54 protein-coding genes, 1 tRNA gene, 2 pseudogenes and 1 riboswitch (1 of these 58 cut by a window edge) are annotated in these 57,671 nt (G+C 37.3%); of the genes and pseudogenes, 43 read left to right on the top strand and 14 right to left on the bottom strand.

All coding sequences use genetic code 11. The features are described from left to right. Positions 1-537: the 5' portion of an adenosine deaminase gene (locus FA584_RS01560; RefSeq protein ID WP_167750062.1), read on the bottom strand. It extends 456 nt beyond the left edge of the window; only the first 537 of its 993 coding nucleotides appear in the window; the start codon lies at positions 535-537; its stop codon lies beyond the left edge, outside the window. A 133-nt stretch (positions 538-670) separates the two neighbouring features. On the opposite strand from FA584_RS01560, the gene FA584_RS01565 reads away from it, so the two are divergent. The 3 genes from FA584_RS01565 to ribB all read left to right on the top strand — a co-directional run bounded on the left by FA584_RS01565 (position 671) and on the right by ribB (position 3,272). After that, positions 671-1,423, top strand: a complete 753-nt coding sequence (locus FA584_RS01565; RefSeq protein WP_096045681.1) for an SDR family NAD(P)-dependent oxidoreductase — start codon at positions 671-673, stop codon at positions 1,421-1,423. Between the two features lie 35 nt (positions 1,424-1,458). After that, positions 1,459-2,355 (top strand): AraC family transcriptional regulator, encoded by an 897-nt coding sequence (locus FA584_RS01570; protein ID WP_096045682.1) that lies wholly within the window; start codon positions 1,459-1,461, stop codon positions 2,353-2,355. Positions 2,356-2,393: 38 nt separating this feature from the next. After that, a riboswitch (FMN riboswitch) is annotated at positions 2,394-2,544 on the top strand. Between the two features lie 92 nt (positions 2,545-2,636). Continuing rightward, a complete protein-coding gene (gene ribB / locus FA584_RS01575) occupies positions 2,637-3,272 on the top strand; it encodes a 3,4-dihydroxy-2-butanone-4-phosphate synthase (protein ID WP_096045683.1) in 636 nt (211 codons plus the stop codon). Between the two features lie 10 nt (positions 3,273-3,282). Here ribB and FA584_RS01580 read toward each other — a convergent pair whose 3' ends face one another. After that, entirely contained in the window at positions 3,283-4,182 is a 900-nt protein-coding gene (locus FA584_RS01580) for a LysR substrate-binding domain-containing protein (RefSeq protein ID WP_167750063.1), read from the bottom strand. A gap of 102 nt (positions 4,183-4,284) precedes the next feature. On the opposite strand from FA584_RS01580, the gene FA584_RS01585 reads away from it, so the two are divergent. Then, a complete protein-coding gene (locus FA584_RS01585; protein WP_167750064.1) occupies positions 4,285-5,313 on the top strand; it encodes a YeiH family protein in 1,029 nt (342 codons plus the stop codon). Here FA584_RS01585 and FA584_RS01590 read toward each other — a convergent pair. From FA584_RS01590 to mqnF, 4 genes are read right to left on the bottom strand one after another with little or no spacing between them, the layout of a single operon-like run. Beyond that, entirely contained in the window at positions 5,308-5,784 is a 477-nt protein-coding gene (locus tag FA584_RS01590) for a glutathione peroxidase (RefSeq protein ID WP_096045686.1), read from the bottom strand. The two genes, FA584_RS01585 and FA584_RS01590, sit on opposite strands and share 6 nt — an antisense overlap. 57 nt (positions 5,785-5,841) lie before the next feature. Further along, entirely contained in the window at positions 5,842-6,693 is an 852-nt protein-coding gene (locus FA584_RS01595; RefSeq protein WP_226372223.1) for a YitT family protein, read from the bottom strand. Then, entirely contained in the window at positions 6,693-7,553 is an 861-nt protein-coding gene (gene sppA / locus FA584_RS01600; protein WP_096045687.1) for a signal peptide peptidase SppA, read from the bottom strand. Before sppA ends, FA584_RS01595 begins: the two co-directional genes overlap by 1 nt. After that, positions 7,547-8,773, bottom strand: coding sequence for an aminofutalosine deaminase family hydrolase (gene mqnF / locus FA584_RS01605; RefSeq protein ID WP_167750065.1), 1,227 nt, complete (start codon positions 8,771-8,773; stop codon positions 7,547-7,549). The genes sppA and mqnF overlap by 7 nt, the downstream gene beginning before the upstream one ends. A 248-nt stretch (positions 8,774-9,021) precedes the next feature. Between mqnF and aroQ the strand changes: the two genes are divergently transcribed. The 15 genes from aroQ to FA584_RS01680 are packed head-to-tail and all read left to right on the top strand — an operon-like array spanning position 9,022 to position 21,696. After that, positions 9,022-9,507, top strand: a complete 486-nt coding sequence (gene aroQ / locus FA584_RS01610) for a type II 3-dehydroquinate dehydratase (RefSeq protein WP_167750066.1) — start codon at positions 9,022-9,024, stop codon at positions 9,505-9,507. Position 9,508: 1 nt separating this feature from the next. Next, positions 9,509-10,537 carry a M24 family metallopeptidase gene (locus tag FA584_RS01615; RefSeq protein ID WP_167750067.1) on the top strand — a complete coding sequence of 343 codons (1,029 nt, stop codon included), beginning with the start codon at positions 9,509-9,511 and terminating at the stop codon, positions 10,535-10,537. Then, entirely contained in the window at positions 10,534-11,001 is a 468-nt protein-coding gene (folK, locus tag FA584_RS01620) for a 2-amino-4-hydroxy-6-hydroxymethyldihydropteridine diphosphokinase (RefSeq protein ID WP_167750068.1), read from the top strand. Before FA584_RS01615 ends, folK begins: the two co-directional genes overlap by 4 nt. After that, the gene (gene flhF / locus FA584_RS01625; RefSeq protein WP_167750674.1) at positions 10,998-12,284 is read left to right on the top strand and encodes a flagellar biosynthesis GTPase FlhF; all 1,287 of its coding nucleotides are present in this window, start codon (positions 10,998-11,000) and stop codon (positions 12,282-12,284) included. The genes folK and flhF overlap by 4 nt, the downstream gene beginning before the upstream one ends. Further along, positions 12,265-13,137, top strand: coding sequence for a MinD/ParA family protein (locus tag FA584_RS01630; RefSeq protein ID WP_087437610.1), 873 nt, complete (start codon positions 12,265-12,267; stop codon positions 13,135-13,137). The genes flhF and FA584_RS01630 overlap by 20 nt, the downstream gene beginning before the upstream one ends. 22 nt (positions 13,138-13,159) lie before the next feature. Then, the gene (locus FA584_RS01635) at positions 13,160-13,528 is read left to right on the top strand and encodes a hypothetical protein (protein WP_096045693.1); all 369 of its coding nucleotides are present in this window, start codon (positions 13,160-13,162) and stop codon (positions 13,526-13,528) included. Further along, complete coding sequence (locus FA584_RS01640; protein WP_096045694.1) at positions 13,500-14,213, top strand: RNA polymerase sigma factor FliA; 714 nt, start codon at positions 13,500-13,502, stop codon at positions 14,211-14,213. Before FA584_RS01635 ends, FA584_RS01640 begins: the two co-directional genes overlap by 29 nt. After that, entirely contained in the window at positions 14,206-15,267 is a 1,062-nt protein-coding gene (gene fliM / locus FA584_RS01645) for a flagellar motor switch protein FliM (RefSeq protein WP_167750069.1), read from the top strand. The genes FA584_RS01640 and fliM overlap by 8 nt, the downstream gene beginning before the upstream one ends. A 3-nt stretch (positions 15,268-15,270) precedes the next feature. Next, positions 15,271-16,134, top strand: a complete 864-nt coding sequence (fliY, locus tag FA584_RS01650) for a flagellar motor switch protein FliY (protein WP_096045696.1) — start codon at positions 15,271-15,273, stop codon at positions 16,132-16,134. Between the two features lie 8 nt (positions 16,135-16,142). Next, the gene (locus tag FA584_RS01655; RefSeq protein WP_096045697.1) at positions 16,143-16,877 is read left to right on the top strand and encodes an LOG family protein; all 735 of its coding nucleotides are present in this window, start codon (positions 16,143-16,145) and stop codon (positions 16,875-16,877) included. A gap of 2 nt (positions 16,878-16,879) precedes the next feature. Then, complete coding sequence (locus tag FA584_RS01660; RefSeq protein ID WP_167750070.1) at positions 16,880-18,565, top strand: hypothetical protein; 1,686 nt, start codon at positions 16,880-16,882, stop codon at positions 18,563-18,565. 20 nt (positions 18,566-18,585) lie between these two features. Then, positions 18,586-19,515, top strand: coding sequence for a glycosyltransferase family 2 protein (locus FA584_RS01665; protein ID WP_096045699.1), 930 nt, complete (start codon positions 18,586-18,588; stop codon positions 19,513-19,515). Beyond that, complete coding sequence (locus FA584_RS01670; RefSeq protein WP_167750071.1) at positions 19,512-20,204, top strand: WbqC family protein; 693 nt, start codon at positions 19,512-19,514, stop codon at positions 20,202-20,204. The genes FA584_RS01665 and FA584_RS01670 overlap by 4 nt, the downstream gene beginning before the upstream one ends. Beyond that, the gene (rffA, locus tag FA584_RS01675; protein ID WP_167750072.1) at positions 20,201-21,334 is read left to right on the top strand and encodes a dTDP-4-amino-4,6-dideoxygalactose transaminase; all 1,134 of its coding nucleotides are present in this window, start codon (positions 20,201-20,203) and stop codon (positions 21,332-21,334) included. The genes FA584_RS01670 and rffA overlap by 4 nt, the downstream gene beginning before the upstream one ends. Beyond that, positions 21,334-21,696 (top strand): EamA family transporter, encoded by a 363-nt coding sequence (locus tag FA584_RS01680; RefSeq protein ID WP_096045702.1) that lies wholly within the window; start codon positions 21,334-21,336, stop codon positions 21,694-21,696. The genes rffA and FA584_RS01680 overlap by 1 nt, the downstream gene beginning before the upstream one ends. Before the next feature lie 71 nt (positions 21,697-21,767). Here the strand turns inward: FA584_RS01680 and FA584_RS01685 are convergent, their stop codons facing one another. Together FA584_RS01685 and FA584_RS01690 are read right to left on the bottom strand one after the other, a co-directional pair. Then, positions 21,768-22,070 carry an EF-hand domain-containing protein gene (locus tag FA584_RS01685; protein ID WP_096045703.1) on the bottom strand — a complete coding sequence of 101 codons (303 nt, stop codon included), beginning with the start codon at positions 22,068-22,070 and terminating at the stop codon, positions 21,768-21,770. Next, entirely contained in the window at positions 22,067-22,891 is an 825-nt protein-coding gene (locus tag FA584_RS01690; RefSeq protein ID WP_096045704.1) for a DUF4405 domain-containing protein, read from the bottom strand. The genes FA584_RS01685 and FA584_RS01690 overlap by 4 nt, the downstream gene beginning before the upstream one ends. 135 nt (positions 22,892-23,026) lie before the next feature. Between FA584_RS01690 and FA584_RS01695 the strand changes: the two genes are divergently transcribed. From FA584_RS01695 to FA584_RS01705, 3 genes are read left to right on the top strand one after another with little or no spacing between them, the layout of a single operon-like run. Beyond that, complete coding sequence (locus FA584_RS01695) at positions 23,027-23,956, top strand: ribose-phosphate pyrophosphokinase (RefSeq protein ID WP_087437622.1); 930 nt, start codon at positions 23,027-23,029, stop codon at positions 23,954-23,956. After that, a complete protein-coding gene (lepA, locus tag FA584_RS01700; protein ID WP_167750073.1) occupies positions 23,956-25,749 on the top strand; it encodes a translation elongation factor 4 in 1,794 nt (597 codons plus the stop codon). The genes FA584_RS01695 and lepA overlap by 1 nt, the downstream gene beginning before the upstream one ends. A 13-nt stretch (positions 25,750-25,762) precedes the next feature. Next, positions 25,763-26,335, top strand: coding sequence for a ComF family protein (locus FA584_RS01705; protein WP_096045706.1), 573 nt, complete (start codon positions 25,763-25,765; stop codon positions 26,333-26,335). A 34-nt stretch (positions 26,336-26,369) separates the two neighbouring features. Here the strand turns inward: FA584_RS01705 and FA584_RS01710 are convergent, their stop codons facing one another. Together FA584_RS01710 and FA584_RS01715 are read right to left on the bottom strand one after the other, a co-directional pair. After that, a complete protein-coding gene (locus FA584_RS01710; protein WP_226372225.1) occupies positions 26,370-27,683 on the bottom strand; it encodes an MFS transporter in 1,314 nt (437 codons plus the stop codon). Positions 27,684-27,824: 141 nt separating this feature from the next. Then, entirely contained in the window at positions 27,825-28,343 is a 519-nt protein-coding gene (locus FA584_RS01715; protein WP_167750074.1) for a hypothetical protein, read from the bottom strand. Positions 28,344-28,427: 84 nt separating this feature from the next. On the opposite strand from FA584_RS01715, the gene FA584_RS01720 reads away from it, so the two are divergent. The 9 genes from FA584_RS01720 (at position 28,428) to FA584_RS01760 (ending at position 37,452) form a co-directional block, all read left to right on the top strand. Continuing rightward, positions 28,428-29,186 carry a transposase gene (locus tag FA584_RS01720; protein ID WP_096045708.1) on the top strand — a complete coding sequence of 253 codons (759 nt, stop codon included), beginning with the start codon at positions 28,428-28,430 and terminating at the stop codon, positions 29,184-29,186. A gap of 78 nt (positions 29,187-29,264) precedes the next feature. Then, positions 29,265-31,793 (top strand): DNA gyrase subunit A, encoded by a 2,529-nt coding sequence (gene gyrA, locus FA584_RS01725; protein ID WP_096045709.1) that lies wholly within the window; start codon positions 29,265-29,267, stop codon positions 31,791-31,793. 48 nt (positions 31,794-31,841) lie between these two features. Continuing rightward, positions 31,842-32,282, top strand: a complete 441-nt coding sequence (locus tag FA584_RS01730; RefSeq protein ID WP_087437627.1) for an LPP20 family lipoprotein — start codon at positions 31,842-31,844, stop codon at positions 32,280-32,282. Then, complete coding sequence (locus tag FA584_RS01735; protein WP_096045710.1) at positions 32,258-32,647, top strand: hypothetical protein; 390 nt, start codon at positions 32,258-32,260, stop codon at positions 32,645-32,647. The genes FA584_RS01730 and FA584_RS01735 overlap by 25 nt, the downstream gene beginning before the upstream one ends. A 27-nt stretch (positions 32,648-32,674) precedes the next feature. Further along, positions 32,675-33,838, top strand: a complete 1,164-nt coding sequence (locus tag FA584_RS01740) for a sigma-54-dependent transcriptional regulator (RefSeq protein WP_096045711.1) — start codon at positions 32,675-32,677, stop codon at positions 33,836-33,838. A gap of 88 nt (positions 33,839-33,926) precedes the next feature. Further along, entirely contained in the window at positions 33,927-34,955 is a 1,029-nt protein-coding gene (locus tag FA584_RS01745) for an aspartate-semialdehyde dehydrogenase (protein ID WP_096045712.1), read from the top strand. Continuing rightward, the gene (locus FA584_RS01750; protein ID WP_096045713.1) at positions 34,955-35,470 is read left to right on the top strand and encodes a YqhA family protein; all 516 of its coding nucleotides are present in this window, start codon (positions 34,955-34,957) and stop codon (positions 35,468-35,470) included. Before FA584_RS01745 ends, FA584_RS01750 begins: the two co-directional genes overlap by 1 nt. Further along, positions 35,467-36,489: a uroporphyrinogen decarboxylase gene (gene hemE, locus FA584_RS01755; protein WP_096045714.1), complete on the top strand. Its 1,023-nt coding sequence runs from the start codon at positions 35,467-35,469 to the stop codon at positions 36,487-36,489. The genes FA584_RS01750 and hemE overlap by 4 nt, the downstream gene beginning before the upstream one ends. 51 nt (positions 36,490-36,540) lie before the next feature. Next, the gene (locus FA584_RS01760) at positions 36,541-37,452 is read left to right on the top strand and encodes a radical SAM protein (protein WP_167750675.1); all 912 of its coding nucleotides are present in this window, start codon (positions 36,541-36,543) and stop codon (positions 37,450-37,452) included. A gap of 23 nt (positions 37,453-37,475) precedes the next feature. Here FA584_RS01760 and FA584_RS01765 read toward each other — a convergent pair whose 3' ends face one another. Beyond that, positions 37,476-39,551 (bottom strand): TRAP transporter permease, encoded by a 2,076-nt coding sequence (locus FA584_RS01765; protein ID WP_167750075.1) that lies wholly within the window; start codon positions 39,549-39,551, stop codon positions 37,476-37,478. A gap of 66 nt (positions 39,552-39,617) precedes the next feature. Next, on the bottom strand, positions 39,618-40,571 hold the full coding sequence (locus tag FA584_RS01770; RefSeq protein WP_167750076.1) for a TAXI family TRAP transporter solute-binding subunit: 954 nt from the start codon (positions 40,569-40,571) through the stop codon (positions 39,618-39,620). 198 nt (positions 40,572-40,769) lie between these two features. Here FA584_RS01770 and FA584_RS01775 point away from each other — a divergent pair. From FA584_RS01775 to FA584_RS01815, 10 genes and pseudogenes are all read left to right on the top strand, one after another. Then, positions 40,770-40,844, top strand: a tRNA-Asn gene (locus FA584_RS01775). Between the two features lie 172 nt (positions 40,845-41,016). Further along, positions 41,017-42,228, top strand: coding sequence for a tyrosine-type recombinase/integrase (locus FA584_RS01780; RefSeq protein WP_167750077.1), 1,212 nt, complete (start codon positions 41,017-41,019; stop codon positions 42,226-42,228). 204 nt (positions 42,229-42,432) lie between these two features. Then, positions 42,433-42,843: pseudogene (locus FA584_RS14840) on the top strand (type IIL restriction-modification enzyme MmeI); the annotation flags it as partial. Positions 42,844-42,873: 30 nt separating this feature from the next. Then, positions 42,874-45,093 carry a class I SAM-dependent DNA methyltransferase gene (locus tag FA584_RS01785; protein WP_228448579.1) on the top strand — a complete coding sequence of 740 codons (2,220 nt, stop codon included), beginning with the start codon at positions 42,874-42,876 and terminating at the stop codon, positions 45,091-45,093. Beyond that, the gene (locus FA584_RS01790; protein WP_167750079.1) at positions 45,090-47,282 is read left to right on the top strand and encodes an AAA family ATPase; all 2,193 of its coding nucleotides are present in this window, start codon (positions 45,090-45,092) and stop codon (positions 47,280-47,282) included. The genes FA584_RS01785 and FA584_RS01790 overlap by 4 nt, the downstream gene beginning before the upstream one ends. Next, on the top strand, positions 47,275-49,683 hold the full coding sequence (locus FA584_RS01795; RefSeq protein WP_167750080.1) for an nSTAND3 domain-containing NTPase: 2,409 nt from the start codon (positions 47,275-47,277) through the stop codon (positions 49,681-49,683). Before FA584_RS01790 ends, FA584_RS01795 begins: the two co-directional genes overlap by 8 nt. A 7-nt stretch (positions 49,684-49,690) precedes the next feature. Then, the gene (locus FA584_RS01800) at positions 49,691-49,969 is read left to right on the top strand and encodes a virulence RhuM family protein (RefSeq protein ID WP_191342073.1); all 279 of its coding nucleotides are present in this window, start codon (positions 49,691-49,693) and stop codon (positions 49,967-49,969) included. Beyond that, positions 49,966-51,102, top strand: coding sequence for a Fic family protein (locus tag FA584_RS01805; RefSeq protein ID WP_167750081.1), 1,137 nt, complete (start codon positions 49,966-49,968; stop codon positions 51,100-51,102). The genes FA584_RS01800 and FA584_RS01805 overlap by 4 nt, the downstream gene beginning before the upstream one ends. A gap of 111 nt (positions 51,103-51,213) precedes the next feature. Beyond that, positions 51,214-53,136: a DEAD/DEAH box helicase gene (locus FA584_RS01810; RefSeq protein WP_167750082.1), complete on the top strand. Its 1,923-nt coding sequence runs from the start codon at positions 51,214-51,216 to the stop codon at positions 53,134-53,136. After that, positions 53,129-54,280 carry a GIY-YIG nuclease family protein gene (locus FA584_RS01815; protein ID WP_167750083.1) on the top strand — a complete coding sequence of 384 codons (1,152 nt, stop codon included), beginning with the start codon at positions 53,129-53,131 and terminating at the stop codon, positions 54,278-54,280. The genes FA584_RS01810 and FA584_RS01815 overlap by 8 nt, the downstream gene beginning before the upstream one ends. Positions 54,281-54,502: 222 nt before the next feature. Here the strand turns inward: FA584_RS01815 and istB are convergent. Together istB and istA are read right to left on the bottom strand one after the other, a co-directional pair. After that, positions 54,503-55,317 (bottom strand): annotated as a pseudogene (gene istB / locus FA584_RS01820) (IS21-like element helper ATPase IstB). Beyond that, positions 55,292-56,419, bottom strand: coding sequence for an IS21 family transposase (istA, locus tag FA584_RS01825; protein ID WP_167750084.1), 1,128 nt, complete (start codon positions 56,417-56,419; stop codon positions 55,292-55,294). Before istA ends, istB begins: the two are co-directional and overlap by 26 nt. A gap of 135 nt (positions 56,420-56,554) precedes the next feature. Here istA and FA584_RS01830 point away from each other — a divergent pair, with 135 nt between their 5' ends. Both FA584_RS01830 and FA584_RS14665 read left to right on the top strand, forming a co-directional pair. Beyond that, the gene (locus tag FA584_RS01830; RefSeq protein ID WP_167750085.1) at positions 56,555-56,842 is read left to right on the top strand and encodes a hypothetical protein; all 288 of its coding nucleotides are present in this window, start codon (positions 56,555-56,557) and stop codon (positions 56,840-56,842) included. 78 nt (positions 56,843-56,920) lie between these two features. Further along, a complete protein-coding gene (locus FA584_RS14665; protein WP_256431217.1) occupies positions 56,921-57,055 on the top strand; it encodes a hypothetical protein in 135 nt (44 codons plus the stop codon). Positions 57,056-57,671 lie beyond the last annotated feature (616 nt).

The raw sequence follows: 57,671 nt of genomic DNA on the forward strand, positions 1-57,671 counted from the left end.
GCGCTCAAACTTGGATGGCGGATGTCCCACTTCACTGGAATCTAGTCCAACGCCGATAATTTTATCTTTAAAGGGCAGAGATTGCTGCAATGTTGCAAACGCGTCTGCTTCACTAAGGTGGCGCAAAAAACTCATGATCAGAAAAGAGCTAATCCCCAGTTCTTCTTCGGCTTTGGCAAGTGCCTTCGTGATGCCATCCACAACGGTTTTAAACGCAATTCCTCGCATAGTATGGGTTTGAGGATCGAAGAAGATCTCTACATGAACAACATTTTGAGCTTTACATGTAAGAAGGTATGCCCATGTCAGATCGAAAAAATCGGATTCGTTGATCAGCACATTAGCACCCGCATAGTAGATATCTAAAAAAGATTGTAACGAGGTGAAGTTATACGCTTGTTTGACCTCTTCAATGTTTTGATAAGGCAGTGCAATGTGGTTTTTTTGAGCGAGTGCAAACATGAGTTCAGGCTCAAGTGTACCTTCAATGTGAAGATGCAATTCAGCTTTAGGAAGTTTTTGTATAAGCTCTTTCATAAATTCTCTTTTTGAAAATTATAGCAAAATTATCATATTGAAGAGAAATAGGCAAATATCAAAGCATTCTATGCTAACGTTATTGTAGAGCTTTTGATAGAATTAACCCATAAAAATCTTATTAGGAGTTACCATGAAAATAGCACTTATCACAGGCGGCAGTAGAGGTTTAGGCAAAAGTATGGCATTGCATTTGGCGCAAAAAGGGCATGATGTCATCATCACCTATCAACATTCAAAAACAGAGGCGCAAAGTGTGGTGGATGCAATACAACAGTTGGGTCAAAAAGCAGCCTTGTTGCAGCTAGACATTGCTCAAACAAAAACATTTCCCTTGTTTTTTGAAGCGTTTAAAGCGCTCCTTGCTTCACAGTGGAACACCACGCATTTTGATATTCTTATTAACAACGCAGGTATTGGGATTAACACATCTTTTATGGAAACAACAGAGGAGCAGTTTGATACGTTGATGAATATTCATCTCAAAGGAACGTTCTTTTTTATTCAAACCTTGTTACCAATCCTCAACGATGGGGGTACAATCATCAATATATCATCAGGATTAGCTCGCTTTAGTTTACCAGGCTTTGCAGCATATGCTATGATGAAAGGTGGTATTGAGGTTTTGACACGGTATTTAGCCCTTGAATTAGGAAAACGAAGCATCACTGTGAATGTTTTAGCCCCTGGTGCAATCGCAACAGATTTTGGTGGGGGTGTAGTAAGAGACAACGAAAATGCTAATGCATTTATCGCGTCCCAAACAGCGCTGGGGCGTGTTGGACTCGCCGATGACATTGGTGCAGCCGTTTCACTGCTTGTTTCAGATGAAGCTCATTGGATCAATGGCGAACGCATCGAAGTTTCTGGCGGAATGCGTTTGTAGTACAATGACATTCAAAAAGAATTAAAGGGTATGGTGTGGAAGAAAAGCTAAATGCACTTACGATCTTACTTCAAGAAGAAGCTCGAAAAGATGGGCTTAATGAAACAAGTATCGCCAACGTCAAGGTTTTTAAAGCCTCAAGTGTCACCGAAGCGTTGCATACAGTGTATGAGCCTTCTCTTTTCATCATTGCACAAGGCGCAAAGAGAGTGATGTTAGGAGCCAATAAGTATTGTTATGATGCCTCTTCGTATTTAGTCTCTTCGATGAATTTGCCAATATCAGGGCAAATCATCGAGGCATCGTTGGAAAAGCCATTTCTATCGATGCAACTTTGTTTTACACCTGAATATATTTTTGATCTTGCGTCACAAATGGATTCTGTGAAAAAAGGAACAATCCAAACGCCTTTAGCGATAAGCGTACATCGCGTGAGCGAAGAGTTGATTGACGCAATACTCAGATTGGCAAAACTCTTTCAAAAAACAGAAGATAGTTCCATTTTAGCACCACTCATTATCAAAGAGATTCTTTACCGACTATTGCAAGGAGAGTATGGTGGTATTTTGCGACAGTTTGCGTTGCATGGCTCGAATGCGAACCGCATTGCTCAGTCGATCGAGCTGATAACTTCCGATATTTCAGAACCTTTACATATTGGACTTCTGTCGCAAAAAATCGGAATGAGCGTCTCGGCTTTTCACAAACATTTTAAATACGTGACAGCGATGAGTCCTCTTCAATACCAAAAACAGTTACGTTTGCAAAAAGCACGTGAACTGTTAGTTACCAAGATGAATGAAGTAGGAGAAGTAGCATTTAATGTAGGTTACGAAAGTCCTTCGCAGTTTAGCAGAGAGTATACACGATTTTTTGGTCTCTCTCCTCAAAAAGATTTGATGCAATTTAAACGAGAGATAAAAAGTGTGTGACATTTTTTAAGAAGAGTGAAGTTATACTTTTAGCGAAACTTATTTCTCAGGGCAGGGTGTAACTCCCTACTGGCGGTAATCTTGTAACAAAGAGAGTCCGCGAGCGCTTTTACATGTAAACGTAAAAGGTCAGCAGATTTGGTGTGATTCCAAAACCAACGGTTAAAGTCCGGATGAGAGAGAATGTAGTGCATTATTGCCATTGTTGATGACAAAATCGTGTGTCTATATTTAAAGATGCCCTGATTCTGGTAAGTTTACTCACCTTTTAGGAGTAGACCATGAATCAAATCTGTAGGGACTCGTCCCTTCACTCTTCTGTTAAGCAAGCCATTGCTTCGCTTCAAAACCAAAACGGCGTGATCGTTATGGACAACTTTAACCGCGAAAATGAAGCGGATATTATCTTCCATGCGGGCTCTCTCACGACAGAACAAACTGCACTGCTGATTCGTGAATGCAGTGGCATTGTTTGTCTCTGTTTACCACCACAAAAAGTCGATGAACTTGAACTTCCGATGATGGTTTCTCACAACGAGTCAAAATTTCAAACGGGTTTTACCATTACCATAGAAGCCAAAGAGGGTGTGACCACGGGTGTGAGTGCACAAGATCGTCTCACGACTATACAAGCCGCCATTCATCCTAAGGGCAAAGCAAAAATCGTCTCTCCTGGACATGTTTTTCCGCTTCGTGCCAAAGAGGGTGGCGTATTAGAGCGAGATGGTCATACCGAAGCTTCGGTCGATTTGATGCGTCTTTCAGGACTTTCACCCTATGCCGTTTTGTGTGAACTGACCAATGTAGATGGGACAATGACCGTAGGCGATGACATTTATGACTTTGCTGCGAAACACGGGTTTCCCATTGTGAGCATTGATGAAATTATTGAATATCGCAAAAAGCACACACTTTAAGATGTACCCGTTATAGGCTTGTGAGCTTATGACGGGCACTCATTTGTGCGTGAACAAACTGTTTAAATTCGTTAAAAAGTCTACTTTGGTATTTATTTTTATGGTAAATGAGGTAAAACGATCGACCAATTTTTAAGTTGACCAAGTTCACTTCAAAAAGTTCACCACGATTCAGTTCGTTGGTAACGGCAACTTTGGAAAGACAGGTGATGGTTTGAGGATTATTGAGCAAAATGGTTTTCGCCTCTTCAAATTCAGAAAACTCCATAAAAATATTTAAATCCAGAGCAATCTCGCCTAAAGCTTTTAAAAAAACCTCTCGTGTACCTGAGCCTTTTTCCCTTAAAATCCACTTTTTATGAAACAGCTCATCGATATAAAATGTTCCTTCCCCAAGACACGCATCACTGCTCACAACAATGAGTTGGTCATCGCCAATGGCATTTTTGAGAATATCTGCATCCTCGCACGATGATTCGATAAAGCCTATATCGATGGTCGAATCTTTCACCATTTGAATAATCTGAGAAGAGTTTTGTATGTCTTTTTGAATTCTCACCTCTTCATGGCGTGCTAAAAAATCAAAAACAATTTGTGGGGTGATAAAATCCCCAATCGTTTTACTCGAAGCGATTTTTAAAATCCCCGAGATTTTACTGTTCTTAAAAAAATCCTCGGCATCGTTGAGTGCTCTAAAATGAGAGTAGGTTTTTTCTTTAAAAAGCCTGCCGATTTCATTCAATACTAACTTTTTTCCGATGCGATCAAAAAGCTGTTCTCCTATTTGCGCTTCCAACGACTTGATAGAAAGCGAAATAGCTGATTGGCTGATACCCATTTTTTGTGCTAAATTAGAGATATGTGAATCTTCGCAGAGAGAATAAAAAAATCTCAATTCTTGAAAGGTCATAATGGCTCTTTAATATAATATATTTATGATTATATCAAATATAATTTATTTTACTTATCAAAGAAATGATTTTATAATGGCACAAAATTTTTAAGGATGCGTATGTTTCAAAAGGAAAACCGAAATAATACCTTGAGTGGTATCTTGTTTGTAGCGCTCTTTTCGATGAGTGCAACGTATTTAGCTGATTTTGCCATTTTGAAACATCTTGGCATCAGCCCTTTAATTGTGGGCATCGTCTTGGGTATGATTTATGCCAATACTTTGCGTAACAGACTGCCGCATGAGTGGGTTCCAGGCATTCTCTTTTCAACCAAAACTATTTTACGAACAGGCATTGTCCTTTATGGCTTTCGCATTACGTTTCAAAACATTGAAGCGGTGGGAACGGCGGGTATATTTACCAGTGTGGTTATCGTTGCTTCGACTTTCATCATCGGTTATATTGTTGGAACAAAAGTGTTGAAGCTCGACAAAGAGACGACGATTCTGACCAGCGCAGGCAGTTCCATCTGTGGGGCGGCGGCTGTGTTAGCCACCGAGCCTGTCATCAATGCTGAGCCTTATAAAAGCGCCATTGCGGTTTCTACGGTGGTAGTGTTTGGAAGCATTGCCATGTTCTTGTATCCGTTTTTATACACATTAGGTCTCATTCCACTCTCGCCTGAGGCAATGGGAATTTACATCGGCGGAACGATTCATGAGGTAGCGCATGTCGTGGCTGCTGGCAATGCCGTGGGGATTGAAGCTGCAAAAACTGCGGTCATCGTAAAGATGATACGGGTGATGCTCCTTGCTCCTTTTTTGGTGATTTTAGGATTTTGGTTGGTACGCACAACTCAGCACGTCGCTCAAAAACAAAAGAGCAAGATTACGATTCCTTGGTTTGCTGTCTTTTTTATCATTGTTGCAGGATTTAACTCTTTTAATTTCTTGCCTCAAGGCTTGGTGGGTGACATCAATGCCATTGATACTTTTCTGCTGACCATGGCGATGACGGCACTGGGAATGGAAACGAGTGTAGACAAGTTTAAAAATGTGGGGATGAAACCCATCTATCTCGCAACGATTTTATTTGCATGGCTGATGGTGGGAGGCTTCTTTATCGTTCAATGCTCTTTGAGTTTATAGGTAAAGAAGAATATCAAGCTCCAACGATTCTGGTTTGGTGGCGGGGGCAAAACGATTGACAACAACCCCATTTTTATCGACTAAAAATTTGGTGAAATTCCATTTAATCGCTTCAATACCCAAAAGCCCTTTTTGCGCCTCTTTAAGGTAGGCGTAGAGCGGGTGGGTATGCTCTCCATTGACATCGATTTTGGCAAACATAGGGAAGGTAACACCATACGTAATTGAGCAAAAACTCTTGATGTCATCTTCGCTTAAGGGCTCTTGGTTCATAAATTGATTGCATGGAAAACCTAAGATGGTAAATCCCTTATCTTTGTACTTTTCGTATAAATTCTCTAGCCCTTCATATTGATTTGTAAAACCGCATTTACTCGCAACATTGACGATGAGTAAAACTTTGTTTTGAAACATATTCATTGAGATAGTTTCACCGTTGATCGTTTTGACTTCAAAGTCGTAAATGCTCATGAAAGCTCCTTGTTTTTACAAAACATGAAAAGCAGAAAATTATAGCAAAGTTATCCGTTAGTTTCGTCCTAAAAATTCAGAAGCTTCAGAGATGATGAGAAATGCTTCAGGGTCATATTCTCGAATGATGTCTTTTAAGAGTTGAATCTTTGACATCTCAACAGTGACTAAAATCATTGTCTTGATTTGCTTTTGATGGTGCAAGCCAATGCCTGTAAAAATTGTACCATGCTCTTCAATACGCTCCCTAATCTGTTCGGTTAAGGCTTCCACATTGTTAGAGACAATCTTAACTACTTTTTTGGAAGGACGACCGGTCAGAATAACGTCGATGATTTTTGTGCTCATGTAAACGCTAAACATACTGTAGAGTGCTTTTTTGACATCGCCATACGCAAAAATATAGGCCATCATAATGGAAAGGTCGATGGCTAAAAGGACTTCTGCTGCTTTAAATTTACTTCTTTGCGCGGCAATTTCGCCCAGAATGGACGTACTTCCTGTCGAAGAACGTCCTTTGATAATCAATCCAACGCCAAGGCCAATGCAGATGCCACCAAAGACCGAAGCGAGTAAAATATCATCGGTAATGGGTTTGAGGTGCAAGACTTCGCGAAAAAGATCGGTGAAAAATGAGGTTGCAAAAAGTGCCATTAACGTTTTAAGGCAATAGAGTTTTCCAAAATAAAAATAACCGAGCACGACAAATGGAATGCTAACAATCAAAATGAGTGTTCCTAGTGTTAGTTGTGTGATGAAAAAATGCAAAATCAGTGCAATACCAATGCCACCACCCGTTATGACGCCATTAGGAGAGAGAAAACAGACGACACCAAATGCCATCGACATGGTTCCTAACAGAACGTAAATTGTTTGCAACAGTTGTGTAGAAAGCATAGAATATTTCATTATTTGAGATACCCCATCAAATTAAAAATAGGCAATTTGGAACTGCTCTCTAGTTTTTTCATCCATTTGTCCATTTTGTCTGGTTTTTCCCAAACGGGATGACTGACATTGGAAAGCTCTTCAACTTTGCTTTTAGCGGTTTGAATAGAGCCTACTTCATCAATAAGGTGAATGCCGAGTGCTTTATTGGCGATAAAGACTTGCGCATTGGCAAATTCGTTAGGTTTGGCAAGATTGAGTCCGCGTGCTGTGGCAACATCGGTGATGAAAAGCGTGTAGGCATCATCAATCAAATCTTTGAGTGCACCGCGCTCTTTGGGTGTCCACTCTCTGGTGAACGTTCCCATCTGTTTGTAATCGCCTGCGGTGATAATCTGCTCGGAAATGCCCAGTTTTTTAGCCAGTTCTGCGACATTAGGCGCTTGGAAAAGAACACCGATAGAGCCGATAAAAGCTCCTGGATTGGCGATGATGTAATTGGACCAAATCGAAGCATAATAACTTCCACTGGTCATACTGCCTGCGGCATACGCCACGACTGGTTTGTGTTCAGATAATCGTTTTACCGCCATCGAAAGCTCGATGGAAGGCGCTAATGCACCACCTGGGGAGTCTACTTGTAAAAGGACACCCTTGATCTTTTCGTCTTTGTCTGCTTTGTCAATCTCTTCTAAAATATCTTGGACATTTAAGATTTCGCCTTCGATTTTCACAACTGCAAGGTTTGGGGTTTTAAGCTCTTCTTGAGAACCATAAATGAACACCAAAAGCAGTACAAAAAGCATCGCTTTAAAGTGGTTTTGGATGTAGCTCAAAATAGCGCCGATCCAGATAAAAGGCTTTTTAATCAGTTCTAGCATAATTGTTCTCCGTCAATAAAAGTTAAATGGGTTTGATGTGTGTGTAAGATAAGTTGCAAAGGCATATCTTCTTTTTCACACGCTTGGGGTAAGGTTACTACGATGAGGTCAGCATAACGTTCTTTTTCAAGCACGCCACACGGTAGTTGTAGCGCTTTTGCCGCATTACATGTAACGCTTTGTAAAAGCGTTTGCGCAAGGCTTGAAAGCTCTAATTTGGGGTGTAACATCAGAGCACTTCGCATCTCATCCCAGAGGCTGAGTGAAATGTTGGAGCTAAGACCATCGGTTCCTAGGGTGAGGTTAATGTTCTCTTTTTGCACTGCTTCAAGATCAAGTTTTCCTACACCTAAAAGTCGGTTGGAAACAGGGCAATGGGTTAGAGTTGCTTGTTGTTTGGCAATCGTATCTAACTCGTGTTTTGTTGCTTGTACGGCGTGGGTGAAAAGCGTTGGATTGTGTGAAAAGAGCTCTAGGTATTCGACCGCTTCACACATCGGTTTGGCGTGTGGATTAAACGCACTAAAGAAGCTTTGAAAATCGCCACTCCCTGTATCAATCCATGCACGCTCCGCAGGGCTTTCCATAAAATGCGTCGAGACCACACATCCCTCTTCACGAGCAATTTGAAGCGCTTTTTTAGCCAAAATCGGGTGTGTTGAATAGGGCGAATGCACTGAAACGGCAGGTATAAAACGTTTACATGTAAACTCTTGTGAGGCTTCAAGTCGTCCTCTGAAATCTCCATACATAGCATCCACCGCACTGGGGACTGAACCTAAAACCTCATTGAAATAAACGACACGTTGAGGTGCCTCAACACACGCTTCCAAGTCGGCTCCAAAACTGCTGATGGCACCTAAAGTTGTAGTGCCACTTTTGAGCATCTCTTGGAGTTTACATGTAATGAGTTCTGTTGTTGCAAGTGCACTGAGCTCTTCACGGTGTTTGATGACAGAGCGAAGCCATGCAATAAAATCGCCATAGCGAAGCATACTTTGGTTGGCACTAAATTCTAAATGCACATGGCTGTTGATAAGACCAGGTAAAATCACACTATTTTGAGGTGTTTCGATCACGGTTACTGTGGGGTGTTTGGCTTTAAGTTCCGCACTTGTTCCCACTTCGAGGATGTGTGTGTCAAACAAAACAGCACCCTCTTCAATGATCTCAAACGACTCGTTGCATGTTAGTACAAAATCGGCAGTTATGAGAGTCACTTTTTTCCTTTAATTTACTTATGGCGTTCTTGCAGAACTTTGTATATATTTTTAAAGCGAAGCTTCAAAAACAACAGTAGCACTAGGTTTTTCTTGGCAGAATGCCACGTACCTATAGTGCTTTTTGTTCAAAGTATCTCTTAAAAAAACTTCTTTTATTGAGTCTAAAAAAAGATAAATTGTGGCGTAATTGTATCCTAAACTAACCACTGATATAATAAGAGTAAATTTTAAACAAAAGGTAACTCATGAAAATTGTCGTGATTCAAGGTCCAAATCTTAATATGCTAGGACACAGAGAGCAAACTATTTACGGTGGTATGAAACTCGAAGAGATTCACTCTCAAATGGAGACAGTCGCCAAACAAAACGGTTTTGAAATCGAATTTTTTCAATCCAATTTAGAGGGTGAAATTGTTGACCGTATCCAAGAGTGTTTGGGTGATGCCGATGGTATTATCATCAACCCAGCAGCCTACACACATACCTCTATCGCCATTCGTGATGCGATTAGTGACGTCTCTTTACCTGCGATTGAAGTGCACATCAGCAATATTTACCGACGTGAAGAGTTCCGTCAGAAAAGTATGACGGCAGCTGTTTGTACAGGACAAATCAGTGGTTTTGGACCTTTTGGTTACCACCTTGCTATGATCTCGATGATGCAAATGCTCGGTGAACTTGATGCGCTTCGCAAAGCACAAGCAGCACAACAACAAGTCACAAAAGCGTAAGATGAACTACATTCTCCAAGATGAAAACGCACTCTACTTCGAGTGCGGTTTTTCATGCGACCATGCGGTTTTTTTAAAGCTGGGAAGTGAAGCCTTTTTTATCACCGATGCACGTTATACTACAGAAGCCTCTGAAGTGATTAAAAATGCTACCGTTTTGGAAGGTGACAGACGCGATCTTTTAAAAACAGCGCGTCTGTTAATTCGAAAAAGTGGTATCACGACGCTTGCGTATAATCCAGCCGAATGGAATGTGGAAGCGTATGCAAGGCTGAGTGAAAAACTGAACATCAACTTTCAAAAAAAACCGAATTTTTCGCAACAAAAACGCATCATCAAAAGTGATCGAGAGCTTGAAATCCTCAAAAGTGCGGCACTTTTTGGCAAAGAAGCCTTTACACGTTTTGGAGAATTTTTAAAACATCATGGGGAAGGTATGGATGAAAAACGTGCCTTCTTTGAAGCCGAAGCGATTTTAAAACGCCATGGTGAACTAGGACTTAGTTTTGAGCCGATTATCGCTCTTGGAGCCAATGCTGCCAAACCACATGCACTGCCTACATGTAAAACGCTTCAAAAGGGTGAACTCGTTCTTTTAGATGCGGGGGTGAAATACCAGCGTTACTGTTCCGATCGTACACGCACGAGCTTTTTTGGTGAAGCGTTTAACTTTGAAAAAGAGCAACATTTTAACGAGACCTTGAAACAGAAAGTTTATGATACCGTGTTGTGTGCTCAAGAAGCCGCTCTTAAAGCAGTGAAAATAGGTGTCAAAGCTAAAGAGATTGACAAAGCAGCACGCGATGTCATTGACAAAGCGGGATTTGGAGCGTATTTCATTCATTCCACTGGGCATGGTGTCGGTCTGGATATTCACGAATTGCCTGTGATTAGTGCGCGTTCTGAAACGATTATTGAAGAAAATATGGTCTTTACCATAGAGCCAGGCATTTATTTACCAGGGCAATTTGGCGTGAGAATTGAAGATACGATTATCGCGCGAGATAACGGTGCTGAGGTTCTGGGGTGAAGTTAGAACGTATCCGATTTTTCCCTACATGTAAAAAAGCCAGAGCTCCTTTTTCACACCGTGTAGTCATAGGTCTTGGTGGCAATCAAGGCGATGTCAAAAAGCGTTTTGTGAAACTGTATCGCCTGTTTTTAAATGACCCACGTTTTTTTATTCAAGAGAGTTCCATGGTGTTCCAAAATCCACCGTTTGGCTACCTTGATCAACCCGATTTTTACAATGCGGTTATTGTGTTGCAAACATCTCTACGTGCAAAAGCATTGCTTAAAGTGCTTTTACATGTAGAGCATATTTTTGGACGCATCAGACTCTTTAAAAATGGACCAAGAACGCTGGATTTGGATATAATATTTTTCGATAATCAAACGATCCATCAACCTAACTTAATTGTTCCCCACCCTAAATGGTCGGAACGTGCATCGGTTATCGTTCCACTCTTTACGCTAAAAAGTTTTAAAGGATAGAGGTGAAATTTCATACGTTTAGTGGTGAAACACCAGCAGAAGCACTTAAACAGGCTCAACAAGACTGCGGTGAAAATGCGCTTGTGATAAGCACCAAACAGATTCGCAAAAAGACGATTAGCACTTCCGCACTCTATGAAGTGGTTGTTGCCATTGAAGACGATCAACCAACTCCTGCCCCCAAAAAACCAGAACCAAAAGTTGAGAACAAATATAAAAGTGGCGAAGATGTCCTCTTTAGCCTCTCTGAAGCGGCAAAACAAATCTCTCAAATTGCACAAGCTACGGGTGATATGGGGGGCTCAAATGCTTCAAGAGAAACAGAGCGAGCTCAAAATAACGAGGGCATCGGCGAGATTAAATGTGAAATCAATAAGCTTGCCGATAAAATCAAGCTGATTCAAGAGATGTTCTGGGAAGAGCGTGCCCCACACCGCAATCATTTAGCCATTCCTTCAGAATTTTCAGAGATCTATAAACTCGCAAAAACCAGTGGTATGGGCGAAGATCATTTAGAAAATATTATGAATCTTACGTTAGAGCATATGCCCGTTCGTATGAAAAATAGTTCTGAGACGATCAAACGTTATTTTCAAGTGTTGCTTCGTAAACTCATTCCTGTACGGATGGAAGCAGAACTTCCTAAAGGCAATAAGCGCGTGATGATGTTTGTGGGACCTACCGGTGTGGGAAAAACAACGACGATTGCAAAGTTGGCAGCACGTTACTCGTACATTCAAGAAAAGCGCGCCAAAGTGGGTATTATCACCCTTGATACTTATAGAATTGGTGCAGTAGAACAACTCTTTCAGTATGCTAAAATGATGCGCTTACCGATAGAGGATGTGGTTGATCCGAGTGATTTTAATAACGCTCTTTCATCGCTCAGCCATTGCGATGTGATTTTGATTGATACCGTAGGAAGCTCACAGTACGATAAAGATAAACTGGTGAAACTGAATAAGTTTTTACAAAGCTCACAATTACAAATTGACGTTAACTTAGTGCTCTCCGCAGGTAGTAAGCTTGAAGATCTTAAAGAGATCTACAAAAATTTCTCTTTTTTAGATATTGATACCCTGATTTTTACAAAATTTGATGAAACAAAGGTTTTTGGAACGATATTTTCTTTGATTTACGATATTGACAAACCTGTAAGTTATTTTTCCATTGGTCAAGAGGTGCCTGACGACATAGTTCCTGCATCCAGTGATTTTTTGGTTGAATGTATTTTAGATGGCTTTGAGAAAAAAAGAGGTGAATATGGAAACGCAGGCGAATAAACTCCAAGAACTAGTCGGCGCAGCTTCTGCTAACGAACATAGCCATACAAAATTTATTGCCATCACAAGCGGCAAGGGTGGCGTGGGTAAAAGTACAGTCAGTGCTAATATGGCAAATATCTTAGCAAATAATGGTTATAAAGTAGGGCTCTTTGATGCCGACATTGGCTTAGCAAACCTCGATGTCATTCTCAATGTTCGTATCGATAAAAATATTTTACATGTACTTAAAGGTGAGTGTACACTAGCAGATGTCATTGTCCCTATTAAAAAAAATCTTTTGCTGATTCCTGGTGAAAGTGGCGACGAGATCTTAAAATATTCCGAACAGTTTTTGTTTGAGCGCTTTTTGGAAGAGACCAAAGTACTGGATGATCTTGACTTTATGATTATTGATACAGGTGCTGGTATTGGGGGACATATTCAACTCTTTTTAGAAGCAGCCGATGAGGTTATTGTAGTAACGGTTCCTGACCCTGCTGCCATTACCGATGCGTATGCAACCATTAAGATTACCAGCAAAACGCAGTCTAATATTCATGTGATTTTGAATATGACCAAAAGCGAAAAAGAGGCACAACTCATTTTTGATAAGATCAATAAAGTAGCTATGGCAAATATTGGTAATGGTTTAAAGCTTAATCTTATAGGTAAACTGCCTGAGGATAAACTCATCTCCAAGAGCATTAAACAGCGCACACTTTTTACCAATGATGCACCCAATTCACTGGCTGCCCTTGATATGAAACGGATTGTCAACAATTTAGTTTATAAATTGGAACGAAAAGTGCTTAAAACTGATACAAATAAGAGCTTCGGAAGCTTTTTTAAGCGTATTATTGAGCAATTTTAGATACATTTTGTAAAGGTATTGTATGGTCAAATCAGAAAATTTCATCTACTTCTTCACCATATGTGGATTTTTTATTGGGTTGATGTTTTCGGTGCTAAATTTTACAGAACCAGAAGAGATACTCTTTTACACATTAGAAATAACGTTAGTTTTCTATCTTATTATCCATGTGGCTGTCATGAATTTCTTTGATTTTGATCGTTTAAGTACTTTTATTTTTGATAAAAAAGATCATGAAAGTATTGGTGATTACTTTATTCAAGAGTTGGAAAATAGAGAGAAGGTCATGGATAGTCTTTTAGCGAGCATTGATAATATGAATCAGCATTACGACAAGATAATGAAAGGCTCAATGGAGAGTAATGAATCCTACAGTAAAAAAGCAGCCTAATCCTTACAGTCAAAATCTTAAAAAAGAGCAAGACGAACTCGTTTTGCAATATCTCCCAGCAGTGCGCGCTATGGCGTATCGTCTTCGTGAGAGACTTCCTGCTTCGGTAGACGTCAACGATCTTATTTCGATTGGAACGGAAGAGATGATAAAACTCTCTCGCCGTTATGATAAAGACCAAAATGATTCTTTTTGGGGATATGGTAAAAAACGTGTTTATGGTTCGATGCTTGATTTTTTGCGCTCCTTAGATACAATGAGCAGAGCTAATAGACGTTTAATAAAAATGGTTGATAACGAGATTACTGCTTACTTGAGTGAGCATGGAAATGAACCTGATGATGCTTACTTGGCAAAAGCTTTGAATGAAGATATCGAAAAAATTGCTGAAGCACGCAATAGCTCAATGATCGTTTCAGTGATGTCTTTAAATGAGCAAATTACAATTTTATCAGGTGAAGATACTGCGCAGAAAGTCGAAAAAGATGAACTCATGGAGATGATTCAGAGTATTCTTTTAACCTTTGGTGAACGTGAGCAGATGATTATTCAGCTTTATTATTTCGAAGAGCTTAACCTCAAAGAGATCAGTGAAGTTTTGGATATTAGTGAGTCGAGAATTTCTCAAATTCATAAAAAGCTTTTAGCAAAGATCAAAGAACAATTGGGAATTAACCATGGCTGATATACTAAGTCAAGAAGAGATTGACGCACTTTTAGAAGTTGTTGAAGAGGATGGCGACACTCTCTCGACAGAAAATGAGAGTAGCGATACCAGGCAAGTCATCCTTTATGATTTTAAAAGTCCTAATCGTGTTTCTAAAGAGCAGTTACGTGCGGTTAAAGGTATTCACGATAAAATGGCGCGAAATCTTGCTTCTCAAATCTCTTCTATTATGCGAAGTATTGTTGAAATTCAGCTTCATTCTGTCGATCAAATGACCTATGGCGAATTTTTGATGTCTCTACCTAGTCCAACAAGCTTCAACGTTTTTTCGATTAAGCCACTCGATGGTAATTGTATTATTGAAATTAACCCGTCCATTGCCTTTCCGATGATCGATAGACTTTTAGGCGGTCTTGGTGAGTCGTATGAATCGACACGTGAACTTACAGACATTGAATTAAATCTATTGGACGCCATTTTGCGTATTATTATGCAACGCCTTAAAGAAGGATGGGCGCCAATTACAGATATGTATCCAACGGTTGAGACCAAAGAATCCAGTCCAAACGTTGTTCAAATTGTTTCACAAAATGAAATCGTCATTATGGTGGTCATGGAGATTATTATAGGAAATTCCAGTGGGATGATTAACCTGTGTTATCCTGTTATTTATTTGGAGCCAATTCTCTCTCGTTTAGCAAATCGTGATATTATGTTGGGTGAAACTAGCGCTAAAAAAAGTCGTAATAAAGAGCTTAATACGCTTATTTCGCGTGCCGAAGTTTTTAATGAAGCGATTATTGGGCAAGCAGAGTTGAGTGTGGGTGAACTTTTGGAACTTAAAAAAGGTGACATTGTCAGACTAGATCGCCCTGCTGATGATAAAGCTATTGTCATGATTGATAAAAAAGAGCTCTTTTTAGCGGAAATTGGTTTGCATCGTTTTCGTAAATCAATTAAAATAGAGAGTTTGGTTAAAACAGATAAAGATGAGGTTAAGAGTGCTTTAGAAGAATTAGAGCACATTCGAAAATCAAAAATTTCATCCTTTGATACAACGCAACAGGGGTAAGGTGTGAATACATTTGTACAATTATTACAGCAAGAGGTAGTCTCGACAATAGAGGGGTTAACGGGTATTGCACCTACCGTTGAACTTAACGCAGAAGAGAGTGGTGAGAGCAAACTCACACTCAGCCCTCCACTCGCCAAACTCGATATTACTGTGGGTGGTGAACTGCATGGTAAGATGCGTGTTACGATGGCAACATCTATTGCAACTGCCATTGGTGACATGATGCTAGGTGGTGAAGGTAATGAAAAGGAGGACATGGATGCTGAAGATCTTGATGCAACCAAAGAGATTATCTCTAACATCCTTAGCTCTTTTTCACGCTCACTTGGTAGCCAAAAAAATATGCCTAAACTTGAATTTGAAATTGAAAATGTTGAGTATATAGATCCGAACAGTACGATTGATTTTAAGGGCTTTGAGAAGCTTTTTATTTATAATTTAGCTGTTCACAATTCGCATGATACCATTGCATTTGCTATTACGCATGAACTGACTCCTCTTATTGGTGAAGAGGTTTCCGCCCCATCTGCTTCATCTGCGGCAGCACAAGAATTTATATTTGAAGAACCTAAAAAAGTTGTCACAAATATGAGTCCCGAAGAGCTTAGCAATATCGAACTTATTAAAGATGTTAGGCTTCCAATTCGTGTACGTATTGGCTCTAAAAAAATGCTTTTAAAAGATGTTTTGAGTATGGATATAGGTTCTGTGATTGAACTTGATCAATTAGCAAATGATCCATTAGAAATCCTTGTTGGCGATAAAGTTATTGCCATGGGTGAAGTGGTGATTGTAGATGGTAACTTTGGTGTACAAATAGGTGAAATTGGTACCAAACGTGAACGACTTGAAAAATTACGATAGTAGAGATTATGCAACAACAAAAACATATTAAAGATACGGAACGTAGTAATGAGTGGAGTGTTCTTCGGATTATGTCAGATTTTGTCAAAGGATTTGATGAACTTCAAGATTTAGGACCTTCTGTTACTTTTTTTGGTAGTGCTAGATTTCACGCCAATAATCGTTATTATCAAGATGCACATACACTTGCGTATAAGTTAGGGAAGAAAGGCTATTCCATTATTACCGGGGGCTCAAAAGGAATTATGGAAGCAGCCAATAAAGGTGGCTTTGATTCTGAAAAATGCCAATCTATAGGGCTGAATATTAATCTTCCACATGAACAATCAGGTAATCAATACACCACGAAACATCTTAATTTTGATTATTTTTTTGTACGTAAAGTAATGTTGGTTAAATACTCTCTTGCCTATGTTATCTTTCCAGGCGGTTTTGGAACACTTGACGAATTTTTTGAAGCGTTAACATTGACTCAAACAGGAAAAATTACTAAAATTAGTATTTTTTTGTATGGCAAAGATTATTGGGAAAAGCTACTTGATTTTATTAAAACAACCATGGTAGAACATCATACCATTCGCCCTGAAGATGTTGAGCTCATTATTCTTACCGATGATCTGGATGAGATTGTTACGAAAATAGATGAGCGTTTGGTGCTTTATATTAATGAGCTTAAAAATGAAGGTTTGGAGCATAGTCATTACTATCAAAAAGCTGTAGAATTTTTATCAAATCAAGAGTAAAAATGACAAAAAAATTATATTTCCAATACCTGCTAAAAAAACATTTGCCTCTTTTAGGAGCTCTTTTATTATTGAGCTTTGTACTTTATGAAATTAGTTTTTATATCTTTAAAACGTATCGTGCTTTTTTTAATTCTGATGCTGCCATTGCTAATATTTTAGCAGAAGAAATGGTTCTTGCGGGGAGCTTTTTCCCAAGCCATTGGTGGTATGTCAACAATGATCTTTGGGTCTTTTATAAGCAATTACTCGTCATTCCATGGGTCCTTGCGGGCAAAAATGGTTATTTTGCACACGCCTTTACAGTTTTTGAAGTCAGTGTGTTTATGATCGTATTTATTTATCTCTTCTTGCGTTCTTTAATGCTTTCTCGCGCTTCTGCCATTATGGGTGGTGTGGTTGTTTGTATTGCTTATTCACCAATGTATTTACGAGAACTTTTTGGTGAAGCTGCCTATACGTGGTATTTTCTTTTTATGATCGGATTTATGTTTATTTTTCGCAAGCTTAGCCCCCATGTCATTAGCAAGAGTACGCAAATTAAGGCTTTTATCTTTTTTATGATGTTGCTTTATTTACTGGTACTTGCGAATCCTATACGTTTTTTTGTTTATTATGTTGTGCCTTTTTTTGGAGCACTTGCCTTAAGTATTTACTTTGCTAGAGACAGTATTAAAACATTTCAACATGCAGTGTATCGCCTTTTATCCGTCAAAAAAATGGTTATTTTTGCTTTTGCATGTTTGGTAATGGGACTTGCGGGAATGGCGCATTACAATCTTTTGGAGAGTTTGCATTTAGCGGGTGGTGCCAATAATGCAGGACTTGTTTCACTTGAAATTCTCCCCGTACATGCGGCACATGCTTTTTTAGGATTGCTCAATTTTATAGGAGCTGAATGGAATGAAGGTGTTCGAGCATCGTCTATTGAAGGTGCCATTTCACTTTTAAAATTTGCACTTTACCCGTGTGTTTTAATTATTCCAGCGTTACATGTAAAAAAAGCTTTTTATCAGATGAGCGCAACGGAGCGCTTTTTTGTTCTTTTCTCCTATGTGGGGTTTGCCATTATTTATATTCTTTATTCGACAACGGCATTGCATGAAAGTGCATGGGCAGCGCGTAACAATATTCGCTATATCTCCCCTTTTATTATGATGATTTTGGTTTGTAACGTTATTATGTGGCGCTTTTTTTCTTTGTTTTCCAAAGTTATTTTATCCGTCTGTTTAGCAATGGCATTGGGATTATCGTGGAACTATGTCTCCCCTAAAGAGTGGCGTGGAATTGTTGATGAGCGGATCGCTTTGGTAGAAGAGCTTAAAAGCAGAGGGTTACATTTTGGCTATGCGGAATATTGGGATTCACACCTTTATACGGTCTTTAGTGATGGCGACGTGGATATTCGTCCGATTGAGGTTGATGAAAAAGGTATTTCGCTTGTCAAATGGTTATCCAGTGATCGATGGTATCAGAAAGACTCAACCGATGGGAAGGTCTTCTTTATGCTTAAACATGAAGATATTGCTGATTTCAACGTAAGCCTTAAAAATCTTAATATGCCTGATCCCATTGATCAATTTGCAATGAATCAATACACTATATATGTTTTTGAAAAAAATCCGCTTTATGTGAAAAAAAGTAAAGCAGAAGCTAGGAAGAAAAAGCGTATAATGACAGCTCCGTAATTTACATGTAAAGGTGTCGCGTGGAGTCTGTCAAAATTAGTGTCGTTTCTCCCATTTATGGCTGTAAAGAGTGCTTGTTTGAACTGTATGACCGTTTGGTTAAAACACTCAGCCAAATCACAGATAATTTTGAAATTATTTTGGTGAATGATGCCTGTCCTCAAGCTTCTTGGGAGCGTATAGTGATGTTGTGTGCTAAAGATGCACGTGTTAAAGGCATCAATCTTTCACGTAATTTTGGTCAACATTATGCCATTACCGCGGGACTTGATCATGCCAAAGGCGATTGGGTTGTTGTGATGGATTGTGATTTGCAGGATAGACCTGAAGAGATCATCAAGCTTTACAACAAAGCATTGGATGGCTATGATATTGTCTTTGGCAAACGTGTTGAACGTCAAGATACTTTCCTTAAACGCCTTGGTTCCCAAGTGTTTAACAGAGTTTTAGAGTATTTTACTGAGACCAAACATGATAATAGCATTGCCAATTTTGGTATTTATGCTCAAAAGGTTGTGGAAACAATTAATCGTTACCGTGAACAAAGTAGGGACTTTTTGTTGTTTGCTCAAATGGTAGGATTTAAAAAGGCTGAGATTGAGATTGAGCATGCTGCACGTGCGTATGGATCATCTTCCTATAATCTTTCCAAATTGATCCGTTTAGCCATTGATTCCATTGTGTCACACTCTAACAAGCCATTAAGACTCTCTATTCAGTTAGGATTTTTTATTGCGTTAATTAGTCTTATCTATGCCTGTTGGCTCGTGATTCGTTACTTTTTCTATCATACGCCAGCGGAAGGTTGGACCAGCTTAATGGTATCCATGTTTTTCATGTTTGGACTGCTGTTTGCCATTATTGGCATTGCAGGGCTTTACATTGGGAAGATTTTTGATGAGGTTAAAAGACGACCTCTTTATATTATTCAAGAGACAATTAATTTATGAAAAAAATAGCAATTTTACAATCAAACTATATCCCATGGAAGGGATATTTTGACATTATTGGCAGTGTGGACGAATTTGTCCTCTATGATGATATGCAGTACACCAAAAATGATTGGCGTAACCGCAATAAAATTAAAACGCAAAATGGGCTTCAGTGGTTGAGCATTCCTGTGCGCCAAGAGAGTTTGCACCAAAAAATCAATGAAACCAAGATTATTGATCCAAAATGGAACGTCAATCATTGGCGTAGTATTTCCCAAAGCTATGCCAAGGCTCCACATTTTAAAGCGTACAAAGAGCAAATGGAAGCGTTGTATATGAGCGCAACCATGGAGACGATTAGCGAGATCAATCGTCATTTTATTGATGCCATCTGCGCAATGCTTGAGATCAAAACGGTCATTCGAGACTCACGCGAGTTTGTTTTAGCCGATGGTAAGAGTGAGCGACTCTTAGCACTCTGTCAAGATTTGGGTGCGACAACGTATCTGAGTGGTCCAGCGGCGCGTGATTATCTGGATGAATCTATTTTTAAAGAAGCGGGGATAGCAGTCGAGTGGATGGATTACAGTGGGTATGAAGAATACCACCAACTTTTCCCTCCCTTTGAACATGGCGTTAGTGTGATCGATCTGATCTTAAATGAAGGCGAAAATGCCAAAAACTTTTTAAAGAGTACACCAAAATGATACATTTTAATAAACCTCCTTTAACCGGAAATGAAGAGAAATATCTTTTAGAAACACTGCACAGCCTTAAAATGTCAGGCGATGGTGTTTTTGGAAAGCGTTGTCAAAAATGGTTTGAAGAACGCTATCACTGTTCTAAAACCTTGCTTACCCCGTCATGTACCCATGCGCTTGAAATGGCTGCTTTGTTACTCGAAATCAAAGAGGGTGATGAAGTCATTATGCCAAGTTACACGTTTGTGAGCACCGCTGATGCGTTTGCCTTGCGTGGTGCGAAGATCGTTTTTATTGATGTTCGACCTGAAACGATGAATATTGACGAACGACTCATTGAAGCAGCGATTACCCCTAAAACCAAAGTGATTGTTCCAGTGCATTATGCTGGTGTAGGATGTAATATGGATATTATTATGGATATTGCACGTCGCCATAATCTTTTTGTCGTGGAAGACGCTGCACAAGGGTTTGAGTCAACGTATAAAGGCAAGCCACTTGGAACGATTGGGCACTTGGGTGCGTTTAGTTTCCATGAAACAAAGAATGTGACCAGTGGTGGTGAAGGTGGATTATTACTGATTAATGATGAGCGTTTTTTACAACGTGCCGAAATTATCCGTGAAAAAGGAACCAATCGTAGCCAATTTTTTAGAGGAATGGTGGACAAATACAGTTGGGTAGATATTGGGAGTAGCTATTTGCCTTGTGAATTTCAATCTGCCTACTTGTGGGGGCAACTTGAAATGGTGGATACCATTCAAACACACCGACTCAACAGTTGGAAAGCGTACTATGAGAGACTTGAACCACTGGCAAAAAAAGGGTTGATCGAGCTTCCCTTTATTCCTGATGGATGCTCTCACAATGCACATATGTTTTATTTAAAAGTGAAAGATTTGGAAGAGAGAACCGCGCTTTTAGAAAAATTCAAAGAGCTTAATATTGGTGCTGTTTTTCATTATATCCCATTGCATAGTGCACCTGCTGGATTAAAATTTGGACATTTCTTTGGGAAAGATATTTATACTACAAAGGAGAGTGAGCGTTTGATTCGCCTTCCAATGTATTATGGCTTGACACTCGAAGAGATCGATTCTGTTTGTGAAGTTTTGATAAAATGGAGTGCACGTTAATGGCGCATTTATACATCTTTGGAACGATTTTTTTTACCGTCTATGGTCAGCTTGTGATCAAATGGCGTATCCCTTTTCATGGGCATTTACCCGATGCATCAGCTGAAAAACTCTTCTTTTTACTCAAACTTTTTTTAGACCCATTTATTTTGAGTGGTTTTGTTTCTGCATTTATCGCCTCTTTATGTTGGATGGCAGCTATGACAAAGTTTGAACTCAGCTACGCTTATCCGTTTATGGGACTTACCTTTGTGGTTGTTTTTGTCTCTTCGGTCTTTTTATTTAGTGAAAGCGTTACTCTTTATAAAATCCTTGGTCTTGCCTTGATCGTGCTGGGAATTTTTATCTCCAGTCGCGCCTAATTACTGCGATAATATCAGATAAAAACCATTGAAAGAGTGAAGAGAGAAAATTCTCTCTTCACATGAGTATTTTAGCGAGAGCGCATACGTCTGAGCTGTCCATCTTGCAGCTCTTCTTTAGTAATTTTACCGTCTTTGTTGGTATCAAAGTAGGCAAAATCAGGTGAATTGGCAGCATTTCTCATAGGCATCCCCGCTTCCGCCCTTGCGCTCATACGCTCAGCTTTCACTGCATCAAACTCTTCTTTGGTAATGACCCCATCTTTGTTTTTATCATACGCTTCAAATGCAAGAGGTCCACGCGTTGTATCTGCGGCAAAAAGATTTAAACCTACAAAACTTACCATGGTTAAAAGCATGAGTGCTTTTTTCATTTTGACTCCTTCGTTTGGATTGTTTTAAGTAATTCTAAGAGCTCGATAGGCTTTACATGTAAAGCTTCTGCACACTCTTTCAGTGTTGAATTCTCTGTTGCATTAAAGCCTTTTTCGTGGATAATTTGTAGTGCTTTTTCAAGCTCAAATGCTTGTTGTATGCTTGCTTCTTTAAGGGTTAATTTACCATATCCTCCACCAGAAGAAGAACTTTGAGGTTGAGGTTTGGTGTTAATGATATCAAAAATTTGTGCGGGAGATTTGCCGTTTTCTTTTGCAATTTGTGCAATAGATTTTGTAAGCGTGGCACCTTGAATTTGATGAGCGTTCAGTTGTGACATGATGGTAATAACATTGCTATTAGTACGCTGTGAAAACTCTTCTAAACTTGAGAGTTCAGCATGTCCATAAGGTGCTTGATCGGCTTTTTTTTCCCAAGAGGCTTTTATCTCATCTTGAAAATCCAAAAATTGTTCGAATGGTACCCAATAATAAAGGGTTCCAAAAAGAAAAAGAAGATTCAATCCAAGGGCTAAAAGAAACTCTTTAGTAAACAGTGAAAACTCTCGTGATTTGTTCATCAAATAGTTGATAAGTGCATTCCAATTAAGATAAATATGAAAAAGCATACCTACCAAAAAAAGCACCATAAAGGTTACATGTAAATGAGTATAGTGTGTTTTATCAAGCCCTAAAATCTCCCAGTTCGTCCAGTTGGCTACTCTGCCTTTGGGGGAAAGAAAAAGGATAATGCCTGTGTAACTCATTACAAGAAAAGAAAATCCGATACATAAAGAGATAAAGCGTCTGAGCGAGTACATGTGAGTCCTTTATTTTCTTATAATATAAATAAACTTTGCTGATAGTATGACACTTTAATGTTAAAAGAGTGTTAACGCTATCTTAAGTCCCTATTGGATAAAATAGAGAACTTTTTGATGTAAAGGATATTTCATATGAGAGGCTACAAAGTCTTTGCAGGAACAGCAAATCCAGAGTTTGCTAAAAGGGTTGCCAAACATCTTTCATTACCACTTTCAGCGGCTGAAATCAAACGCTTTAGCGATGGTGAGATCAGTGTTCAAGTGAGTGAGAGTGTACGTGGAAAAGATGTTTTTATTATTCAATCAACATGTGCCCCTGCGAATATTAATTTAATGGAATTGCTTATTCTAACCGATGCTCTACGCAGAAGTTCAGCGAACAGCATTACTGCGGTTATGCCTTATTTTGGCTATGCACGACAAGATAGAAAAGCGGCTCCTCGTGTTCCTATTACGGCAAAACTTGTTGCCAATATGATTCAAACAGCAGGTATTGATCGTGTTGTAACCATTGACCTTCATGCGGGTCAAATTCAAGGCTTCTTTGATATTCCTGTTGATAACCTTTACGGTTCTATCATATTTAACGATTACGTTAAAGCTAAAAATCTTAAAAATCCTATCATTGCAAGCCCCGATATTGGTGGTGTTGCACGTGCTCGAAGTTTTGCAAAACTTTTGGGCGTTGATATGGTTATTGTCGATAAGCGTCGCGAAAAAGCCAATGTATCAGAAGTCATGAACATCATTGGTGATGTTGCGGGTAAAGATGTTATTTTGGTTGATGATATGATTGACACAGCAGGTACCATTGTCAAAGCGGCTGAAGTGTTGAAGAAAAAAGGTGCAACCAGTGTTATGGCATGTTGCACACATGCGGTTTTAAGTGGTCCAGCGTATGAGCGTATTTCTAAAGGTGATTTGGATGAGCTTATCGTTACTGATACTATTCCCCTCAAAGAAGCCAATGATAAAATCAAAGTGCTTAGTGTTGCTCCTGTCTTTGCAGAAGTTATTCGTCGTGTCTATCACAATGAAAGTGTCAATGGATTGTTTGTTTAATGCAGAAACATATTCGTAATTTTTGTATTATTGCTCATATCGACCATGGTAAAAGTACCTTAGCCGATCGTCTTATTCAAGAGTGTGGTGCGGTCAGTGCGCGTGAAATGACGGCGCAGATGATGGATACTATGGACATCGAAAAAGAGCGTGGCATTACCATTAAAGCACAAAGTGTGCGACTGACGTATGTCAAAGATGGACAGCCGTATATTCTCAACCTTATCGACACTCCCGGTCACGTGGACTTTTCCTATGAAGTGAGCCGTTCTTTAGCCTCCAGTGATGGCGCACTTTTGGTAGTCGATGCTTCTCAGGGTGTGGAAGCGCAAACCATTGCCAATGTCTACATTGCCTTGGAAAATAACTTAGAAATTATTCCGGTTCTGAACAAAATAGACCTTCCTGCCGCGGATCCTGAGCGTGTGAAAGATGAAATCGAACATACCATCGGGCTTGATTGTTCGGAAGCTTTGAGTGTGAGTGCTAAAAGTGGTATTGGTATCAGAGAACTTCTCGATACATTGGTTGATAAAATCCCTCCTCCAAAAGGCGATGAAAACGCTCCGACGAAAGCGCTCATTTACGATAGCTGGTTTGACAACTATTTAGGTGCGCTTGCGTTGGTTCGCGTTTATGATGGCGCGATCAAAAAAGGGCAAGAAGTCTATGTCATGGGTACGGGTAAAAAGCATGAAGTCTTAAACCTTATGTATCCGCATCCCCTTGTGTTAGAAAAAACACCGATGATTAAAACGGGTGAAGTGGGCATTGTTGTACTGGGGCTTAAAAACGTGGGTGATGTTAAAGTCGGCGATACTATTACGGATTTTCGGAATAAAACGAAAGAGCCGATCGCTGGGTTTAAAGAGGTCAAACAGTTTGTTTTTGCGGGACTTTACCCGATTGAAACTGATAAATTTGAAGAGCTTCGAGACGCACTCGATAAGCTGAAACTCAATGACTCAAGTATCTCCTATGAGCCTGAAACGTCTGCCGCACTGGGCTTTGGCTTTCGGGTTGGCTTTTTGGGGCTTTTGCATATGGAAGTCATTAAAGAGCGTTTGGAGCGAGAGTTTGACCTTGATCTTATCGCAACCGCCCCAACGGTAACCTATAAGGTGAAAACGACCAAAGGGACAGTTTTAGACATTCAAAACCCAAGTCAACTGCCTCCGGTCAATGAATTTGAAGAGATTCAAGAACCGTATGTCAAAGCAACCGTGTTAACACCGACGGAGTTTTTGGGCAACATTATTATACTCATGAATAACAAACGTGGTATGCAAAAGAAAATGGACTACCTCAGTCCTGAGCGTGTGCTTTTGGAGTATGAAATTCCACTTAACGAAATCGTGATGGACTTTTACGACAAACTCAAATCAGTCTCTAAAGGGTACGCAAGCTTTGATTACGAACCGATTGGGTATCAAGTGGGTGATTTGGTCAAGCTTGATCTTTTGGTTGCAGGTGAGCCTGTGGATGCGCTTTCCATCATTGTGCCTCGTGTGAGCGCGCAAACTAGAGGACGTGATTTTGTTAAAGCGATGAAAGAGATCGTTCCACGACAGCTTTTTGAAGTAGCGATTCAAGCGAGTATTGGCACGAAAGTCATTGCGCGTGAAACGGTTAAATCTATGGGTAAAAACGTGACCGCGAAATGTTACGGTGGTGATATTACGAGGAAGCGAAAACTGCTTGATAAACAAAAAGAGGGTAAGAAACGCATGAAATCCATTGGTAAAGTGCAACTGCCGCAAGAAGCGTTTCTCACCATCCTCAAAATCGACTAATCTTTACATGTAAATGCGTTGCCATCTTTGTTTAAATCTTAGTTGGCAACCACTTTGTAAAACCTGCCTGCAAACCATTTTAGCCCCAACGCCTGCTTTTAGGGTGTTGGAAAGCGGACTGAAAGTCTACTCTTTTTATAACTACAACGACATAGCGCCACTGCTCCACACCAAACATACCTACATCGGCGCTAAAATCTTCGCACAACTTGGGCATCACACCTTCTTTGAATTTTTAAAAACCTTTGAACTCCCCAAGGGCATTTGTGCCATTCCCATCGACGATCATGTGAGACACGGCTATTCACACAGCGCCATTTTAGCCAAAGCCACCAAACCATTTTTAACACCACTGTATGGAAGTTTAAGAGCGCAAAATCATGAGAGTTATTCGGGCAAAAGCAGAGCCTTCAGACAAGCCAATAAACGCAATTTCATCGTTACATGTAAAGATGAAATGGATGTTATTTTGATTGATGATATTGTCACCACGGGAAGTACTTTGGAAGAGGCGCATGAGACACTTAAACAGCATGGGGTGAACGTATTGTTTGCACTTGTTTTGGCAGATGCGAAAGAGAACTAATCCAGTCTCTTTCAACATTTACATGTAAAATGTTTTAGATATCTTTTGCCAACTCTTTTTCTTTACGAATAATATACCAACCAAGAATAGCTCCCAATAAAAAGACAGCGATAACATAAAAACCTGCGGCGTATTTGCTGAAAAAGTTTGCTAGAATTGGGATGAGAAAAGCAGTTAATGCCCCTGTGATAGCGTAGGAAATATTGAACGAAAAAGCAACGCCACTGTACCTGACTTTTGCAGGAAAGGCTCTTACCATGTAGTAAGGGAATGCCCCAACGATACCAATACTAAAGCCAACAATGGGATACGTGATGTAGAGCATTTCTCTGCCTGCAGAAAGGGATGAGAGGAATACGATCGTTGCGATAACAACAAAAAGGCATCCTATCATAATGACTTGACCAATCGAAAATTTATCGGTAAGGTAGCCATAAAAGACACATCCAAGCGCTAAACCAGCGGTTGCAAGCAGTCTTGAAATAGAGACATCCATTTCGGAAAAACCAAATTGTCCTTGTAAATAGACATGCGACGTAACGATAATCACCATGATGCCCGCAGAGAGAACCCAGGTGAGTAAAATAGAAAGTGTCACTTGGGGTAAATAATTGGACAAAACGTCCCAAATAGGTAATTTTTTCGAAATTTCCTTCTCGCCACGTTGTTGCATTTCAAGAAAAATAGGCGTTTCTTTGAGCCATTGTCTTAGGTACATGGCAATAAAACCGAAAATACCACCCACGATAAAGGGAATTCTCCACGCCCAAGCATGCATTTCGCTTGCATTAAAATTGCTTTGCATTAAGATAGAAACGATAGAGCCAAGCAGAATGCCAAGTGTCAGGCCCGAAGTCAGTGTTCCACACGCAAGCCCAACTTTATCTTTTGGTACATGCTCCGCTACAAAGGTCCAAGCACCGGGTATTTCACCACCGACTGCAAGTCCTTGACAAACACGAAGAAGTAGAAGAAAAACAGGCGAAAAATAACCCACAACGGCATAGGTTGGTAGACAACCAATCAGAAGTGTAGGAATAGCCATCAGAAGAATACTGAGAGTAAACATACGTTTTCTGCCCAGTAAATCGCCAAAATGTGCCATGACAATGCCACCAAAAGGACGTGCTAAATAACCGGCTGCAAAAATACCAAATGTTTGTAATTGACTCAGCCACATAGGCATGTCTGCAGGGAAAAACAAGCTACCAATCACTTTGGAAAAAAAGACAAAAATAATAAAGTCATAAAACTCTAATGCTCCACCAAAAGCAGAAAGGGAAAGTGTTTTGTAATCTTGAGCGCAGAGCATTCTTTTATGCTTCATTGCCGTATGTTGCTGAGCCATTGTGCTGTCCTTTGGTTTTTAAAAGCTTAAATTATAACGAAAATTTATCGGACGCAATAGGTTTTACATGTAAAAAACTGTTTATAAAATAAGCATTGAAAATGGAAAGTGTGGTAGATTGAATTTTGTTGGTGAGCCAGTTTAGACTCTATCACATGAATTTATAAGAATAGGTGATGGGTTATTTTTCTCTACATGTAATTTCATCATCAGCAAAAGTATTTGGTACATATCTTTGTCATTGTGTTTAGCAATCGTTTTTAATGTATCTTCATCCTTTTCAACTGCAATATGGTTTTCCAAAAGTTTTTCTCTCATGAAATCAGCATCAAAATGAAACAGTACACACAGTGCGTGAAAAGATTGATGTTTAGTATTTTGAATCAGAAAGTCTATGTTGTCTTCATTGCGGATATGTTTGTTCAAAATAATGGCAATACTTTCTTGCAAAAGTTTTCGAATCGTGCATCTTCTCAACCAAGCATGTACGCCTAAAAGCCCGATAATTATAAGTGCAGCCAGCTTATGTAACAGGAGATTTGAGAATGTATAAGAACCTAATACAAAAGCGATCCCTGTGGTATAAAGAGTAATAAACATCACAATAATGGCTACAATTATTATGACTTTAAGAACTGTTTCATTAAAGCGTGTAAACATAAAATTCCTTTAAAAGGGGTCAGGGCTAAATTTTTAACTTTTTAATATTCCATGTTATAATTCTAGCAAAAAAAGATGGTAAGTATGTCACGAAGGTTACGCATTGAAAGTTTAGGCTATCATCATGTCTATAACAGAGGAGTTGCTAAAAGTGCAGTATTTATAGACGAGATAGATAAAGCAAAGTTTATAGAACTGATGGCCAGTATGGCGAGAGAGTATAAATTCAATATCCATGCTTTTTGCCTAATGGACAATCATTATCACATTTTAGTTCAAAATACACGGGAAAATCTCTCTTCAGGAATGCGTCAACTGGGCGCACAGTATGCAAGTTACTTCAATAAACGCCATTGCAGAGTAGGGCATTTATGGCAAGATCGCTTTAAGTCATGGTATGTTTTAGATGACAAATACCTCTTCACGCTTTTCAAATACATCGAATCCAATCCGCTTAAAGCTAAAATGACAAATATAATCGGCGAGTACATGTACTGCGCAACGTATAGCATGCTCAAAGATGCCGTGCCACCTTTCTTGCAAAATTCATTTGTATTGCGAGATTACAATACACAAGAGTTGTTTGATCTTTTAAGTATTCCTCTAAGTGCTTTGGAGCGTTTAACTATAGACGCATTTCACAAAACAAAGTATAAGCATGAAGATGGTCAGATAGCACTTTTACACAAAGAAGAACTATCAAATTACTTTTTACATGTAAAGAATAAAGAACAACGAAATGAAGCGATAAAAAATGCATATGAAGATGGATATAGCAAAACAGATATTGCAAAAAAACTTTCTCTAAGCGTTGCAGGAGTGAGTAAAATTCTCAAAAGTTAAAAGTTTAGCCCTGACCCCTATTGAAACCAAAGGAAAAGTAAAGTACAATGAAACAATTTTACATTGCAAGGCTAATGAATGGATAATATTTTTGATTCGAACCAAGACATCAAAACAGTAAGTATTGAAGAGTCGATAAAGACCAGTTATCTTGATTATTCGATGAGCGTTATCATTGGGCGTGCACTTCCGGATGCACGAGATGGACTAAAACCCGTACACAGAAGAATTTTATATGCGATGAATGATCTTGCGATCTCTTCGCGCAGCCCGTACAAGAAATCAGCCCGTATCGTCGGTGATGTTATCGGTAAATACCATCCACATGGTGATACAGCGGTTTATGACGCTCTTGTTCGTATGGCACAGCCGTTTTCAATGCGAATTCCGATTGTTGATGGACAAGGAAACTTCGGTTCAATAGACGGCGATAGTGCGGCAGCGATGCGTTATACGGAAGCGAGAATGACACCACTGGCAGAAGAGCTTCTTCGCGATCTTGATAAAGACACTGTTGATTTTGTTCCAAACTATGATGATAGTATGATCGAACCAGACGTATTGCCAAGTCGTGTTCCTAACTTACTTCTTAACGGCTCAAGCGGTATTGCAGTTGGTATGGCAACGAATATTCCACCACACTGCTTAGACGAGCTTTTAGACGCACTTCTTCTTTTGATTGAAAATCCAGAAGCAACCTTAGATGAGGTGATGGAGTTTATCAAAGGTCCTGATTTTCCAACTAGTGGTATTATCTTTGGTAAAAAAGGAATTCTTGAGGCGTATAAAACGGGACGCGGTCGTGTAAGAATACGTTCTAAAGTGCATATTGAGAAAAAAGGCAATAAAGATATCATTGTTATTGATGAGCTACCATATCAAGTCAATAAAGTTCGTTTGATTGAGCAAATTGTAGCGCTTGTTAAAGACAAGATGATTGAAGGTATCAGTGAAATCAGAGATGAAAGTGATAGAGATGGTATTCGTTTGGTCATTGAGCTTAAACGTGAAGCGATGAGCGATATCGTTCTCAATAACCTTTATAAATCCACCAATCTTGAAGTGACTTTTGGTGTTATTTTACTTGCAATTCATAACAAAGAGCCAAAAGTCTTTACGTTGATTGAGCTTTTACTCCTCTTTTTACGCCACCGTAAAACGGTTATTATTCGCCGTACTATTTTTGAGCTTGAAAAAGCCAAAGCCAAAGCCCATATTTTAGAGGGTTTAACAATTGCACTTGATAACATTGATGAGATCATCGCACTTATTAAAGGCAGTGCCGATACGAAGAGTGCAAAAGACGGCTTGATCGAACGATTTAATCTCAGCGAAGTTCAAGCGGGCGCTATTTTAGACATGAGACTCCAACGCCTTACAGGACTTGAGAGAGAAAAAATTGAAAATGAGCTTGCAGAATTGCTTAAAGAGATCCAATATCTTACAGACATTCTTAAAAGTGAAGTTGTGTTAAATGATCTTATCAAAAAAGAACTGATTGAAATTAAAGACAAATTCAAATCAAAACGTATTACAGAAATCGTTGATGATTATGATGATATTGACGTTGAAGATTTGATCGCCAATGAGTCTATGGTTGTAACCATTACACATCGTGGTTATATCAAACGTGTACCATTGAAACAGTATGAGAAACAAAAACGTGGTGGTAAAGGTAAAATTGCAGTAACCACATACGATGATGACTTTATCGAGAGCTTCTTTGTTTCCGATACCCATGACACGTTGATGTTTGTGACAGACCGTGGACAACTCTACTGGCTCAAAGTTTATCGAATTCCAGAAGGAAGTAGAACCGCTAAGGGTAAAGCAGTTGTTAACCTCATTCAGTTACAAGCGGATGAAAAAATTATGGCAATTATTCCAACAACCGATTTTGATGAAACCAAATCATTGGCATTCTTCACGAAAAACGGTGTCATCAAACGTACCAACCTTAGTGAATTTAAAAATATCCGCTCCGTGGGCGTTAGAGCGATTACATTGGATGATGACGATGAATTAGTCACCGCAAAAGTCGTAACGCAAGAAACGAAAAATCTTTTCATTGTCACTAAAAAAGGTATGTGTATACGATTTGAAGTAAGTGATGCAAGAGAGATCGGCAGAACTGCACGAGGGGTCACAGGCATTCGCTTTAAAGAAGAGAATGATCGAGTTGTAGGTGCCGCAGTAATTTATAACGATCAAGAAGAGCTTTTAACTGTCACTGAAAAAGGTATCGGAAAACGTACAACGGCGGAAGAGTATCGATTGCAAGGCCGTGGTGGTAAAGGTGTGATTGCTATGAAACTTACACCGAAAACTGCCGATCTAGTAGGTGTTGTTATTGTTGATGAAGACAAAGACCTTATGGCACTGACAAGCAATGGTAAAATGATTCGTGTTGATATGGAAACCATCCGAAAAGCAGGACGTAATACCAGTGGTGTTAAGGTTGTTTCAGTTGAAGGTACTGATATTGTTGCAAGTATTGCGCGATGCCCAAAAGAAGAGATCGATGAGCTTGAAGGTGAATTTGAAGAAGGAGACGAGGGTTCTAATGAAGGAAGCTTGATCTCTGATATAACTCCAAGCGAAGAGTAATTGGAATAGTAGTTGCTTAAAGATAAAAAAATATTTAAAGGTGTCCCTATGAATAGATGGTTTGTAACACTTTTGGCAAGTTTGGGTTTAATTTTATTGGTTGCAGGGTGCTCAGCAAAAAAGGATGAACCACCTAAAAATCCAAAAGACGCTATGTATGATTTTAGTAATGAAAAATCAATTGTCGTTTATGGTGAAGGTATTGCACCTCAAAATACAGTTTCTCCAGCACAAGCAATTGCATTAGCAAAACGTGCTGCAATTACCGATGGGTATCGCCAACTGGGAGAGAAACTTTATGGTGTCAAAATCAATTCTACTGAAACCGTTAGAGATGCAATGTTGAAAGATTCTCGTATTACTGCACAAGTGAATGCTTTGATTAAAGATGCTGCGATTACGGATGCAACCTTTAAAGATGGTTTGTACAGTATCCGTATGGAAGTTACTATGAGTGCACGTAGGTGGCAAGAACTTTTTGCTTATTAATAGGTCTGACACAAGCGCTTTTTTGCAGTGATCTTTTTTGGTTTTCATACAAAATTGTCACTGTAAATGGCCTTGTCGTTTATGAACAAAAAAACATTGCTCCTGTAATGATCCCTTATGAGGGCAAAGTACAGAAGTTATGCTCTATTGTGCTATCCAACACGCAAAACCTTCCTAAAGAGCAATTTTTGCGAAAACACTTTGATGATATTCTTCCCTGCTTCTATCAACTTTCCTCACATCTTCTTGCCTGGGATGATCAATATCTGAAACATGGAAATGATAGGATAGAGTTGGTCATCGAGCCGGTGCGCTTTACAGTAGATTTTAAAGATGAATTCGCTACCATAAATGCCATTAGGTAAAACTTTTTTTGGTAGGATTGATTCAAAATGCATGTTGCAATTGTAGAAGATGATATAAATATGAGAAAATCCCTTGAGATAGCACTTGGGGAGTATGAAGAATTTAAAATCTCTACGTACAAAAGCGCACTTGATGCACTTAAAAAGATTGATTCCAGTGTCGATTTGATTGTGACGGATATTAATATGCCTGGGATGGACGGTATTGAGTTCATTAAAAAACTAGATGGTGCTTATGACATCATCGTTATTACAGGCAATGCAACACTCAGTCGTGCCATTGAGTCTGTTCGTTTAGGTGTGAAAGATTTTTTGACCAAACCTTTTGAAATTGAAACGCTCGTTGAAGCCATTAAACGACACGATAAAATACGAACCAAAGTAAAAGAGAGTTTTGAAAAGATCGATAGTGCTAAAGAGGAAAATGGCGATTTTATAGCCACTTCACCCGAGCTTGAAAAAGCATTAACGATTGCAAGAAAAGCAGCAAAAACAGATGTGAGTGTGCTTCTTTTAGGAGAAAGTGGTGTGGGTAAAGAGCTTTTTGCCAACTACGTGCATAAAAACTCTCCGCGCGCTAAAAATCCTTTTGTAGCGATCAATATGGCGGCTATTCCAGAAAACCTTTTGGAAAGTGAGCTTTTTGGTTATGAAAAAGGCGCATTTACCGATGCTATCGCGGAGAAAAAAGGCTATTTTGAAGTTGCCAATGGCGGAACACTTTTTTTAGATGAAATTGGCGAAATGCCAATGACACTTCAAGCCAAGCTTTTAAGAGTCATTCAAGAACGCGTGATGGTGCGTGTGGGTGGAACAAAAGAGTTAACAATCGATGTTCGTATTGTTTCCGCAACAAATGCCGATATTAAAAGAAGCATCAAGGAAGGTCACTTTAGGGAAGACCTTTACTATAGGCTCAATACGATCCCTATTGAAATAGCACCGCTTCGACAACGTAAAGAGGAAATTTTACCGATTTGTGAGGTAATTTTAGAGCGTGTTACAAAGAAATATGGTTTGCAAAAACGCTATTTTTCAGAAGAAGCAATTGAGTCATTAATGACGTATCGATGGCCTGGTAATATTCGTGAGTTGATCTCTGTGGTAGAGCGTGCAGTGATCTTAAGTGATACGGAAGCGATTAGCAAAGAAGACCTTTTCTTAGAGAGTCGTAACTGGTTTAGTTCGTAGTAGACATAACAATAGACTTTTTTGATAACTTAATACCAGCACCATTGGGTTATTAAAAAAGTCTCACATAAAAATCAAGGTAAGAGAAATGAAAAAGTACAATGTAGCAATCGTTGGTGCTACGGGTGCCGTTGGCGAAGAGCTGTGTAGAGTTTTAGAAGAGGTTGACTTTCCTGTCAATAACCTGATCCCTTTAGCAAGTAGTAAAAGTGCAGGTCTTGAAGTTGAATTCAAAGGCAAAATCTATAAAGTCCTTGAACTCACTGAAAAAGCGTTTGAAGAGAATGATGTCGAGATCGCATTTTTTAGTGCTGGTGGCGATATTTCCGCACACTATGCTCCCTTTGCCGCAGAAGCAGGTGCTGTTGTGATTGATAATACAAGTCATTTTAGAATGGATCCAGATGTTCCTTTAGTTGTTCCTGAATGCAATCCTGATGACATTGATCAATGGCAAAATCGAGGGATTATTGCCAATCCAAACTGTTCGACGATTCAAATGGTGCAAGTGTTAAAACCACTCGATGATATCTTTAATATTACCCGTGTGGATGTTGCAACCTATCAAGCGGTGAGTGGCGCAGGAAAAAGTGGTATGGAAGAACTGGTCAATCAGATGCAAGACTTTTTTGCATTTAAACTCGATCAGTGTGAGCCAAAAACATTTTCACACCAAATTGCTCTCAATGTTATTCCTCATATTGATGTTTTCATGGATAATGACTATACCAAAGAAGAGATGAAAATGGTCAATGAGACTCAAAAAATCTTAGGTAAAAAAATGGAAATCAGCGCAACATGCGTTAGGGTTCCTGTTATGAGAAGTCACTCTGAAGCGATTACGATTCATTTTGAAAAAGATGTCAATTTAGAAAAAGCAGTTGAAGCACTTAAAAATGCAGAAAATGTTGTGGTTCTTGATAATCCAGCTAAAAAAGAGTACCCAATGCCGATTATCTCGACTGATACCAATGACACCTATGTGGGAAGAATTCGTAAAGATATCAACCGCGATAATATACTCCATCTTTGGTGTGTTGCTGATCAAATTCGTGTTGGTGCTGCGACCAATGCGGTGAGAATTGCACAAAAATGGATCAAAAGAGAAGAGGCTTAATGCTAGAAAAATTATTTGAGCGAGGGTTGTGGTCGACACGGCTGATGACCCTCTTAGCGGTCATCTTTAGTATTTTAGCCGCTTTTGCGCTTTTCTTTTTAGCCAGTGCCGATCTCTACCATGTTTTGGTATTGACCTATCAGTATTTTTTCACAAATTTTCATCCTGAAAATTTTCATGCAGATATTGTTGCAGATATTATTGGTGCAATTGATCTTTATCTGATCGCCGTTGTTCTGCTGATCTTTGGATTTGGTATTTATGAGCTTTTTATTTCTGAAATTGATGTGGCTAAAGGTACGGGTGGCGATAAAATTTTGTATGTGAGCTCTTTAGATGAGCTGAAAGATAAAATCGCAAAAGTTATTGTGATGGTATTGATTGTAAGCTTTTTTCAACGTGTACTTCATGCTGAATACAAGGGCGCTTTAGAGATGCTCTATCTTTCATTCTCTATTTTGGCTCTTTCTTTAGGGCTTTATTTTTTACATAAAAATGGGGGAAACCACGAATGATTTTTGTTGATGCATGTTTCGGTAAAAAAACGCCTTATACACCGGTATGGATGATGCGTCAAGCAGGGCGTTATTTGCCTGAGTATATGGAAGTCAGAGCCAAAGCAGGGGATTTTTTATCTCTCTGCAAAGACCCTGAAAAAGCATGTGCTGTAACATTGCAACCCGTAGATATCTTGGGTGTGGATGCTGCAATTTTATTTAGCGATATTTTAGTGGTTCCTTTAGAAATGGGCATGGAACTTCAGTTTTTAAAAGGCGAAGGTCCTGTCTTTTCGCATCCTATTAAAAATCAAGCGGATTTGGATAAGCTCAGTGTTGAAAAAGCGATTGATGGTTTGGAATATGTTTATGAAACAATCAAACTGATTCGCGGTAAACTCGCTGCGGATAAAGCGTTGATCGGTTTTTGTGGTGCGCCTTGGACACTTGCAACCTATATGATCGAAGGACAAGGCACGAAAACGTACGCACTTGTTAAAAAGTTGATTTACTCTAACCCGCAGTTTATGCACGCCCTTTTGAAAAAAGTGACGGAAGTGCTTAAAGGGTATATGGAACGTCAGATTCAAAGTGGTGCGAATGTCGTGATGATCTTTGATTCATGGGCAGCTGCTTTGGAAGAGAGCGCGTATTTTGAATTTAGCTGGTCGTATATGAAAGAGATTAGTGCGTATCTGAAATTAAAATACCCACATGTTCCCGTCATTTTATTCCCTAAAGGCATTAGTGGCTATCTTGATAAAATCGATGGTGAATTTGATGTTTTTGGTGTGGATTGGTCAACGCCGATTGAGCTTGCGAAAGCAAAACTAGGAGGCAAATATGTCCTTCAAGGCAATATGGAACCGACACGTCTTTACAATAAAGAGGCGATTGATGAAGGGATTGAGCATATTGTGAATGTGATGAAAAATGAGAGACATATCTTTAATTTAGGACACGGCATTTTGCCAGACATTCCTGTTGAGCACGCTCAATACTTCATTAAACAGGTACAAACTCGTACAAAGATCTAACCGTTTGCCCTTTATATAAGGGCAAACTTCTTTACATGTAAAGGATTTCCCATCAGCCAGATTATATTTGGACCCATTACGTCAAGGCGTTTTGGACAGTCACTTGGCATCGATCTTAGCCCCTCCATCAAACAATGTAATTTTGATTGCCTCTATTGTGAGCTTAAGGGAGCTAAAACAGTCGATAAGGCGAAAGATGCACCTTCCTTCCTCGAAGTGTTAGATGCACTTAAAACGGCACTCTCTAAGCATCAGAATCTTGATGTCATCACCCTCACTGCCAATGGTGAGCCCACCCTTTACCCTGAACTTGACGCACTGGTGAGTGCAATTCTTAAAATAGAAAATCGCCCAAAACTGCTGATTCTCTCCAATGGTTCTACGATTTATGATGAGGCGATTCAAACAACACTTTCTAAAATTGATATTGTCAAGCTCTCTTTGGATTGTGTCAGCCCGAAATGCTTTAAGAAGCTTGATCGTGCGCACAAAGGAATTGAAATTGAGCAGATTATTGAAGGCATGCAACAGTTTCGAGCACGCTATCAAGGTACTTTAGTCATTGAAATTTTGGTGGTAGAAGGGCTGAATGACACCGAAGAGGAATTTCGTGCTTTAAATGCGGTATTGCATGACATCAATCCGGATCGCATTGATGTAAGTACCATTGACCGACCGCCTGCTTATGAGGTCAAAGGTGTAAGCATCGAGCGTTTAGTCGAGCTTTCAAATCTTTTGGAAGATTTACATGTAAACATTGCGTATAAGAAAAATTATATCTCACAAAAACGTTATTTTAGTGAAGAAGAGATTTACGAACTTCTTAAACGTAGGCCTCAAAGCTTTGAAGATATAGCGCTCTGTTTTGATGAACAAAGCCTTCAAAATCTCAACTATTTAGTTGAAAAAAATGCTTTACATGTAAAAAATATTGCAGGGGTGAATTTTTATAAAGTAACATAGTGGGCAAAATGCCCACTATGCTATTAAGCAAGCGCTAATTGCTGTTTTTTGTATTTGACTCTTTGTCCAAAGTAGATTAAACCATAGAGTGTAAAACCGATTACATACGCAAAATAATAGCTCGGAAGTCCCAATTTTGCTGCCATAAGTTTTGGGAGCATTAAAAATGGAATGACGACAATCAATAAAATTCTCTCAATATTGTTAATCTTGGTTAAGATAAAACTTTGTGTTGCCGATGTAAAGGCAAACATACCAAAGATGGCTCCACCAAAAATAAGCGCTATTTCAAACGGATTGGTAATCCAAATCCATTTCGAAGGATCATTGGGATCATTCGCATCAACACCACCAATTAACAGTAGCTCATTATTAAAGAAGAACATAAACGGCAAGATACCAGTTCTAATGTCATAAATAAAGGCTTGAATTCCTGTAATAATAGGATCACTCTTCGCAACAGCTGCTGCGGCATACGCTGCCATACCAACCGGAGGTGTGTCATCCGCTAAAATACCAAAATAGAAAACGAACATATGTGCGGCAAGGGCAGGAATAAGATATCCATTGCTTCCTGCAAGATCCATGATAATCGGTGCGGTTAAAGCGGCCATAACAATATAGTTCGCGGTGGTTGGAAGTCCCATACCCAAAACCAAAGAGACAAACGCTGTTAAGAAAAGAACACCTAAAATATAGCCATTGGCTAAGTTATCAATTACTTCGGCAAGTACGAGTCCAATACCTGTTAGGGTAACGGAGCCTACAATGATACCCGCAACAGCAGTTGCAATCGCAACCGAAACCATATTTTTGCCACCATTGACCATACCATGTCCAATATCTGCCAGCCCTTCTACAAAGAGCGATAAGGTTACTTTCTCTTGATGGATCAAGGCTTTGAGTGGCTTTTGCACAAGCATGATGATCATCAAAAACATAATGGCGCTAAAAGCGGCACTTTGTGCAGATTGTCTCAGTACCACAAGGGTATAGATTAAGAAGAAAATAGGAATAAGGTAGTGAATTCCGTGAATAAAGATAGGCCAGACACGACCAAGTATATTGGGGTCTTCACCTTTAAGACCATTTTTCTTCGCTTCTAAGTGAACAATGTAAAAAAGAGCAATGTAACACGTAAAGGCAGGAATAAAAGCTGCAAAAACGATGTCAGTATAATCCAGACCCAAAAATTCTGCCATAATAAATGCGGCAGCACCCATAATTGGAGGCATCAGCTGACCATTGACTGAAGCAGCTGTCTCAACAGCGGCAGCTTTGTGAGAACTAAAGCCAAGGCGTTTCATCAATGGAATGGTAAAAGTACCCACGGTGACCGTATTTGCGATGGATGAACCTGAGATCATACCAAACATACCTGAAGCGGCAACGGCAGCTTTGGCAGGACCTCCATCGTAACGTCCCAAAATAGTGTAGGCAAGTTTGATGAAGTATTCACCCGCACCTGCTCGATCCAAAAGTGCGCCAAAAAGAACAAATAAAAAGACAAAACTTGCACTTACCCCCAGTGGTACACCAAAAATACCTTCGGTTGTGAGAACCATTTGTCCGACAATTTTATTAAGACTCGCCCCTTTATGGGCAATCATATCCGGTAAATAAGGGCCAAAGTAGTCATAGGCTAAAAAGACCATTGCCACAACCATCAATGGGAGTCCCATGACTCTTCGTGAGGCTTCAAGAACAACCAAAATGGTTGTAACACCAACGATAATATCGGTTTGTGTCCATGCACCTGAGCGCATAGCAAGGTCTTTATAGGCATACCATTGGTATAAAACAGCAGTAATACCTACAATCATAATACCAAAGTCATACCATGTAATGGTTAACTGAAGTTTAGGGCTTTTAGACATAGCATGCATTGAAAATGCGAGAGCAAGGCCAAAGGCTAAGTGAATAGCTCTCGCATGAGCGCTATTACCTGGTTCAATGACCATATAAAGTTGGAATAAAGACCATGAAAAAGCAATAGCAGCTATAAGCCAGTAATGCCAACTCCCTTTTTCAAAATCTCTATGTCCTTCAAATTCGCTGATGAGTTTTTCGTCATCCAGTCTTTCTTCGAGTGTTTTCACGCATAAACCTTTATGTCAATCTGTAAGACTTCTCTTTCAAAAAGCCTTACATGTAAGAAATTTATTTTATTTAAGTAGTCCAGCCTCTTTAAATGCTCTCATTGCACCTGGATGTTGTGGCACACTTAAGCCTTCGAGCAAGCTTTCTTTGGTAATTGTTTTGTAAGAAGGGTGAAGTTCTTTAAATTTATCGAAGTTGTCAAGAATCGTTTTTACTACTTGGTAAACTACTTCATCTTTAACTTTGCTACTGGTCACAAGAACCGCTTTAACACCAATACTTGGAACATCATTTGGCACACCTTTGTAGTATGTACCTGAGATAGTACCTTTAGCATAATAAGGATATTTTTTAACCAACGCATCAATCGCAGGACCTTCAATAGGAACAATGTTGATGTCCACAGAACTCGCTGCATCTTTAATGTTTGCTGTTGGATGACCTGCTACAAAGAAGTAACCATCAATATGATTGTCTTGGAGCATTGTTGGACCTTCTGTTGACTTGAGTTCATTGACAAGCGCTAAGTCTGAACGTTTAATACCAAGTGCTTCAAAAACAACATCAACCGTCATATTGGTTCCTGAACCTGGAGAGTCTAAATTCAGTCTTTTACCTTTAAGGTCTGCCATCGTCTTAATCCCCGATTTTTGGCTGACAACAAGGGCAAGAAGTTCTGGGTAAATCGCAATGGCACTGCGAAGTTCTGGCACAGCAGCAGCACCTTCAAATTTACCTTCGCCTTTATACGCTTGGTAAGCTGTATCGCTTTGAGCAATACCAAAATCAAGTTCGCCAGCTTTGATGGTATTAACATTATAAACGGAGCCACCGGTAGATTCTACTGAGCAGCGAATATTCGTCTCTTTTTTATTTTTATTGACCATCTGGCAAATAGCACCGCCTGTTGGATAGTATGTTCCAGTAACGCCACCTGTACCAATTGTAATAAACTCCGCTGCAAACAGAGAGATACTTAGCGTTCCCATAAGCGCTAATGTAGTGAGTATTCTATTCATCTTGACTCCTTGAATTGTAGTGTTTCATTTAATGCTACTACGTTTTTTCTTACTGTTACTTGAATAAATCTATAAAAGGGTGGTTTGATTATGTTTTTTTTAAGATTAGTACAACAAATTTTTCTTGAATAATTATTTTTAAATAAGTCTTGACAATAATTTTTTTTTTGACTATAATTTCGACCTCATTCAAAGTGTTCCGAATTAGCTCAGCGGTAGAGTAGGTGACTGTTAATCACTTGGTCGCTGGTTCGAATCCAGCATTCGGAGCCACTCTTTTATCTAACATCCTCCAAAATAGTCTAAAAATCCCTATAAAATCGGCATTCTTTCGCAGATATTCATCTAATACAATACAACACAATTTAACCCAAACTAAGAGTCAAAGTAGTAATATTGGTAGTAATTTTTGATAATTTCTACTTTTCTAAGGAGAATGACTACTATGGCATCAAAACTCCTGAAAGACTTGCAAGTACGTAATGCCAAGCCTTTAGCACAAGATTACAGACTGACAGATGGAGAAGGTTTATATCTTCTCGTGAAACCCAATGGTAGTAAACTTTGGCGTTACAACTACTCTTTTGAGAACAACAAGTATGTCTATTCGATTGGAAAATATCCTGAGATCAGCCTTGAAAGAGCAAGAATTTTACATCAAGATGCAATTAGACTTAAAGCTGATGGCATTAACCCTGTTGATCAAAAGCGAAAAGCGAAACTTGAGAAGAAACTAGCTACGGTTAATACCTTTAAAGCTATTGCAAAAGAATGGCTTGAAAAGAAAAAGAGGGAATTAGCAGAAAAGACTTTTGAGGGTGTTGAGCAGAGGGTTGAAAAGAATCTTTATCCGATTTTGGGTGATATGGATATTCGTGAAATCAAAAAGCAAGACGTTGCAAGTGCTTTAAAAATTGCAGATTTACGTAGTCCTGAAGTAGCTAGTCGTTGTTTAGGCTATGCTAAAAATATTTTTGAGTACGCAGAAGATTTAGGGGTTATTGAGTTTAGCGTTATATCTTCTATGACAGCTGGTAAATTTTTAACCAAATATGAGAATGAAAGATTTGCACACATTACAGACCCGAAAAGATTAAAAGAGCTTTTAATTGCAATTGATTCATATTCTGGTGAATATGTTGTTAGACAGCTTTTGAGATTATTGCCATTAGTTGCTTTACGTCCAACCGAAGCAAGAGCGGCAACATGGAATGAAATCGACTTTGAAAAAAAGATTTGGTCTATCGGAAAAGAGCGTATGAAAATGAGAAAGGATCATATCGTACCCCTTTCATCCCAAACATTAAGAATCTTAGAAGAACTATACCCTTACACAAAAAACAGTAAATATATTTTTCAAAGCCCTCGAAAATCGGATACTCCGTTATCGGATAATTCTATCAACAAGGCCTTGTCAATTTTAGGCTTTAAGGATGAACAAACCGGACACGGTTTTCGCCATATTTTCAGCACAACGTGCCACAGCAACTTAAGGGAGCATCAATTTGATTCTCTTGTTATTGAAGCATGTTTATCGCACAAAGATAAAAATAAAGAACGTGACGTATATAATGGTGCTAAATATATACCCGAGAGAATGCAATTGATGCAATGGTACGCAAATTATTTGGATGATTTGAAAAATAGCAAGAATTGATTGACTTATCCAGTCCATTTGGTGAATTGATGATTTCCCCAAAGTCCTAAAATAGGAATTATCTTATATATTTTGGTTATCTCATTAATCCGAAAAAATTTGTATAAAGAGATAATTTATGATATATCTTATAACTCTTATTTTGATTTGGATAAAATAAACATATAATTTTCTCACAAAGTATTAACACAAGGCATATGTTCAATGACTGTCGTAGAAATAGAAAATAATCTTCATAATCTAGTAGCGAATTTTGACAAAGAAAACTTCATCTTCGAGCTACTCTTAGCATACGGTATTCCAAAATCAACCATCAAACGACTGCAAGGAAGCGATCACGACAAGCTTACATCACATGGTGAACTTGTTATGAGAAAAAAGCTTTTTTTCAAAGTGACAGATAATGAACTACATGCCACGATAGATGAACTTAAATCTTCAAAAGAAGTTCTTAAACACTCATCAAGATTTGTTCTTGTAACAGACTATGAAACACTACTTGCCTATGATGTTAAGACAGAAGATAGCCTCGATATTGAACTCTTAAACATTATCAATCATTACGATTTTTTCTTGCCTCTCGCGGGGATGGAAAAGGCGACCTTTGCCGACGAAAATCCTGCCGATGTAAAAGCATCGCTCAAGATGGCAAAACTCTATGACGAGCTCCAAAAAAACAATGAATTTAAAACCAAAGAAGAGATACACGCACTGAATGTCTTTCTCACAAGGTTACTATTTTGCTACTTTGCTGAAGATACCAACATCTTTCCTGACAATCTCTTCACCTCTTCACTCTCATCGCACACGCAAATAGACGGGAGCGATTTGGATGCTTACTTGCAAAGACTTTTTACCATTTTCAACACGCCAAATACGAAAAGAGAGCCAAACACACCCGCATACCTAAACGCATTTCCTTATGTCAATGGCGGACTTTTTGCTTTACATGTAAAGCTTCCAACTTTCACAACTCGTTCACGCTCCCTCATGCTAGAAATCGGACAGTTAAAATGGTCACAGATAAACCCAGACATCTTCGGAAGTATGATACAAGCAGTCGTAACACCAGAGCATCGTGGTGGAATGGGCATGCACTACACCTCTGTACCCAACATCATGAAAGTCATCGAACCTCTATTTTTAGATGAACTCTATGTCGAATTTGAAAAAAGCTATGAAAGCAAAACTAAACTCAAAGCTTTACGTGTAAGGCTCTCAAAACTCAAAATCTTTGACCCAGCGTGTGGAAGTGGCAACTTTCTCATCATCGCCTATAAGAAACTAAGAGAACTTGAGATGAGTATCTTGCAACGCATAGATAGCCTTAGTCGTGAGCGGAGTTTTGTCTTTAGCGAGATAAAACTAACCCAATTTTACGGCATAGAACTAGACGACTTCGCCCATGAAGTTGCACTTCTTTCCCTTTGGCTAGCAGAGCATCAAATGAACTTAGAGTTTTACAAAGCATTTGGACGAACAAGTCCTAGCTTACCGCTTCAAGATGGAGGCAATATCGTTCACGGTAATGCCACGAGATTGAATTGGGAAGAAGTTTGCCCGAAAAATGGGGGAGATGAGATATATATTTTGGGAAATCCGCCGTATTTGGGTTTTAGAAATTGGGATAATAAACAAAAAGAAGAAATGGAATTGGTTTTTAGTGAACTTGGAAATGTTAAAAGACTGGATTATATAAGCTGTTGGTTTAAAAAAGCTACAGATTTTATTTATAAGATTAATTCAAAATATTCTTTTGTTTCAACAAATTCAATATCACAAGGAGAACAAGTATCTCTAATATGGCCATATATATTTGATAGCGAGCAAGAAATTTCGTTTGCACACCAATCTTTTAAATGGCAAAACAATGCAAAAGATAATGCTGGAGTAACCGTAGTTATCATTGGCATTAGAAATAAATCAGATAATAAAAAATATTTGTATCAAAATATGATAAAAAAGGTGGTATATAACATTAATCCATATTTATTAGAAGGCAGTAATATTTATATAAAACAACGAAATACACCTATCTCAAATTTTCCAGAAATGGCTTTGGGCAGCAGTAGTATAGATGGAGGTTTTTTGATATTAAGTCCAGAGGAAAGATGTGAATTTATTCAAGCGGATAGTAATTCAGAAAAATTTATAAAAAAATATATTGGTGGAAATGATTTCTTGAACGGATTAACAAGATATTGTCTATGGATCGAAGATAGTCAAGTTGAAGAAGCGAATAAAATAACAAAAATAAAAGAAAGAATAGAAAAATGTAAAGATTATAGATTAAGTGCAGGAAGAGATGCAAAAAAAGCAGCCGCAACTCCTCATAGATTTTTTTATAGAAAATATAAAGAAGAAATTTCTATGATTTTACCATTCACAAGTTCTGAAAATCGAGATTATTTGCCTGTCGGTTTTGAAAAAGAAGGTACGATCATTAGTAATGGACTTTTTGTTATTTATGATTCAAGTATATTTATATTTGGTGTACTTAGCTCTAAGCTTCATAATCTATGGACAAAAGTTGTTTCTGGTAAACTTGAGTCAAGAATAAGATACTCCGTAAACTTAGTTTATAACAATTTCCCATTCCCAAATATCTCACAAAAACAAAAAAATGAAATTACCGAGCTTGTATTTGGCGTACTCGATGAGCGAGAAAAACACAGCCAAAAAACCCTAGCCCAGCTCTACGACCCCGACAAAATGCCAGAAGGCTTACGAAAAGCCCACCACGCCTTAGATAAAGCCATAGAACAATGCTATCGCCCCAAACCATTTGAAAGCGATGAAGAAAGACTCGAATACCTCTTTAAAATGTATGAAGAGATGGTGAGCATAGAGAGGAAGAAAAAATGATTACTTCCATAAAATTAAAAAGTGTTGCTAGTTATACGCATGAAAGAACACTCAATACAGATAAAAAAATAAACCTTGTCTATGGACTGAACGGAACGGGAAAAACAACTTTTTCAAATTTTTTAAAAGATAAAAACAATAGTAAATTTAGTGATTGTTCAATCTCTGGTGGAGAAACAGCAAAAATACTTGTATATAATCAGGAGTTTATTGATGAAAATTTTTATGAAAAAGATGATTTAAAAGGTGTCTTTACAATATCAGAGCCAAATGTTATAGCTGAAGAAAATGTAAAAAATGCAAAAGCTGAAATTGAAAAATTAGAAACTCAAGAAAAAGCAAAAAAGACGGAATTGGATGAAATAAATGGAGCTAATGGCAAGAAAAAAAAGAAATTGTCAGAATCCACTGAAAAAATATGGAACATTAAAACAACTTTTAGTGGCGGGGATAGAATCTTAGATTACTGCCTAGAAGGTGTTAAGGGTAGTAAAGATGTACTATTTAATCATATTAAATCATTAGCAAAGCCCTTGATTAAACCTGCAAAAATAACAGATGATTTAAAAAAGGAGATTTCAAAAATTGAAGGTGATGATGCTATCAATTTAGATACTCTCCAGAAAATTGTTTTAAATGGTGTAATTGAAATTGAAAACAACAGTATTTTTGATGAAGTTATTGTAGGAAATAAAAATAGTACAGTTGCAAATTTAATAGGAACATTTCAAAATTCTGATTGGGTGAAACTGGGTCTAGGTTATTTACCGAATGAGATAAACGAAACTGTAAATTGCCCATTTTGTCAACAAAAAACAGTTACAAAGAATTTAGCTGATGAGATAAAAAATTATTTTGATAAAACTTACGAGGATAAGATTGATTTACTAAAAGGATTAAAATCTCAATATCAGACAATAAAAAATACTATGTCAGCTATAGATTCATTTTTAGTTAATGATTATGCAAATGCCGTAAAAATAGAACTTGAAAGCTTACACACAAAATTACTTACAGTTTTATCCAAAAACATAACTACTATCGAAAATAAAATAAAACTTCCAAGCAATAAAGTGACTCTTCAAAGTTCTAGCCAAGCATTGAAAGATTTTAATGAACTCGTAGAAAAAATCAATCAAGAAATTACAGAACACAATCAAAAAATAAAAAATAAAAAAACGGTAAAAGACAGCATTAAAAAAGAGTTTTGGGAAATAATGCGATGGGAATATGATGTATATATTTCAGCTTATGTAAATGATTTGAAAGATTTGGAAAAAGAAGAAGCAAAAATAAATATAGTACTTCAAAAAACCCAAGATGATATAAAAACCCAAAGAGATATTATCAAGGAAAATCAAGACAAAACAATCAATATTGAAAAAGCTATAGAATCAATTAATTATCAATTAGCGTTGCTAGGACTGCATGGTTTTGAGATAAAGCCTTTTGAAGATAAGTTTTACAGAATTGTAAGAGAGAATGAAAGTAAGCCAGAGTTTAAATCGTTAAGTGAAGGCGAAAAAATGATTATAAGTTTTCTTTACTTTGTGGAACTTTGCAAAGGTAAAGAGAATGAAACAGAAGAGATTCAAAATAAAATAATTGTAATAGATGACCCTATATCTAGCTTATCTCATAACTATATTTTTAATATTGCTCAACTAATCAAAAAAGAATTTTTTGAGAGTGCAAATTATTTGCAAACTTTTGTCTTAACACATAGCATGTATTTTTTTCATGAGCTTGTTCATTATTTTCAATACAAAAAAGCAAATGAAATTAAGTTATTTAGAATTATAAGAACAGCAGATAAATCATCGTTGATATTAGCAATGGATAAAAACGAGATACAAAATGATTATCAGGCTTATTGGCAGATTTTAAAAGATCATGAAAGCGGAAATGCTCATGACAATATTTTGGCAAATGCTATGCGAAATATACTTGAGAATTTTTTTGGATTTATTGATAATGAAAAGATGGATAAATCAGTAAGCAAACTTGATTCTATAAAATATGGTGCATTTTTAAGATACATTAATAGAGAGTCTCATTCAGATCAAATAAATATTTCTGATGTAAAAGAGATTGATGTGAGTTTGTTTAAAGAAGCATTTAAAACAATATTTGAAGAATCTGGCAATATTAAACATTATAATAAGATGATGGATGTTGAAAATGATTGATTATGACTTCTCAACATTAAATGATAAAGAGTTTGAAAATTTATCTGTAGATTTAATTTCAAAAGATAGAGATAAAAGATTTGAGCGATTTAAAGCTGGAAAAGATGGTGGAATTGATGGAAGGTTTTATCATGATAATGGTTTACAGGAAATAGTTCAATGTAAGCATTATTTAAAAACTGGTTTTAGTGGATTGATAACTTCATTAAACAAGAAAAATGATAAAGGCATCAATGAGATTGAAAAAGTTAAAAATCTAAATGCATCAAACTATATTTTTGTAACATCGTTACCATTATCTGCTGAAAACAAAAAAACAATCAAAGAGCTTTTTGACCCATACATAAAAAATGACAATGATATTTATGGGCGAGAAGATTTAAATCAAATACTTGGGAATCATCCAGATATTGAAAAAAAATACTATAAACTTTGGCTTAGTAGTACCGTTGTATTGGATAGAATCATTAATAATGCTATTGAAAGTAGAAGCGAGTTTTTACTTGAACATATAAAAGAAAAATCAAAATACTATGCTGTAACTGAAAATCATCAAAAAGCTATAGATAAACTTGAAGAGTCTCATATAATTATTATTGCAGGTGAACCAGGAATCGGTAAGACTACATTAGCGGAACATTTGGCTTTGTGGTACATCGAACAAAATTTTAAATTTTATGATATAGAAAACTCTATCAATGAAGCAGAAAGCATTTTTAAAAAGGATGAAAAGCAACTATTTTATTTTGATGATTTTTTAGGTGCAAACTATCTAAACGCAATAGAAGATAAAAAAGATTCTCATATCGTTAAATTTATGGATAGAATAAAAAAAGATAAAACAAAACGATTTATTCTTACTAGTCGAACAAATATTTTTAATCAAGGCTTGGCACTTAGTGATACTTTTAAAAGTAAAAATATAGAAAATGAAGAGTTCATCATAAAAATTGAATCTTTAAAAGATATTGATAAAGCACATATCCTTTACAATCATATTTGGAATAGTGATTTGAATGAAGAATTTATTGATGAGATTTATGTGAATAAAAGATACAAAGAAATCATCAAGCATAAAAATTTTAACCCTCGTTTGATAGATTTTATTACTGATATTAAAAAGATACAACTAGGGCAAATCGAAGCCAAAAATTATTGGGACTATGTAGTTGATAAGTTGAATAATCCACAAGATGTATGGCAGAAAGCTTTTGATAAAGATAGTGATGAATTTAATCGTATAATAGTCATACTAACTGTTTTTAATGGTAATAGAATAGAGGAAGATAAACTTAGAAATTCTTATAACAGATATGTTGAATTGGCAGGATTAACTAACAATTCTCACACATCAAAAGATTTTGACAGTGTCGTCAAAGAAGTTGTCAAATATTTTTTAAATAGAAATTTTAAATTTTATATTGAAGGACGAGAGTATATACCTTTCATTCATAATAAAGATGAAGCAATACAAATAATTGAATATAATCTTTTTAATCCTTCAATTGCTGATTATATCTTAAATAAATATAAGAATAATCAAAAAGTTTTGATTGATATTTTCAAGTCTCTTCAAACCTTTAAAGCACTAGCAACAATGGTTAGCCTATATTTCAAAGATTATATGAAACATGCATTATATAAAGAGATTTTAGGTTCTATCGACTATAGTGAAAATACAAATATAGACTTTTTAGTTAAATTAATTCATATGATTTATAATGAATTTGAAGAAGGAACATTAACAGAAAATGAAAAATTAAATTTTGAAAATAAGATACATAGTATTATGAAAATAATAAGTATGAAAAAAGAAAATATTGAAAGCAGTAATGTATTGTTATTGATACAAACGATTTCTTATCCTGATTATAAAAAAAATATTGAAATTTCTGTTGATTTGTTTTATAAAATTATTGAATCTATCGATGGCGAATACCAAAGTGATATGAGGGAGTTAATATATTTTATTGAAAACAATCAATCTTTATTAGATTTAAAATCTAAACATCTCCTTGAGATTTTACAAAATAAGTTAGAAAAGTACATAGTATCCAATATTGAATCAGTTTCTTTAAAAGAAAATAGTATCAAAAAAATAGAAAATATAATTAGAGATGATATAAAAAATCAAACTGATGATCTTTTCCAAGAGCTAGTTAGTAATCTTGGACTCAATCATGATAATTTATACTTTGACAAGAAAAGAACTAATGCTTTGAAGGAAAGTTTGCAGAATGCAAGTATTGAGAATATTGTAGATGAGCTTGGTTCTAAACTGTTTAAAGAAAAATTTGAAACTCAAAAATATTCAATGATTGAAGATGGAGAGAAGCGAGATTCTGCAATTGATGCGAATATAGAGAATGATACTAAAATTGATGATTTATTTCAGAGGTAAGATAAAAATGAAAAACACAACTATCGACATCCTTTCAAGTAAAATACACATTATCTGTAGGTTTCAAGTGATGTTATATAGAGGTTTGGCAGAGCTTTTTGGAAGAGATGTAAAAACTATAGGAAAGCATATCGGTAATGTTTTTGATGATGGTGAACTTGAAAAGGTTTCAGTTATTGCAAATTTTGCGACAACTTCGACTGAATTTAAAAGATTTTGGCAAAAAGTGGTTCGCTTTTTCAAAGTTGAGATAGAAGCTTTGGAAATTTTGGGGAGGTTAATATGAACATAAAAGATTTTAAATCAGGTACGCTGAGACAAGAGTATCAATATAAAAGTTTTTTGCCAGAATTTATCAATCATACTTTTACATGGGATGACCCTCAAATCAACACTATGCTTGAAAATGCAACTAGAGCACTTGGGGAACTTAACGCTTTTACGAGGATCGTACCCAATGTAGATATGTTTATACAGATGCATATCACAAAAGAAGCGAATACATCAAGTAAGATAGAGGGCACAAAAACAGAAATGGATGAAGTGCTTATTGCAAAAGAGCAGATCAATCCTGAAAAAAGAGATGACTGGCAAGAGGTACGAAACTATATTGATGCTATGAATAGTGCTATCAAAGAGCTTGAAACTTTACCTATCTCAAATCGTCTTATCAAAAACATTCATGCAATTTTGCTCAATAGCGTAAGAGGTGAAGCAAAACAACCGGGTGAATTTAGAAGATCTCAAAACTGGATAGGCGGTGCTAGTTTGGCAACAGCTTATTATATTCCCCCTCATCACAATGAAGTTGGGGAACTCATGAGTGATTTGGAGAAATTTTTGCACAACGAAGAGATATTTGTGCCACATCTTATAAAAATAGCAATTGCTCACTATCAGTTTGAGACGATCCACCCATTTTTGGATGGAAATGGGCGTATTGGCAGATTACTCATAACACTGTATTTAGTGAGTAAAGGATTACTTAGAAAACCATCTTTGTATCTCTCTGATTTTATCGAAAAAAATAAATCAGCTTACTATGAAGCACTGACAAAAGTAAGAACAGATAATGATTTGATTCATTGGATAAAGTTTTTTCTTGAAGCAGTGATTGTGACTGCCAATAATGGCGTACAAACGTTTCAAAATATTCTGACTCTCAAACAAGAGATGGATGCACTTATAGTAGGATTTGGTAAAAAGGCACACAACGCGAGCAAGTTAATAGAATTTTTATATCAAAGACCTATTATCTCAATTAGTGAAATCATAGAGCCTTTGGAGATTAGCAAACCTACGGCAAATACTTTAGTCAAAGAGTTTGAGGCCAAGGGTATTTTAAAAGAAATTACAGGGTATGAGAGAAACAAACTATTTGTATTTGATAGGTATTTGACAATATATAGTAAAAATTAAAGTCATAAATTTTACTAAGAGAATTTTATAGTTAAAGTTAGGATCCTAAATTTTACTAAGAGAATTTTATAGTTAAAGTTCAAGCCAATTTTTTGAATTAGAGAGGGATGAATGACAAATATCATAGATGTAACTTATGGGCAAACAGGTGAGAGCAAAAAAACAAATAATTTTGGCATGAGAGATATGCAAGCCAAAGCTTATGAAGCTCGAAACGAGCAGTACCTCCTCCTTAAAGCTCCCCCTGCATCTGGAAAATCAAGAGCTTTGATGTTCATCGCGTTAGACAAACTTTACCATCAAAATATTGCCAAAGTCATTGTTGCTGTACCTGAGCGATCTATCGGCGGTTCTTTTGAAAAGACTGATTTAAAATCAAACGGTTTTTTTGCTTCATGGGAACCAAACCCTCTGTATAATCTTTGTACTCCCGGAGGAGAAAAGAGTAAAGTAGAAGCATTTAAAAAGTTTATGAGTAGTGATGAAAAAATTCTGATTTGCACCCATGCAACACTTAGGTTTGCTTTTAAAGAGCTAGATGATGCAAAATTTGATAATTGTGTACTAGCGATTGATGAGTTTCACCATGTCTCAGCTGATGGAGAAAACCAGTTAGGAGAACTTATTCGCTCTGTTATGCAAAATTCTAAAGCACATATTGTTGCTATGACAGGTTCGTATTTCAGAGGCGATAGCGTACCGGTTCTGATGCCCGAAGATGAAAGCCAATTTTCAAAAGTGACTTATAACTACTATGAACAATTAAATGGTTATGAATATTTAAAATCATTGGGTATTGGGTATCACTTTTATCAAGGGCGTTATACAAGTGCTATACACGAAATTTTAGATACCAATAAAAAAACAATTTTACACATTCCAAATGTCAATTCTGGTGAATCTACAAAAGATAAACACAAAGAGGTAGATACTATTTTAGATACTATCGGAACAGTGGAGCAGATTACCGAGGAGGGGATTATCATCGTTAAACGAAAAGATGATGGTAAGCTTCTTAAGGTAGCTGATTTAGTCAATGATGAACCAAAAGCAAGAGAGAAAGTCGTAACATACCTACGCAACATCAAAAATGTTGATGATATGGATTTGATTATAGCCCTTGGTATGGCAAAAGAGGGTTTTGATTGGCCTTATTGCGAGCATGCTTTGACTGTTGGTTATAGAAGTTCTTTAACAGAGATCATTCAAATCATTGGAAGAGCAACAAGAGATAGCAATAATAAAGCTCATGCACAGTTTACAAATCTTATAGCCCAGCCTGATGCGCAGGACTCTGAAGTAAAACTTAGCGTCAATAATATGCTCAAAGCCATTACAGCATCATTATTGATGGAACAAGTTTTAGCACCAAATTTTAAATTTAAACCACGATTTGATGGCGATGATGAACCTAATCAGAAAGGTGAACTCAAAATTAGAGGTTTTAAAAAACCAACAAGCAAAAGAGTGGAAGACATCATCGAATCAGATTTGAATGATTTAAAAGCTGCTATCTTGCAAGATGAAGTGATGATAAAAGCCATTCCGGGAAATCTTGATGCAGAAGTGATCAATCGAGTTTTGATCCCCAAAATTATCAAGGTTAAATATCCTGATTTGAATGATAATGAAGTGGAAGAGCTAAGGCAGCATGTCGTTGTTGATAGTGTCGTTAAAAATGGGCATATCATAGAAAGCGGTGATAAAAAATTTATAAAAATGGCAGACAAATTTGTCAATATAGATGAACTTAATATTGATTTGATAGATCAGATCAATCCATTTCAAAGGGCTTTTGAAATCTTATCAAAATCAGTGACGACGCATGTGCTAAAATTGATTCAAGAGAGCATTGAGGCAACAAGAATAGAAATGACACCGGAAGAAGCTGTCATACTTTATAAAAAAATTCCTGTATTTAAAAGCGAGCATGGAAGAATGCCTGATTTGAACAGCAGAGATTTTACAGAAAAAAGAATGGCAGAAGCACTCATTTACCTCAATAAGCTTCGACGTGAGAAAGTCAATGGTTGAATTTTCATTAGATGATATTTTAGCCAATGACCCACTAGGGCTTTTGAATGAGCCGAAAGCCATAACAAAAGCTTTAAATGAGGATGATAGGCTGATATCAAGTTTTGAAGAGATTAGCACTTTTGTTGAACAAAATGGACATGAGCCTCAAAAATCGGCTAATATTCAGGAGCGTACTTTGTATTCGAGATTGCAAGGCATACGTGAAAACCCTGAAAAGATAAAGGCTCTTAAGCCTTATGACCGATTGAATATCCTGCAAGAGATTGAGATTAATTCCATTGATGATATTATAAATAACGATGCGTTTGGATTGCTTGGCGATGCAAATGAGAATGATATATTTACTTTGAAGCATATTCCAAAAGAACGTGAGCAGACAGATTTCGTTGCACAAAGAAAACCATGTAAAAAATTTGATAAATATGAGCCTCTTTTTAAAGAAGTACATCAAGATCTAAAAAAAGGCACAAGGAAATTATCTAAATTTAATGAAAAGTTTTTTGAAGAAGGTAGTTTTTTTATTTTAAAAGGGGTATTGGCTTATTTAGAAAAAATTGATGATCCCAAAAAAGATAAATTTAATAAGCTAGATTCCAGAACAAGAATTATCTTTGAAAATGGAACTGAGTCAAATATGCTTTTGAGATCTTTTGGAAAGGGTTTGTATGAGGATGGATATTTCGTAAGTCTACAAGATGATAGAGTGCTAGATAAATTATCTCAAATTTCAGAAGAAGATAATAAAACGGGTTATATTTATATTTTGGAATCTTTAAGTTCAGATACCAAAATTGCATCTATCAAAAACTTATACAAAGTGGGTTATTCAACAACTGAAGTTACAGAAAGAATTAAAAATGCCGTTAATGAGCCGACATATTTGATGGCTCCCGTTAAAATTGTCAGTGTTTATGAGACCTATAACATGAACACGCAAAAATTTGAACAACTTATTCATAAATTTTTTGGCAAAGTATGTCTAAATATTGATATTTTTGGAGATGCTAGTAAACGATATACTCCAAGAGAGTGGTTTGTGGTGTCGCTCGATATTATTGAAAAAGCAATAGAACTTATTATTAGTGGTGAAATCATACACTACAGGTATGATGAAAAATCAGACAAACTAATTATGATTTAAAGACCATAATGTTTTAGAAAATTTAATATACTCAACAAATATTATTTTGTAGTTTTCTTCATTTGAGGTATCAAATCCCTAACTTCCAACCCAAACTCTTGAGCGATTTTGTAAAGGTGCTCAAGGTTATAACTGACATCATGTTTACGGGTTTCTATCTTTGCTGTCAAGCGAAGCGCAGAACTGGTCAGTTTATAGTGTAAAAAAGTTGCGAATTGAAACTTAAACCACCTCTTGATTTTGACCTTCTATGTTTGAAGATTTAGCTTCAAACTTATAGATTTCTGAGTGTAAAACTCCTGTTTGTTTCTTCTCTTTAAGTCGGTAGCTATCTCCTTGAATATTGATGATATGTGAGTGATGTAACACTCGATCTAATATAGCGGTTGTAACGATTTTATCTCCTGCAAAGACTTGAACCCATTTACTAAATACAAGATTTGAAGTAAAAATGGTAGAGCTTTTTTCATAGCGTTTAGAAATAATTTGAAAAAAGTGATTGGCTTCTTCTTTGCTCATATTGAAATATCCAATCTCATCAATGACAAGTACCGATGGAGAGGCGATAGATTTCAAGAAGCTATCATATTTTTTCTCTTTTTTGGCTCTATTTGCATTACTTAAAAGCTCACTTATGGTGGTAAATCTTACTTTATAGCGATGTTGCACCGCTTTGAGTGCTAGCGCAATAGCAAGATGTGTTTTACCCACACCACTTTCACCTAAGAGGATGATGTTCTCATACTTTTTAACAAATATTAGGCTTGAGAGTTCTTCAATCTGTTTACGGTTCACGCCAACGGAGAAAGTGTAATCAAACTGCTCTAATGTCTTAATAACTGGGAATCCTGCGAGTTTGGTCAACATATTTTTAGACCTAGTCTATTATCTACTTCCACTCGTAATACCTCCTCCAAGAACTGTGTATATTGCCAATTCTCTTTAGCTGCCATACTGGCAATATCATGATATTTTTCGCCTATGATAGAGAGCTTGAGTTCTTTACATAACTCATCGATAGAGGTATCTAACTCCATAATGCACCACCATAAAATCCAACAGGAAGGATGATGTTTGCAACCATGGGTATAAACTCATCGTAACATTGAATGTCTCTATTGGGGATATATAATTTTTCCAAGTCTTTGTGAGAATTGATTGGGGAATATTTTTAGCTACACTTTCAATCAAAGCTTTAGGGTGGATTCCTTGATAGGCTTTAGGCACAGGAAGTAGCTGTAACTGCTCCTGTGCTAACAACTCAAATGGCATCTGTAATGTCGTTTGGTGGATGCGTTTATTGGCGGTATTGTCCAACCATTTTAGAACTTCCGCATTTGCATTATCAAGCGTTAATGTGTAATGTTTCATAGAGAGTCTCACTCGTAATCCATTATGAAAGTTATACCGCAGATAATGGTTAAATCTCTCAACTTTTCCTTTGGTTTTAGCGCGATAGGGTTTGCATACTTTGATACTAAATCCACAGTGTTTGGCAAAGTCAGCAAACAAGGGATTGAATCTATGATCACCTTTACCATAGTCATTTCGTGACAATATGACAGTTTTCATATTGTCATATAAACACTCTTTTGGAACACCACCAAAGTAGGCAAAAGCGTTCATATGGCACCCTATCAAGGTCTCAATCTTCTCATTATTAACGTATTCCACATAAGATGCTCTAGAGTAACCCATCGTCGCTACAAAGGCGGATAAATTATCCTTGGGAAACTCTACCCAGTCAACTTGCATCTGCTGGGCTGGTTTGGTTTCAAAGCGTATAATAGGCTCATCTAATTTGGCTCGAGCTCTAAGCTCATATCTTAGTATGACTTGTTGAAGCCACCTTAGACTTCCATCATATCCAAGCTTCTTAATCTCTTCATAAATGACGGTTAAGGGTATTTCACTTTTCTGCTGCTCTGCCGTCTCTAACATCTTGGCGATATGTGGCAAATAAGGATCAACACTGTTAATCACAGGAGGTCTATTGATATGGGGAATATAATCATCTGGAAGATTGGCATAGCGCCTTACAGTTTCTCTTGAAATACCTAACTTTCTAGCAATGGCACTTTTACTAAACCCTTCAGCTAAAAACTTCTTTATCATTTTAATTTCACCTTTTTTTAACATTCAACTCCTTTCCAAAAAATTGAAAATGGAGTTTAACCAATTTAACTTGGTTCTTTAAGGTTTTAAATCAAAATGCAACTCTCAAATTACATTTTCTACTGACCAGTTTAGCAGTTCGTTTGACATTTACTCGACTTGGAGAAAAATAGCTCTGTTTTTCCTTGGAGATACGAACGTATTACCGGAGCTCAGAAGTACTGCACCTATCATGGCGGTGAACTCTTTGTTTCGAATGCCTTAACACAATTTAAACCTATTACGATGGATGAATATCTTTTTATGCGTTTAGAGACTATGAATCCAACAACGATCAATGTTTTTATGAATCAAGAGACCTTTACATGTAAAAACAAAACTACTCCAGCACAGAGCTTTATATTGATTCATACCGATAAACAACTGGAATACAAAAAAGGGGAATAAGACATTTCCCTTTGGTGATTTAGAACAATTTGTTCTATAATTTCTAAAGCATAAAACAAAAACATGGAAGGATTAACGATGACATGGTTTAATATCATATTTGGCACATTATCTCTTATTGTAGCTGCTCTAGCGATTGCTAAACTTCGTTATGAGTCTGGCTATTCCACATACAGCCCATATTATAAAGGCAATCAACACGCTACGAAATAACTCAAAAGAAGAAGTATGGTAAATCTCTGCTAAAGCTTCTTTTGAAAAAATTCCTCCTAAAATAAAAATATTTCAACGATTTGCTAGTCATCTTTAGTTTGTACCTTTGTTATCACTCCAAAGTGTTTGGTACATCACTATTCACTATCGTTCATATATAAGCCATTTTTGTAACAAAAAATAGAATTTTTCAGATTATTTTTTCTACCTCTATAAGAGGTATAGGCTATTTTCGTAACAAAACTTTTTTTATCATAACATACTATATATATGCCATTTTTGTAACAAAATATTCATAGAAGATTTCAAGCATTGCAGTTAATTTTTTCAGAGGGGATTTTAAAGCCTTTATACAGCACTATTCACTGTCGTTCATAATATAGGGGTTTTATTCCCAAAAATGATTTTAGATGCTACCTCTTTAGAGGATATGTGCATTTTATTCCCAAATAGTAAAACATCCCTACGTAACTATATATAATATAGGCATTTTATTCCCAAAAATAAAATTCTTTAACAAATAAAATATTTTACACCTATAATCATTTACTCAATACTAAAAATTTTTACTATATATTGTTCGTTTAGTTAGTTTATATATTTACGTTAAATAGTA

Source organism: Sulfurospirillum diekertiae, assembly GCF_011769985.2.
GTDB lineage: Bacteria > Campylobacterota > Campylobacteria > Campylobacterales > Sulfurospirillaceae > Sulfurospirillum > Sulfurospirillum diekertiae.

Excerpts from the sequence above, each read along its gene's own strand:
- FA584_RS01565 (WP_096045681.1), top strand. The coding sequence starts at position 671 with ATGAAAATAGCACTTATCACAGGCGGCAGTAGAGGTTTAGGCAAAAGT.
- ribB (WP_096045683.1), top strand. The coding sequence starts at position 2,637 with ATGAATCAAATCTGTAGGGACTCGTCCCTTCACTCTTCTGTTAAGCAA.
- FA584_RS01580 (WP_167750063.1), bottom strand. The coding sequence starts at position 4,182 with ATGACCTTTCAAGAATTGAGATTTTTTTATTCTCTCTGCGAAGATTCA.
- FA584_RS01585 (WP_167750064.1), top strand. The coding sequence starts at position 4,285 with ATGTTTCAAAAGGAAAACCGAAATAATACCTTGAGTGGTATCTTGTTT.
- FA584_RS01590 (WP_096045686.1), bottom strand. The coding sequence starts at position 5,784 with ATGAGCATTTACGACTTTGAAGTCAAAACGATCAACGGTGAAACTATC.
- FA584_RS01595 (WP_226372223.1), bottom strand. The coding sequence starts at position 6,693 with ATGAAATATTCTATGCTTTCTACACAACTGTTGCAAACAATTTACGTT.
- sppA (WP_096045687.1), bottom strand. The coding sequence starts at position 7,553 with ATGCTAGAACTGATTAAAAAGCCTTTTATCTGGATCGGCGCTATTTTG.
- aroQ (WP_167750066.1), top strand. The coding sequence starts at position 9,022 with ATGAAAATTGTCGTGATTCAAGGTCCAAATCTTAATATGCTAGGACAC.
- FA584_RS01615 (WP_167750067.1), top strand. The coding sequence starts at position 9,509 with ATGAACTACATTCTCCAAGATGAAAACGCACTCTACTTCGAGTGCGGT.
- FA584_RS01630 (WP_087437610.1), top strand. The coding sequence starts at position 12,265 with ATGGAAACGCAGGCGAATAAACTCCAAGAACTAGTCGGCGCAGCTTCT.
- FA584_RS01635 (WP_096045693.1), top strand. The coding sequence starts at position 13,160 with ATGGTCAAATCAGAAAATTTCATCTACTTCTTCACCATATGTGGATTT.
- FA584_RS01640 (WP_096045694.1), top strand. The coding sequence starts at position 13,500 with ATGAATCCTACAGTAAAAAAGCAGCCTAATCCTTACAGTCAAAATCTT.
- fliM (WP_167750069.1), top strand. The coding sequence starts at position 14,206 with ATGGCTGATATACTAAGTCAAGAAGAGATTGACGCACTTTTAGAAGTT.
- FA584_RS01655 (WP_096045697.1), top strand. The coding sequence starts at position 16,143 with ATGCAACAACAAAAACATATTAAAGATACGGAACGTAGTAATGAGTGG.
- FA584_RS01660 (WP_167750070.1), top strand. The coding sequence starts at position 16,880 with ATGACAAAAAAATTATATTTCCAATACCTGCTAAAAAAACATTTGCCT.
- FA584_RS01670 (WP_167750071.1), top strand. The coding sequence starts at position 19,512 with ATGAAAAAAATAGCAATTTTACAATCAAACTATATCCCATGGAAGGGA.
- rffA (WP_167750072.1), top strand. The coding sequence starts at position 20,201 with ATGATACATTTTAATAAACCTCCTTTAACCGGAAATGAAGAGAAATAT.
- FA584_RS01680 (WP_096045702.1), top strand. The coding sequence starts at position 21,334 with ATGGCGCATTTATACATCTTTGGAACGATTTTTTTTACCGTCTATGGT.
- FA584_RS01685 (WP_096045703.1), bottom strand. The coding sequence starts at position 22,070 with ATGAAAAAAGCACTCATGCTTTTAACCATGGTAAGTTTTGTAGGTTTA.
- FA584_RS01690 (WP_096045704.1), bottom strand. The coding sequence starts at position 22,891 with ATGTACTCGCTCAGACGCTTTATCTCTTTATGTATCGGATTTTCTTTT.
- FA584_RS01695 (WP_087437622.1), top strand. The coding sequence starts at position 23,027 with ATGAGAGGCTACAAAGTCTTTGCAGGAACAGCAAATCCAGAGTTTGCT.
- lepA (WP_167750073.1), top strand. The coding sequence starts at position 23,956 with ATGCAGAAACATATTCGTAATTTTTGTATTATTGCTCATATCGACCAT.
- FA584_RS01705 (WP_096045706.1), top strand. The coding sequence starts at position 25,763 with ATGCGTTGCCATCTTTGTTTAAATCTTAGTTGGCAACCACTTTGTAAA.
- FA584_RS01710 (WP_226372225.1), bottom strand. The coding sequence starts at position 27,683 with ATGGCTCAGCAACATACGGCAATGAAGCATAAAAGAATGCTCTGCGCT.
- FA584_RS01715 (WP_167750074.1), bottom strand. The coding sequence starts at position 28,343 with ATGTTTACACGCTTTAATGAAACAGTTCTTAAAGTCATAATAATTGTA.
- FA584_RS01720 (WP_096045708.1), top strand. The coding sequence starts at position 28,428 with ATGTCACGAAGGTTACGCATTGAAAGTTTAGGCTATCATCATGTCTAT.
- gyrA (WP_096045709.1), top strand. The coding sequence starts at position 29,265 with ATGGATAATATTTTTGATTCGAACCAAGACATCAAAACAGTAAGTATT.
- FA584_RS01730 (WP_087437627.1), top strand. The coding sequence starts at position 31,842 with ATGAATAGATGGTTTGTAACACTTTTGGCAAGTTTGGGTTTAATTTTA.
- FA584_RS01740 (WP_096045711.1), top strand. The coding sequence starts at position 32,675 with ATGCATGTTGCAATTGTAGAAGATGATATAAATATGAGAAAATCCCTT.
- FA584_RS01745 (WP_096045712.1), top strand. The coding sequence starts at position 33,927 with ATGAAAAAGTACAATGTAGCAATCGTTGGTGCTACGGGTGCCGTTGGC.
- FA584_RS01750 (WP_096045713.1), top strand. The coding sequence starts at position 34,955 with ATGCTAGAAAAATTATTTGAGCGAGGGTTGTGGTCGACACGGCTGATG.
- hemE (WP_096045714.1), top strand. The coding sequence starts at position 35,467 with ATGATTTTTGTTGATGCATGTTTCGGTAAAAAAACGCCTTATACACCG.
- FA584_RS01770 (WP_167750076.1), bottom strand. The coding sequence starts at position 40,571 with ATGAATAGAATACTCACTACATTAGCGCTTATGGGAACGCTAAGTATC.
- FA584_RS01780 (WP_167750077.1), top strand. The coding sequence starts at position 41,017 with ATGGCATCAAAACTCCTGAAAGACTTGCAAGTACGTAATGCCAAGCCT.
- FA584_RS01785 (WP_228448579.1), top strand. The coding sequence starts at position 42,874 with ATGGCAAAACTCTATGACGAGCTCCAAAAAAACAATGAATTTAAAACC.
- FA584_RS01790 (WP_167750079.1), top strand. The coding sequence starts at position 45,090 with ATGATTACTTCCATAAAATTAAAAAGTGTTGCTAGTTATACGCATGAA.
- FA584_RS01795 (WP_167750080.1), top strand. The coding sequence starts at position 47,275 with ATGATTGATTATGACTTCTCAACATTAAATGATAAAGAGTTTGAAAAT.
- FA584_RS01800 (WP_191342073.1), top strand. The coding sequence starts at position 49,691 with ATGAAAAACACAACTATCGACATCCTTTCAAGTAAAATACACATTATC.
- FA584_RS01805 (WP_167750081.1), top strand. The coding sequence starts at position 49,966 with ATGAACATAAAAGATTTTAAATCAGGTACGCTGAGACAAGAGTATCAA.
- FA584_RS01810 (WP_167750082.1), top strand. The coding sequence starts at position 51,214 with ATGACAAATATCATAGATGTAACTTATGGGCAAACAGGTGAGAGCAAA.
- FA584_RS01815 (WP_167750083.1), top strand. The coding sequence starts at position 53,129 with ATGGTTGAATTTTCATTAGATGATATTTTAGCCAATGACCCACTAGGG.
- istA (WP_167750084.1), bottom strand. The coding sequence starts at position 56,419 with ATGTTAAAAAAAGGTGAAATTAAAATGATAAAGAAGTTTTTAGCTGAA.
- FA584_RS14665 (WP_256431217.1), top strand. The coding sequence starts at position 56,921 with ATGACATGGTTTAATATCATATTTGGCACATTATCTCTTATTGTAGCT.